Origin of the sequence: Herbidospora mongoliensis, from assembly GCF_001570545.1 — a bacterium.
Classification (GTDB): Bacteria; Actinomycetota; Actinomycetes; order Streptosporangiales; family Streptosporangiaceae; genus Herbidospora; species Herbidospora mongoliensis.
Window position 1 is genome coordinate 400,193 of record NZ_BBXD01000009.1, and the last position, 57,671, is coordinate 457,863.

At 67.3% G+C, this 57,671-nt stretch carries 46 protein-coding genes (1 of these 46 cut by a window edge); 20 read left to right on the forward strand and 26 right to left on the reverse strand.

Annotated features, from left to right (window positions below; translation table 11 throughout):
- Positions 1-620 precede the first annotated feature (620 nt).
- From AW272_RS06205 to fxsT (AW272_RS06225), 5 genes are all read left to right on the forward strand, one after another.
- A complete protein-coding gene (locus AW272_RS06205; protein ID WP_066361707.1) occupies positions 621-800 on the forward strand; it encodes a hypothetical protein in 180 nt (59 codons plus the stop codon).
- 31 nt (positions 801-831) lie between these two features.
- Positions 832-3,099: an FxsB family cyclophane-forming radical SAM/SPASM peptide maturase gene (locus tag AW272_RS06210; RefSeq protein ID WP_157518384.1), complete on the forward strand. Its 2,268-nt coding sequence runs from the start codon at positions 832-834 to the stop codon at positions 3,097-3,099.
- 68 nt (positions 3,100-3,167) lie between these two features.
- Positions 3,168-3,905 carry an AAC(3) family N-acetyltransferase gene (locus AW272_RS06215; protein ID WP_157518386.1) on the forward strand — a complete coding sequence of 246 codons (738 nt, stop codon included), beginning with the start codon at positions 3,168-3,170 and terminating at the stop codon, positions 3,903-3,905.
- A 52-nt stretch (positions 3,906-3,957) separates the two neighbouring features.
- Positions 3,958-5,190 (forward strand): TIR-like protein FxsC, encoded by a 1,233-nt coding sequence (locus AW272_RS06220; protein ID WP_066361712.1) that lies wholly within the window; start codon positions 3,958-3,960, stop codon positions 5,188-5,190.
- Complete coding sequence (gene fxsT / locus AW272_RS06225; protein WP_066361714.1) at positions 5,183-9,079, forward strand: FxSxx-COOH system tetratricopeptide repeat protein; 3,897 nt, start codon at positions 5,183-5,185, stop codon at positions 9,077-9,079. The genes AW272_RS06220 and fxsT (AW272_RS06225) overlap by 8 nt, the downstream gene beginning before the upstream one ends.
- Positions 9,080-9,091: 12 nt before the next feature.
- Here the strand turns inward: fxsT (AW272_RS06225) and AW272_RS06230 are convergent, their stop codons facing one another.
- Positions 9,092-9,958 carry an alpha/beta fold hydrolase gene (locus tag AW272_RS06230; RefSeq protein ID WP_066361715.1) on the reverse strand — a complete coding sequence of 289 codons (867 nt, stop codon included), beginning with the start codon at positions 9,956-9,958 and terminating at the stop codon, positions 9,092-9,094.
- 337 nt (positions 9,959-10,295) lie between these two features.
- On the opposite strand from AW272_RS06230, the gene AW272_RS06235 reads away from it, so the two are divergent.
- Entirely contained in the window at positions 10,296-11,681 is a 1,386-nt protein-coding gene (locus AW272_RS06235; RefSeq protein ID WP_083958057.1) for an MFS transporter, read from the forward strand.
- Here the strand turns inward: AW272_RS06235 and AW272_RS06240 are convergent.
- Together AW272_RS06240 and AW272_RS06245 are read right to left on the reverse strand one after the other, a co-directional pair.
- The gene (locus AW272_RS06240; protein ID WP_157518388.1) at positions 11,628-13,652 is read right to left on the reverse strand and encodes a tetratricopeptide repeat protein; all 2,025 of its coding nucleotides are present in this window, start codon (positions 13,650-13,652) and stop codon (positions 11,628-11,630) included. The two genes, AW272_RS06235 and AW272_RS06240, sit on opposite strands and share 54 nt — an antisense overlap.
- Complete coding sequence (locus AW272_RS06245) at positions 13,649-14,524, reverse strand: SIR2 family NAD-dependent protein deacylase (RefSeq protein ID WP_066361719.1); 876 nt, start codon at positions 14,522-14,524, stop codon at positions 13,649-13,651. Before AW272_RS06245 ends, AW272_RS06240 begins: the two co-directional genes overlap by 4 nt.
- Positions 14,525-14,976: 452 nt before the next feature.
- Between AW272_RS06245 and fxsT (AW272_RS06250) the strand changes: the two genes are divergently transcribed.
- Positions 14,977-17,511 (forward strand): FxSxx-COOH system tetratricopeptide repeat protein, encoded by a 2,535-nt coding sequence (gene fxsT / locus AW272_RS06250; protein WP_066361720.1) that lies wholly within the window; start codon positions 14,977-14,979, stop codon positions 17,509-17,511.
- Here the strand turns inward: fxsT (AW272_RS06250) and AW272_RS06255 are convergent.
- Both AW272_RS06255 and AW272_RS06260 read right to left on the reverse strand, forming a co-directional pair.
- Positions 17,480-18,706: an aKG-HExxH-type peptide beta-hydroxylase gene (locus AW272_RS06255; protein ID WP_066361721.1), complete on the reverse strand. Its 1,227-nt coding sequence runs from the start codon at positions 18,704-18,706 to the stop codon at positions 17,480-17,482. The two genes, fxsT (AW272_RS06250) and AW272_RS06255, sit on opposite strands and share 32 nt — an antisense overlap.
- A complete protein-coding gene (locus tag AW272_RS06260; protein WP_245657213.1) occupies positions 18,703-19,977 on the reverse strand; it encodes an FxsB family cyclophane-forming radical SAM/SPASM peptide maturase in 1,275 nt (424 codons plus the stop codon). Before AW272_RS06260 ends, AW272_RS06255 begins: the two co-directional genes overlap by 4 nt.
- Before the next feature lie 178 nt (positions 19,978-20,155).
- Between AW272_RS06260 and AW272_RS06265 the strand changes: the two genes are divergently transcribed.
- The 3 genes from AW272_RS06265 to AW272_RS06275 are packed head-to-tail and all read left to right on the forward strand — an operon-like array spanning position 20,156 to position 22,505.
- Positions 20,156-21,016: a hypothetical protein gene (locus AW272_RS06265; protein ID WP_157518390.1), complete on the forward strand. Its 861-nt coding sequence runs from the start codon at positions 20,156-20,158 to the stop codon at positions 21,014-21,016.
- Between the two features lie 24 nt (positions 21,017-21,040).
- On the forward strand, positions 21,041-21,844 hold the full coding sequence (locus tag AW272_RS06270) for a DUF4397 domain-containing protein (RefSeq protein WP_169807498.1): 804 nt from the start codon (positions 21,041-21,043) through the stop codon (positions 21,842-21,844).
- Between the two features lie 16 nt (positions 21,845-21,860).
- Entirely contained in the window at positions 21,861-22,505 is a 645-nt protein-coding gene (locus AW272_RS06275; RefSeq protein ID WP_066361728.1) for a class F sortase, read from the forward strand.
- Here the strand turns inward: AW272_RS06275 and AW272_RS06280 are convergent.
- Entirely contained in the window at positions 22,502-24,370 is a 1,869-nt protein-coding gene (locus AW272_RS06280; protein ID WP_157518392.1) for a serine/threonine-protein kinase, read from the reverse strand. The two genes, AW272_RS06275 and AW272_RS06280, sit on opposite strands and share 4 nt — an antisense overlap.
- A 46-nt stretch (positions 24,371-24,416) precedes the next feature.
- Between AW272_RS06280 and AW272_RS06285 the strand changes: the two genes are divergently transcribed.
- Positions 24,417-25,241: a DUF4253 domain-containing protein gene (locus AW272_RS06285; protein WP_066362524.1), complete on the forward strand. Its 825-nt coding sequence runs from the start codon at positions 24,417-24,419 to the stop codon at positions 25,239-25,241.
- 127 nt (positions 25,242-25,368) lie between these two features.
- Here the strand turns inward: AW272_RS06285 and AW272_RS06290 are convergent, their stop codons facing one another.
- Positions 25,369-29,601, reverse strand: a complete 4,233-nt coding sequence (locus AW272_RS06290; protein ID WP_218010802.1) for a discoidin domain-containing protein — start codon at positions 29,599-29,601, stop codon at positions 25,369-25,371.
- Between the two features lie 372 nt (positions 29,602-29,973).
- Here AW272_RS06290 and AW272_RS06295 point away from each other — a divergent pair, with 372 nt between their 5' ends.
- A complete protein-coding gene (locus AW272_RS06295) occupies positions 29,974-30,879 on the forward strand; it encodes a hypothetical protein (protein ID WP_066361732.1) in 906 nt (301 codons plus the stop codon).
- 63 nt (positions 30,880-30,942) lie between these two features.
- Here the strand turns inward: AW272_RS06295 and AW272_RS06300 are convergent, their stop codons facing one another.
- Positions 30,943-31,566, reverse strand: coding sequence for an RNA polymerase sigma factor (locus tag AW272_RS06300; RefSeq protein ID WP_066361733.1), 624 nt, complete (start codon positions 31,564-31,566; stop codon positions 30,943-30,945).
- A 106-nt stretch (positions 31,567-31,672) separates the two neighbouring features.
- Between AW272_RS06300 and AW272_RS06305 the strand changes: the two genes are divergently transcribed.
- Together AW272_RS06305 and AW272_RS06310 are read left to right on the forward strand one after the other, a co-directional pair.
- On the forward strand, positions 31,673-32,710 hold the full coding sequence (locus tag AW272_RS06305) for a class I SAM-dependent methyltransferase (RefSeq protein ID WP_066361734.1): 1,038 nt from the start codon (positions 31,673-31,675) through the stop codon (positions 32,708-32,710).
- A 29-nt stretch (positions 32,711-32,739) separates the two neighbouring features.
- Entirely contained in the window at positions 32,740-33,093 is a 354-nt protein-coding gene (locus AW272_RS06310; protein ID WP_066361735.1) for an ArsR/SmtB family transcription factor, read from the forward strand.
- On the opposite strand, the gene AW272_RS06315 is transcribed toward AW272_RS06310, so the two are convergent.
- Positions 33,047-34,120, reverse strand: a complete 1,074-nt coding sequence (locus AW272_RS06315) for an NADH:flavin oxidoreductase/NADH oxidase (protein WP_066361736.1) — start codon at positions 34,118-34,120, stop codon at positions 33,047-33,049. The genes AW272_RS06310 and AW272_RS06315 overlap by 47 nt on opposite strands.
- An 82-nt stretch (positions 34,121-34,202) precedes the next feature.
- On the opposite strand from AW272_RS06315, the gene AW272_RS06320 reads away from it, so the two are divergent.
- Entirely contained in the window at positions 34,203-34,946 is a 744-nt protein-coding gene (locus AW272_RS06320; RefSeq protein ID WP_066361741.1) for a nucleotidyltransferase domain-containing protein, read from the forward strand.
- On the opposite strand, the gene AW272_RS06325 is transcribed toward AW272_RS06320, so the two are convergent.
- Both AW272_RS06325 and AW272_RS06330 read right to left on the reverse strand, forming a co-directional pair.
- A complete protein-coding gene (locus AW272_RS06325) occupies positions 34,916-35,773 on the reverse strand; it encodes a hypothetical protein (protein ID WP_066361743.1) in 858 nt (285 codons plus the stop codon). The two genes, AW272_RS06320 and AW272_RS06325, sit on opposite strands and share 31 nt — an antisense overlap.
- On the reverse strand, positions 35,770-36,081 hold the full coding sequence (locus tag AW272_RS06330) for a PadR family transcriptional regulator (protein ID WP_066361744.1): 312 nt from the start codon (positions 36,079-36,081) through the stop codon (positions 35,770-35,772). Before AW272_RS06330 ends, AW272_RS06325 begins: the two co-directional genes overlap by 4 nt.
- Before the next feature lie 117 nt (positions 36,082-36,198).
- On the opposite strand from AW272_RS06330, the gene AW272_RS06335 reads away from it, so the two are divergent.
- The gene (locus tag AW272_RS06335; protein WP_066361746.1) at positions 36,199-36,780 is read left to right on the forward strand and encodes a TetR/AcrR family transcriptional regulator; all 582 of its coding nucleotides are present in this window, start codon (positions 36,199-36,201) and stop codon (positions 36,778-36,780) included.
- Positions 36,781-36,782: 2 nt separating this feature from the next.
- Here AW272_RS06335 and AW272_RS06340 read toward each other — a convergent pair whose 3' ends face one another.
- Positions 36,783-38,696 carry a hypothetical protein gene (locus AW272_RS06340; RefSeq protein ID WP_066361748.1) on the reverse strand — a complete coding sequence of 638 codons (1,914 nt, stop codon included), beginning with the start codon at positions 38,694-38,696 and terminating at the stop codon, positions 36,783-36,785.
- Between the two features lie 298 nt (positions 38,697-38,994).
- Here AW272_RS06340 and AW272_RS06345 point away from each other — a divergent pair, with 298 nt between their 5' ends.
- Complete coding sequence (locus AW272_RS06345; protein ID WP_245657214.1) at positions 38,995-39,522, forward strand: NUDIX hydrolase; 528 nt, start codon at positions 38,995-38,997, stop codon at positions 39,520-39,522.
- Here AW272_RS06345 and AW272_RS06350 read toward each other — a convergent pair.
- The 6 genes from AW272_RS06350 to AW272_RS06375 all read right to left on the reverse strand — a co-directional run bounded on the left by AW272_RS06350 (position 39,429) and on the right by AW272_RS06375 (position 46,203).
- Positions 39,429-40,511 carry an acyltransferase family protein gene (locus tag AW272_RS06350; RefSeq protein WP_066361751.1) on the reverse strand — a complete coding sequence of 361 codons (1,083 nt, stop codon included), beginning with the start codon at positions 40,509-40,511 and terminating at the stop codon, positions 39,429-39,431. The genes AW272_RS06345 and AW272_RS06350 overlap by 94 nt on opposite strands.
- 71 nt (positions 40,512-40,582) lie before the next feature.
- Positions 40,583-41,485 (reverse strand): hypothetical protein, encoded by a 903-nt coding sequence (locus tag AW272_RS06355; RefSeq protein WP_066361752.1) that lies wholly within the window; start codon positions 41,483-41,485, stop codon positions 40,583-40,585.
- Positions 41,470-43,416, reverse strand: a complete 1,947-nt coding sequence (locus AW272_RS06360; protein WP_066361753.1) for a terpene synthase family protein — start codon at positions 43,414-43,416, stop codon at positions 41,470-41,472. Before AW272_RS06360 ends, AW272_RS06355 begins: the two co-directional genes overlap by 16 nt.
- 3 nt (positions 43,417-43,419) lie before the next feature.
- A complete protein-coding gene (locus AW272_RS06365) occupies positions 43,420-44,841 on the reverse strand; it encodes a family 2B encapsulin nanocompartment shell protein (RefSeq protein ID WP_066361754.1) in 1,422 nt (473 codons plus the stop codon).
- Positions 44,842-44,993: 152 nt separating this feature from the next.
- Positions 44,994-45,254: a hypothetical protein gene (locus tag AW272_RS06370; RefSeq protein ID WP_157518398.1), complete on the reverse strand. Its 261-nt coding sequence runs from the start codon at positions 45,252-45,254 to the stop codon at positions 44,994-44,996.
- A gap of 166 nt (positions 45,255-45,420) precedes the next feature.
- The gene (locus AW272_RS06375; RefSeq protein WP_066361757.1) at positions 45,421-46,203 is read right to left on the reverse strand and encodes a hypothetical protein; all 783 of its coding nucleotides are present in this window, start codon (positions 46,201-46,203) and stop codon (positions 45,421-45,423) included.
- A 166-nt stretch (positions 46,204-46,369) separates the two neighbouring features.
- On the opposite strand from AW272_RS06375, the gene AW272_RS06380 reads away from it, so the two are divergent.
- Positions 46,370-46,651 (forward strand): hypothetical protein, encoded by a 282-nt coding sequence (locus AW272_RS06380; RefSeq protein ID WP_066361759.1) that lies wholly within the window; start codon positions 46,370-46,372, stop codon positions 46,649-46,651.
- Between the two features lie 68 nt (positions 46,652-46,719).
- A complete protein-coding gene (locus AW272_RS06385; protein ID WP_157518400.1) occupies positions 46,720-47,112 on the forward strand; it encodes a hypothetical protein in 393 nt (130 codons plus the stop codon).
- A gap of 64 nt (positions 47,113-47,176) precedes the next feature.
- Here AW272_RS06385 and AW272_RS06390 read toward each other — a convergent pair whose 3' ends face one another.
- The 8 genes from AW272_RS06390 to AW272_RS06425 all read right to left on the reverse strand — a co-directional run bounded on the left by AW272_RS06390 (position 47,177) and on the right by AW272_RS06425 (position 57,447).
- Entirely contained in the window at positions 47,177-48,811 is a 1,635-nt protein-coding gene (locus AW272_RS06390; RefSeq protein ID WP_066361762.1) for a fucose isomerase, read from the reverse strand.
- A complete protein-coding gene (locus AW272_RS06395) occupies positions 48,811-50,277 on the reverse strand; it encodes an FGGY-family carbohydrate kinase (protein ID WP_066361764.1) in 1,467 nt (488 codons plus the stop codon). Before AW272_RS06395 ends, AW272_RS06390 begins: the two co-directional genes overlap by 1 nt.
- The gene (locus tag AW272_RS06400) at positions 50,274-51,260 is read right to left on the reverse strand and encodes a LacI family DNA-binding transcriptional regulator (RefSeq protein WP_218010803.1); all 987 of its coding nucleotides are present in this window, start codon (positions 51,258-51,260) and stop codon (positions 50,274-50,276) included. Before AW272_RS06400 ends, AW272_RS06395 begins: the two co-directional genes overlap by 4 nt.
- Positions 51,242-51,838, reverse strand: coding sequence for a hypothetical protein (locus AW272_RS06405; RefSeq protein ID WP_066361766.1), 597 nt, complete (start codon positions 51,836-51,838; stop codon positions 51,242-51,244). The genes AW272_RS06400 and AW272_RS06405 overlap by 19 nt, the downstream gene beginning before the upstream one ends.
- A 247-nt stretch (positions 51,839-52,085) precedes the next feature.
- Positions 52,086-52,931: a carbohydrate ABC transporter permease gene (locus AW272_RS06410; protein ID WP_066361768.1), complete on the reverse strand. Its 846-nt coding sequence runs from the start codon at positions 52,929-52,931 to the stop codon at positions 52,086-52,088.
- Between the two features lie 382 nt (positions 52,932-53,313).
- Positions 53,314-54,216, reverse strand: a complete 903-nt coding sequence (locus tag AW272_RS06415; RefSeq protein WP_083958061.1) for a carbohydrate ABC transporter permease — start codon at positions 54,214-54,216, stop codon at positions 53,314-53,316.
- Between the two features lie 623 nt (positions 54,217-54,839).
- Positions 54,840-56,159, reverse strand: coding sequence for an ABC transporter substrate-binding protein (locus AW272_RS06420; RefSeq protein ID WP_066361771.1), 1,320 nt, complete (start codon positions 56,157-56,159; stop codon positions 54,840-54,842).
- A gap of 307 nt (positions 56,160-56,466) precedes the next feature.
- Positions 56,467-57,447, reverse strand: coding sequence for a LacI family DNA-binding transcriptional regulator (locus tag AW272_RS06425; protein WP_066361773.1), 981 nt, complete (start codon positions 57,445-57,447; stop codon positions 56,467-56,469).
- 66 nt (positions 57,448-57,513) lie between these two features.
- Here AW272_RS06425 and AW272_RS06430 point away from each other — a divergent pair, with 66 nt between their 5' ends.
- Positions 57,514-57,671 carry the start of a GH116 family glycosyl hydrolase gene (locus AW272_RS06430; protein WP_083958062.1) on the forward strand. It continues 2,338 nt past the right edge of the window, so the window shows 158 of its 2,496 coding nt (coding positions 1-158); its start codon is at positions 57,514-57,516; its stop codon lies off the right edge, out of view.

Consider the following 57,671-nt stretch of genomic DNA (forward strand, 5'->3'; position numbering starts at 1 on the left):
CAGGGAGACCAAAATCAGCAAGCGCAACGAAGCCGCACCACGGACAACAAGAGGTCGACGGTGCCCGCCATCACCCGGATGACACCATCTCGATGATCGAATCCCGGTTCGGCAGCAACCTACGGTCGAGACCTCTCCCCGCACGACCAGCGCTTTTATGCGCGAGAAGCCGCACCCTTACCACAAAATCCAGACCAGGTGCGCTGTCCGAAATCAGACGGCCGACAAAATCGGACAAAGATTACTTAACGGCCAACAGCCCTTGACCCAAATTGGGATCACTTCGAGGAGGTGGCTAGACACGGAGTGTAGTCACATCGGTAACATGTGTCATTTTAACACCGTACGTCCGTTTTTTCAACACAGGACAAAGCGCCCAAATTCACCCTGCACGATGTTTTGCAATATTAGGGGGGTGCTTTAGTGCAGTCAGGGATAAAAACCCCACATAACAATTCGGGCCGGTGATCCACATTGACCCGGCGCAGTACCGGCGATAATGTTTTCGCGCCACAGGTGTGGCGGCCATTAATCCTTGCGATAAACCTCTCGACTTGGGCTAATTTGGCACACCATCGCCAGCGGCGCCCAATCAAAGTCCACTTCCGAGAGTCTATCCCATGATGAAGGGTTTGGCCATGACACCTACCACGCTGGATGTTGTCACATCAGTCGTCGTCAATGTCACGGGCATGTCGTTGACGGATATTGAGCGTACTCAGGGTCGCGAAACAGAGGCAATGCTTCAGCGAATGCTTGAACAGGAACTGACTACGGCCCGCTTCACCTCGGCGATCTGAAAATATTGGCGCCTGCGGAATGACCCCGCCCATGCTGCCGATCAGTCAGTTCGTGGTGAAAGTTCATAGCAGATGCGACCTGGCGTGCAACCACTGCTATGTCTACGAGAGTGAAGACAGCAGTTGGCGGGGGAAACCCGCGGTCTTGAGCACCGCAACAGCGTCTAGGATCGCCGGGCGAATCGCTGAACATGCCATCGAGCACGGCTTGACCTATGTACAAGTAGTTCTTCATGGAGGCGAACCGCTGCTGGCCGGGCCGGCCCGCCTGGATGACATCGCGACAACATTGAGGAAGCAGCTGCCCCCCGACTGCCACCTCGACCTCAGGATCCACACCAATGGTGTGACGCTCACGGATCGGTTTCTCGACGTCTTCGATCGCCACCGGATCGGTGTCGGTGTCTCCCTCGACGGTCACCGCGAGGCCAATGACCTCCATCGCGTCTACGGCAACGGTCGCAGCAGTTACGAGAAGGTCATCCGAAGCATAAATTTGCTGCGTTCGCGCAAACACCTCTACTCGGGCCTGCTCTGCACGATCGACGTGGCCAGTGACCCGATCAAGGTGTACCACGCCCTGCTCGATCAGGCTCCGCCGAGAGTGGATTTTCTGCTCCCCCATGCGACCTGGGATGCGCCTTCGCCTCGGCCGACGCCTACCGCGTACGCCGACTGGCTGATAGCCATATACGACCAATGGGAACGTGACAACCGTCCGATGGCTGTCCGGTTGTTCGACTCGGTGATCCGTACGCTCAACGGGCAGTCCAGTCTCACCGAGGCGATCGGGCTCGACCCCAGCAGCCTAATGGTGATCGAGACCGACGGGTCATATGAACAGGTCGACTCGATGAAGGTCACGTTCGAGGGTGCCCCGGCAACCGGCCAGGACGTGTTCCAGCATTCCGTCGACGAAGCGGCGAGCCATCCGGGCATCCTCGCCCGGCAAAGCGGACTCGCCGGACTGTCCGCCGCGTGTCAGAAATGCGAACTCGTCACCTCGTGCGGCGGCGGGCTCTATCCCCATCGGTTCCGTGCGGGCTCGTTCGTCAATCCGAGCGTCTATTGCACCGACCTATTCAAACTGATCAGTCACATCAGGGACGCGGGTTCCATGCAACACCACGTGCTGTCGCTCAGCTCTTTCAACACCGTCGCGGCCGGCTTCGGCGACCTCGGTGACATCCGACAGTTGGCCGAAGCCCAACACAGCCTCCGCCGGGTGCTGATCTCCGGTTTCAGCAACCACGACGCCTGGCCGCTTCTTGTCGACCTGGACAACCGCCGGCCGGAGGCGGCCACCAGGGTTCTCACTCATCCGTATATCCGCGAATGGGCGATCCAAGCGCGGAAAGGCGACGCCGATGCCTCCTACCTGGGCAACATCACCGCCGCCATCGCCGTGGTGGCTGGGCTTGCCGGCACCTTTCGGGTCGCAGTGCACGACGGGGACGCCCACCTGCCGACCGTGGGCACCATCGGCGGTCTGACCGGCGACTCGGCCACAGTGACGGTGGAGGGCGGCCGTGTCGAGGCGTCCGACGGATTCACATGGCGGCCGGTAAGGCGCCTCACTTCGGGCGACTTCTCCGTGCTGGTCGATGACGGCGATCCGTTCCGCGACTGCTACGGCCTACCGGTCACGGGACGCCTCACCACAGACGAGATGATCGCCTGGCAGGCGACCTTCCACGCGGCCTGGGCCGTGATCGAGAGCGAGTTTCCCGAATACGTTCCCGGGCTACGGGCTGGGCTGTCCACGATCACGCCCCTGGCAGCCGACGCGGGCGGCGATGACGTGAGCTGCACCGCCCGGAATGCGTTCGGGGCTCTCGGGACAGCTCTGCCCGCCTCCCCAGAGACCCTGGCCCTGCTCATCATCCACGAGTTCCAGCACGTCAAGCTGGGTGCCGTCCTCGACCTGGTCGACCTGTTCGACCCGGAGGACAAACAGTTGTTCTACGCGCCGTGGCGCCCTGACCCTCGGCCGTTGGAAGGTCTTTTCCAGGGCACGTACGCTCACATCGCGGTCGTGGACTTCTGGCGGCGGCGCAGGAAGGTCACCGGAGCGCTGCCGGACCACGCACACTTCGCCCGCTGGCGTGACCAGACGGCGAGCGCGTTGGAGACCCTGCTCACCTCCGGAGCGCTCACCGACCTGGGCCTCAGATTCGTTCGCCGGATGAAGGAGACGGTGACCGAATGGTCGAGCGAGGAGGTCCCCCCGGAGGCCGGGGCCGCCGCGGACGCCACCACACGGGCGCACCTGGAGGCGTTCCAGACTCAGGGCGGCTGACAGTCCTCACCGCCGACGAACTGCGCGCGGATCTGGTCCGGCTCGGTGTCGGGCCCGGCCAGACCTTGATGCTGCACTCCTCGCTCAGCCGGGTCGGCCGGGTCGAGGGTGGGGCCGCCACCGTCGTGTCGGTACTGCGCGAGCTGCTCGGACCGGCGGGCACTCTGGTGGTGCCCGCGTTTACCCCGCAGAACTCCGATACTTCCACCGCACACGCGCTGGCCACCTCCGATATGAGCCCGGCGGCAAAAGCCGACTACCGCGCCCGCATGCCCGCCTTCGACGCGGCCACGTCCCCGTCCCACGGCATGGGCGTGATCGCCGAAACCGTCCGACTCACCCCGGGGGCGGTCAGGAGCGCTCATCCACAGACGTCCTACGCCGCGATCGGCCGGCGGGCCGCAGAACTGATGGCCGATCACGCCCGAGACTGCCATCACGGTGAGAACTCACCTATGGCGCGCCTTTACGACACGGACGCGTTGGTTCTTCTGCTAGGAGTTGGGTTCGACCGTTGCACGGCTTTTCACCTGGCCGAATATAGGTACCTTTTTCCGGACACGCCCACACGGACTTACCGTTGCGTTGTGAACGACGGCGACGGACGCAAATGGGGGAAGTTCGTCGACGCCGTACTCGATGACAGCGACTTCGCGCAGGTGGGCGAGGACTTTGTGGCGACCGGCCAGGTCCGCCGAAACTCTGTCGGAGAAGCGATGGCCGCCTTGTTCCCGACCCGCGCTGCGGTGGATCACGCGGTCCGCTGGTTGCGCCACCGGCGGTGTTCCGAAGTTCCGGCGCCGTAAGGCGGCGCTCGACCGGGCCCCGTTTCTATAGTGGGCATGAGAAGGGAGGCGGATGATTCCACACTCGGCTCCCCGGCCACCCGGGCCGTATTTTTTTCTCAGCTATGCCCACACTCCGCCGAACGGTCCGGACCGCAAGACCAATCGCTGGGTCGCGAAGCTCTTCAGCGATCTCTGTGACCACATCCTTGAGCTGACCAATCTGACCGATGCCTCCCAGGCCGGGTTCATGGACACCGGCCTGCTTTCCGGTCACATGTGGCAGAAAAGGCTCTCCGAGGCACTGGCGACCTGCCGGGTTTTCGTTCCGCTCTACTCCCCCCGTTATTTCGTCAGCCAGAACTGCGGCCGCGAATGGACCGCGTTCATCCAACGGGTCAACAATCAGGTGGGCCCCAACGGCCGCAGCCCCGAAGTGATCATTCCGGCGTTGTGGACCCCTATGGAACCGGAGCGTCTTCCCCAGGTCGCCAGGACGATCCAGTTCGCCCATGAACAACTGGGCACGCGCTATCGCGACGAAGGTTTCTACGGCCTGACCAAACTCAGCGCCCGGCGTCACCAGTACCAACTGGCCACGTGGGAGCTGGCCAGGCGCATCGTCGAGGTCGGCCAGAGCACCTGGGTGAAACCGAGCGAACCGCTCGACTTCGCGAGCCTGCCCAGCGCGTTCGACGACTTCGAGGCCGAGCGTCCGCTCACGCTCACCATGGTCGCGCCCGACATCGACCATCTCCCCTCCGGACGCTCCGCCTACTACTACGGACGGGTGCCGGAGGAGTGGAATCCCTTCCGCAGCGAGGACAACTTCCGATCGCTGTGCTCGTACGCGATCGAATTGGCCGCCTCCCACGGGTTCCGTCCACAGCCGGGGTCGTTGTCCGCCTACAGCCCGGGCGCTCTGGACGCCTGGCAGCCGACCGGCCCGGAAGTAATGATCATCGACCCTTGGGCTCTGACGGAGCCAGACCGCCTGGATGCGCTCGCAGGCTTCGATCGGGCCGAGCTTCCCTGGGTGAGCGTGATCATCCCGTGGAACCTTCTCGACGACGAGACACGGGTGCACGAACCCAGCCTGCGGGCGGCCCTCGAAGCCACATTGCACAAACGCCTGTCCGACCCGTACACCGAGTCGATCGGAAGTTTCTCAGCGTTCGGGCGCGCTTTCCCTCAGGCGTTGAGCCGAGCCGGCAACCAGTTCCTCAAAAAGGCCACCCCTTATCCCCCCGAAGGTCAGCCGAGCAGGAAGCTCCGGCTCATGGAAACGGAAGGTCCCGATGGCTGACGAAGAAGGACGGATCATCACGTTCTACTCGTACAAGGGCGGGACCGGCCGCACGATGGCACTGGCGAACATCGCCTGGACGCTGGCAGCCAACGGCAAGCGGGTGCTGGTGCTGGATTGGGACCTCGAGTCGCCCGGCCTGCACAAGTTCTTCCGCCCCTTCCTCGACGAAGAGGTGATCACCTCAACCACCGGGGTGATCGACATCATCAACAACTACGTGTGGGCGGTGACCCGCCCCCAGCAGCGGCAGCCCGACTGGCACCTCGAATACGCCAGGGTGCAGCCGCACGCCGTCTCCCTGGAATGGGAGTTTCCTGGGGAAGGAACCCTCGACTTCATCTCGGCCGGACAGCAGAACCGCGACTACTCGTCGCTGGTGTCGACGTTCGACTGGGACAACCTCTACGACCGCCTCGGCGGTGGCCAGTTCTTCGACGCCTTGCGCGCTGATATGAAGGCCAACTACGACTACACCCTCATCGACAGCCGCACCGGCCTGAGCGACATCGCCGACATCTGCACGATCCACCTTCCTGATGTGCTGGTCGACTGTTTCACGATGGCCGACCAGAGCATCGAGGGCGCGGCCAAGGTCGCTCATTACATCGACCAGCGGATCCGCGACCGCCCGATCCGCGTTCTGCCGGTCCCGATGCGCATCGACGATGGCGAGAAGGAGAAACTCGACGCAGGGCGGCAACTCGCCCGCACCCGTTTCGACCATCTACCGAAAGACATGACCCCAGAAGAACGCACCATGTACTGGGGTGCGGTCGAAATCCCGTACAAGCGCTTCTACGCCTTTGAAGAGACCCTGGCCACGTTCGGTGACACACCAGGTTCCCCTACCTCGTTGCTGGCCGCCTACGAGCGGCTCACCGGCGCCATCACCAACGGCGAGGTCATCTCACTACCACCGATGGACGAGGCGTTACGTGCCCGCTGGCTCGACGCCTTCACTCGGCGTCAACCAGCCGACCAGGCCGACATCATGCTCAGCTACGTGCCGGAAGACCGCATGTGGGCCGATTGGATCGGCTCCGTTCTGGAGCGCACAGGGTGCCGAGTAATGCCGAAGTCGCTGGCGCAGGCATCCCTGGAGTCGGCGCCGGACCCCCATACGCAGGTCATGATCGTGTTGTCCCCGGCGTACCTGCGGGCCTGGAATGGTGAAGACAGCGGGCCACGTCTGTCGCCGGACCTGTTGACGATGCGGCAGATCATCCCGCTGCGCGTCGCCGAGGTACGTATGACCTCCGCCTTCGGAGACCAGCCGCCCGTCGATCTGATCCGCCTTAGCCCGGAACAGGCCACCGAAGCGGTGATCCGCGCCGCCGGGCGCGACCCCCGCGACTACCCAGCCGACCAGTTCCAGCTCGGCATCCGCTTTCCGGGTTCGGTGCCGCCGATCTGGAATGTCGGCCCTCGCAACAACACCTTCACCGGCCGCAGCAACGCTCTGGAGACCCTCCGCGACCAGCTTGTCGGTATCGGACAGGGAGTGGTGCTGCCGCAGCAGGCCACCGCCCTGCACGGCCTAGGCGGGGTGGGCAAGACTCAGGTCGCGCTGGAGTACGCGCACCGTTTCCGTGCCGACTACGACTTGGTCTGGTGGATCTCCGCCGAACAGCCCGAGTTCATCAACTCCGCCCTTGCCGAGCTGGCCACCAAACTCAACATCCGGTACGGCGAGAGCGTCGTGGCCGGATCGGAGGCCGCTCGCGAGGCTCTGCGGGTCGGCCAGATGCGCTGGCTTCTCATCTTCGACAACGCGCGAGATCCCGAGCAACTGCAGGAATACCTGCCCGGCGGAACCGGCCACCTACTCATCACCTCCCGCAACCGGACATGGGCCGACGTGGCCGCATCCCTGGAGGTGGACGTCTTCAGCGAAGAGGAAAGCCTGGAGCATTTCCTGCGGCGGGTGCCGACACTCGAACGCTTCGAGGCACTGCAGGTGGCGCTGGCGCTGGGTCATCTTCCCCTGGCGGTCGAGCAGGCCGCGGCGTGGCTGGCAGAAACCGGAGTGTCCGCCTCAACGTACTTGGAACAGCTGAAGACGCAGAGCCAGCAGTTGCTCCTCACGGAACCACCTCGCGGCTACCCCATGCCCGTGGCCTTGACCTGGAACATCTCCCTGGCCCAGCTCAAGGAGCGCTCTCCGGCCGCAGTCCGTCTGCTCCAGCTGTGCGCGTTCTTCTCTCCTGAGCCCATCTCGCAGGAACTCATCTACAGCGACGAGATGGCACGCTCGCTGCTCCCGTACGACGAGAGCCTGCGCGGTGAAAAGGTCATGCTTGGCCGCATGATCCGCGAGGTGACCCGGTTCGCGCTCGCGAAAGTGGACCCCGCGACGAACACCATCCAGTTGCACCGGCTGGTCCAGACCGTGATCCGTGGCCAGATGAGTCAGGAAGACCGGGAATCCACCTCCCATGAGGTCCACCACATCCTCGTAGGGGCACGACCGCGACGCGGAGACGTGGACGACCCCACGAACTGGCCTCGCTATGACTTCATCTGGCCCCACCTGCTGTCCTCAGAGGCGGAGAATTGCACCGAAGAGGAGACCCGCACGCTCCTCATCGACCGGGTCCGCTACCACTGGCGTCGTGGGGAGTACACCAACGGTCTCACCCTGGGCCAGCGCCTGGCCGACTATTGGGAGACCAAATTCGGCCAGATCGAACGTCAGCGGCTGGCCCTGCTCTTCAACGTCAGCCACTGCCTGCGCTACCTCGGCCGCATCAAGGAAGCCCGCGACCTCAACGAATGGGTGCTGCAGCAACAACAGATCCTGTTGGGCTACGACCATCCCCACACGCTCATGACCCGGATCGGTATGGCGGCGGACTACCGGAGCGCGGGAGAGTTCACCCGGGCTCTGGCTCTGGACAAGGAGACCTACGAGCTTTGGAAGGACCTGTACGGCGAGGAGCACACATGGGCCTTGAAATGCGCGAACAACCTCGCCGTGTCCTTTCGCCTCGTCGGCGACAGCTTCAGCGCCCGTGACCTGGACGAAGCCACATACGACCGGATGAGCCAGGTGCTCGGCCGATTGCATCCCGACACGCTCAACTCGGCCCAGAACATCGGCCGCGACCTGCGCGAGGCCGGCTACTACCGTGAATCGGTGGACTGGCTGACCAGCACGATCGCCCAGTACCGTGAGGTTTTCGACGACGACCACGTCGAACTTCTGCGTGCGGAAAAGAGCCTGTCGGTCTCCCTGCGCAGGGCAGGTGACCAGCAGGATGCGCTGGTGCTGATGGAGCACGTGGCCGAGCAGTTCAACCAGCTTTATCCCAGCTCGCCGGAGACCCCGGCCGCCGCGCTGGAGCTGGCTTCCTGCCGGTCGTCGCTCAACGACCAGGTAGGCGCCCGAGACCTCGCTGAACAGTCCCGGCAGGCGTACATCGAGCAGGTGGGGAAAGATCACCCCTACACGCAGGTGGCGTCCAACAACCTGGCGATCTACCTCTGCGCACTCGGCGAACCGCAGCGAGCGAGTGAACTCAGTGAGAAGACCCTCGAACGCTTCCGGCACGACCTGGGCCAGACTCATCCGTTCACTCTCTCCAGCATGATCAATGTCGCCAATATCCTGTCGGTCCTGGGCGATCACTTACGAGCCGAGAGGATGATCCGCGAAGCAGGTGACAGGCTGGCCACAACCCTCGGCGCCCGCCACCCGGACACCTTGGCCTCACAAGCCAACCTAGCGATCACTCTGCTGGAACTGGGCCGCACCGAGCAGGCCGGTGAACTCCAGGCCAGCACCCTCGACATGATGATCGACAAACTCGGAGACGACCATCCGTCCGTACAGGCTCTGAAGAGCTGGCGGCGTATCAACCGCGAACTGGAGCCGCAGCCCACCTGACGCCCGGGGTCGCTACTCGCGGGTCAGCCAGATGAGGACCTCGGGCATGATGTCGAGAGCGCCGAAATGGGCCACGCCACGCTCGATGCGCAGAGTGACTCCAGGGATCCTTCGGCCGAGCCAGCGAGCGTGACTCACTGGGGAGAACACGTCGTTCTCTCCGTGCCAGACCAGGGTCGGCACCCGGATCACCGCCGGGTCAAACATCCAGTCGGAGGAGAAGGCGAGCACGTCGTCCACCCATCCGTCGCTGGAGTCGCGCAGGCCTTCGGCGAAGTTGCGCAGCAACATAAGACGAATACCCATGTCAGAGACGGTGCGCCGGTCGGACTCCGGTGCTTCCATGACCAGTCCGTGGATCTTACTGGCCGGATCATCCCGGATCTGGGCGGCCGCGGCGCCGAGGCTTGCGGCCACCGCCGTCATACCTCCCCGCGCCATGGTGAACTCACGGATGTTGGAGGCGGTCATTCCCTCGAACCAGTCCAAGCCGTCGGCTCCGCGGGGGGCTAGGCCAACCAGGGCCGCCACCCGGGTCACCCGATCGGGTATCAGGGCCGCACAGGCGAGGGCGTGCGGGGCGCCCCCGGAGCGGCCGACGACGCTGAAGGTGGACAGGCCGAGCTGATCGGCGATGGCTGCGACGTCGATGACAGCGCTGGCGACCGTCCGGCCTGGGCGGCGGTCGGATCCACCATAACCAGGGCGGTCAAAGGTGATCAGCCGGATGCCCAGGCGGTAGAGCACCGAGGAGCGGGGGGCCGGACCCACTCGGCTTCCTGGAGTGCCGTGGAGCAGAAACACGGGGTGGCCCGCAGGGGCACCTTTCTGCTGCACGGCCAGGCGTCTGCCGTCCGGCGTCGTCACGGTCTCCGTCACGTGCCCTCCCCTTCAACAGCAACCATGCCGCTCCCCCACCATCACCGTACTTTGTGGCCGACCATCTCCTATGTTCCATTAAGGGAAGAGTGACCAGTCCTCGTATGTGCTGTCCTCTTCTTTGGCGACATCTTTGCCGAATCGAAATGCGATAAGCGGACATGACGGGTATTCACCGCTGTACTGGTGGGTCGGCCTGACGAGTGCTCCCGCGGTGAGAGACCGTGCGGCACACCGTGATTCGGCATACGCCGGACGGCCGACTGATTGACGATATGCTTCGAAACCTCTGGGGACGAAGGCCTGGCGTCAGCGCGGCCTAACGCCAGATCGCGCCGTGGCCGCCGGCCACCTGGCGGCTTTGATGCGCACATCCTGCCCGGCGATAAGGAGAGTTCTTTTGGGCTCTCCCGCAGCCTCCAAAAATGGCAATCCCCGACGTTTCGCGCCACGAAGACGTCGAATCGAGTTCCACCGGAAAAAAGCCAACTTCGCGCGTGCGATGTCCAGCGTCTTCGCCTCCACGATCGGCTCGCGAACCCTCGGGATCACCTACCCCCTGCTCGCCCTGACGATCGGGGCGTCACCGATGCAGGTGGGCTGGGTGACTTTCGCGCTGACCGTTCCCGGGTTGTTGTTCTACATGCTCGCCGGTGTACTGGCCGACCGAATAGACCCCAGGTCGATCATGATGTTCACCGAGACCGTACGCGGATTCACCATTCTCACCATCTGTTTGGCGATCCTTTTCGGGCAGGTGACCATCGCCCACATCGTGCTGGCGGCCCTCCTCGAAGGCGGCATGCTCATCGCCTACACCCTCGCCGAGACTGCGTTGCTGGCCAAGTTCATCCCTCTGGAGTCAACTACCAGAGGTCTGGCGTTGAGCGAGACGGGCATTCATTTCGCCGTACTGGCCGGGCGGCCGCTCGGAGGCGTGCTGTTCCAGTGCGGAGCTTTGGTGGCGTTCGCCGTCAACGCGGTTCTTTTTCTCTTCTCCGGCGGAATCCTGTCTGCCATCATTGAACGCCGAAAAGCTCGCCGACCACGGCTCAGCAGCGCCGCGAAAGCGTGGCAAGGTGTGCGCAGGGTGAGAATCAAGCCGATTATCGAGGAGATATCCGAAGGATTTCACGAGTTGCGGCGACATCGATTCCTAAGACATGCGATCGCAGCCACGACGAGCACCAATCTGGCCATCAATACGATCATTGTCATATTTTTAACGGGCTCCGCCGGACTGTCCCCGATCCTAGTTGGGCTCGTGCTCGCGATGGGCGGGATCGGCGGGTTGATCGGCTCGAATCTGACCCGATTGGCAGCGGTGGCCCGATTCATCAGGCCGAGTCTGAAAGTCCTCGCCATACAAATGTGGGTCTGGGTTTTCGCGGTGGGCATCACCACGCTGGCGGAGCCCGTCTACTACGGCCTCGCCACCCTGGTGACCGGGTTCACCGGCTCGCTGATCAACGTCTCCATCCGGGCTTATGAACTGCGCAATGTCGAACGCGCGAAACTCGCCCGGGTCGTGAGCGTGCACCGCCTTGCCTCGCATGGCGCGGTCTGCCTGGCCGCCCCCGTCGGAGGGTGGCTGGCGACGGTTACCAATGGGTCACATGAGGGACCCATGCTCGTGTTCATGTTCACGCTGCTCTGTGCATTCGCCTGCTCATTCGTGATGCCTCGGTGGCGCAGGTGGCGGGGCCTGCTCAATTCCTCTTAGGCGTTCGGCCTCGCGGATCAACTCACCCGGTAACTTGGGCGACCGAGCGGCGAGCGCACTCTCGGCATGATCTTTAGCCACCTCATTCTGGCTGTTACCCACAGCGATCCAGGCCGCGTACAAATGCACCAGAGCGCTCTTCGGGGCGTCGGCCAAGGCCTCAGACAGTTCCTTCTCTCCCTCCTGGACCTTGTCCTCGGGAAGCTCGGCCGAAAGGCGGGCCACCGCGAGCGCGTGGGCGGCCTTGGTGGACGGCCACTGCAACGGCATGGCCCGCTCGAGATCATGGAGAGCGTCGGCGAAATCGCCCCGGCTTACCCGAATCTCCCCCCGAGTCTGAAGGGCGTCAAGGGCTCCGCCGTCGTCCTGCAACACATCCTCAAGGATGACCAGGGCCGCCCGGGATGATCCGGCGTGCCACAGTGCCCCGGCAAGCGCGGTCTGGATACTCAGATCGCTCGGATAGCGGTACATGGCGGCTCGGAGTTCGTCGACGGCCTCGTCGGCTCGGTCTTGGACGAGACGCAACCGTCCGATGGCGACCAGGAGCCTCGCCACCGCGTCAATGACACCGAGCGTCTCGAAGAGCAGGGCCGCAGCACGGTAGTGCGTGATCGCCTCCTCGGGGACCTCACGCTGGTGGGCGACATTGCCGAGGAAGATGTGCAGCTCTGCCTCAAGGCGCGCGTCGGCGGCGCCGAGAGTGAGCGCCTCGGCGGCCAAGGCCTCGGCCCGGCCGAGGTCGCCGTCACGGAGCGCGAACTCCGCCGCGCCGAGCAGGTCGTCGGGGTCGCTCCCGGCCGTGGACCGATCAAGCGGGCCTGCGGCCTTGAGGATCGGGGCGATCAGCCGGTCATGGGCCAACTCGCACCACCCGGCGCGGTTCAGGTGCAGGATGTCACGCCGGACAAGAGCATCCACCACGGCGTTGTCCATGCCCGCCGTGACGGCCTCCCTGACCTGGACCCGTTGCCGGGTCACCTGTTCGGTGACGAAGGTTCGGGCGAGCCAGACCGTAAGGCGGTGGGTGTCGCCGTCGAGCCGGCCGGCGGCCACTTCGGTGATCATGTCACGGCAGAGGGCGCTCACCGTCTCGTCGGAGACCTCGACATGGTCGGCGGTGATGAGGTGCACATCGTCGGGTAGCGAGCGCCACAACATCGAACAAGCCACCTGGAGCCGGACCGGCTCGGCCCGCCCGGCCGTGCCGCTCTCGCAGACGTCGTCCAGCAGTTTGGCCAGCGCGGGAGCGTCGAAGAAGCGGCCGGTGCCGTGGAGCGGGCCCTCGGCGGCCTCACGCGCCTGCTTGTCACCCAGCAACCCGAGGCGGAAGCGGCGGTGGTCGGTGCCGACCAGCGTGGGACCGTAGGTCATGACCGAGGCCAGCTGGTCGTCCCGGACGCTGATCAGCAATTTGATGTTCTCATCGGCCGCCAAGGCCCGGGTGAGCTGGTCGAAGAATCCCTGGCGGTGTGTGAGGTCGTCGAAGAGCTCCTCAGCCTGGTCGATGGCCAGCAGCACCATCTTCGCGTCGCCGAACGGGTCCTGCCTGCGCGGGCGGCCACGCAGGAAGCTCTCCAGTGTGAGGCCCGTCAGCCGGGTCGGTGACTCCTCTGGCGCCCACGACGACAGCAGCGCGAAGACGTGGGGATTGTGCTGCGGGGGAAGCGCCGCGGTCGGGTAGGTCAAGCCGCCGACTACGGGAAACGCCGATCCGTAGGAGACGCGGCCGATGGGCAGGGTGTCGTTGGATTCGGGATCGAGAAGAGGGAGCACCCCGGCCTGCAGCAGAGAGGTCTTCCCGATCCCGGATGGTCCGTGGAGGATGGTGAGCCGGTTCGCGCGCCAGTGGTCGGCGAGCTCGTGAGCCTCCCGCCTGCGGCCGAAGAATCTGTACGCGTCGTCGGTCCGGAAAGCCCGCAATCCGATGTAGGGCTGCGGTGCCGCCGGTCCTCCATTGGCCCTGTTCACGTCATCCGCCTTTGAAGTTGTTTGCAGAACTCCGCCGCCGTCCCCCAGAAGATCGACACGCTCCAGCGTTCGTAATACCGCTCCAGGTCCTCCAGGAGCTCCTCCTTGACGGACGCGTCCACATCGGGCGCCACCTGGACGCTGAGGTGGCGGCGCCGGTTGATCCCCGGCACGGCGCGCTGCAATCCGTTGAAAAGGACCCGGAAGTTCCAGTCCTGGAGGCTGTACCCCACGAACAACAACGACCGGGTGGTCAGCGCGCCGAGAATCACCGGAGGCAACATCACGGGAGTCTCGGCGGCCCGGTCATGGGCCAGGTTGGTGATGAACTCGATGTAATCGTCTTCAGTGACCACCAGCGAGGAGGGCGTGTCCAGCCGGCCGTGCAGGTGATAGACCAGAGGGCTTTCCGGCCGGGGATTCCAGCCGGCCTCTTCCTGGAAGATCTCCGCGTTTCCCTCGATGCCCTCGTTCCACCTGCACATGGCGACGCTGGGATCTTTGCCGACCCACTTCAACGACTGAAAGATGAAGTCGTCGTAGTTGGTGGTCAGGTAGACGGGCAAAGGGAATTTCGCGAGCAGGCCGTGCGGGTCCTGAGGGTCGTCGAAGTCAGGAGTCCGGCTCACGCGGAGCTCCTCACTGATCATTTCCTTGACGTGCACCGACTCGCCGAATCTCATCGCCAGGAACTGGGTTACCTTGGTGAGGTTGTCCTTGTCGTGAAAGGGATACTGCCCGTCTTCCGCGAGTTTTCGACTGAGCTGCCTGCCCGACGGCAGGATGCCATCACACGCGCCGGCTCCCAGGAACGGCGTGCACGCTCCTTTGGACAACTGGAAGACCAGGCGCTTCCAGTCGGCCTCTTTCATTTCATGCAAGGAACACCTCGCGGTCGAACCGGCCCACGGCCACTTCACGGCACGATATATCGGTTCTGATCGTTTGTGGGCCGGCTCGTTAACCCGTACGGAACCGGGCGGACCGTTAGTACGAGCTCTGGAACCTGGCGACGTCGTCTCCGTCGGCGCCGACGTAAGACAGCACCGGACGCAGCACACTCAAGGACCCAAGCTCGCTGAGTGTCACTGATTCAAGATCGATTATCCCCGAAATCATGGACTCCTGCATGTGCTCTCCTCGCACCTGAGGGCGGGTTACGGGCATCCTTTTCCCGGAATTAGGACCGGCCCCTCGTCTGGAGGTCATCCCGCAACGTCACCATGCTTCCTTACGATTCTGTGATGACCGGGACCGTGAATCAAGCTTTAGTATTGCGTGATATTCCCATATTCCCGTGGTGGGACAGGGGCGGAGGTTTCTCGTGGAACTTTCCAAGGCAGCGCACAACACCCCAGACCGGCAACCAACGGTTTGGGAAAGAGTTCCGCCGAAGAACCTGCACTTCACCGGCCGGCAGAGCCTGCTGGATTCGCTGCGCGACAACCTCACCCACGTCAGTGCGGTGGTCTTGGAGCCGCAGGCGCAGGCTTTGCGAGGTCAGGGCGGTGTCGGAAAGACCCAGCTCGCGATCGAATACGCGTGGCGTTTCCGGCGGCATTATGACCTGGTGTGCTGGATTCCTGCCGAGAAACGCGAACTGGTGCCCGCCTCGCTCGCGGCCCTCGCCCCCCACCTCGGCCTGCCGCCGAGCACGGGCGTCGGCATCGAGGAGACCGCGCGTTCGGTCAAGCGCACCCTGGAGAAGGGCGAGCCGTTCCGCCGCTGGCTCGTCATTTTCGACAACGCCGACGAACCCGCCGCGCTCGCCGACTACATCCCTGCCGGTCCCGGCCACGCCCTCATCACCACCCGCAACGCCGCTTGGGCCCGTCGTGTGCAGAGCCTGGCCGTCGATGTCTTCAGCCGGGACGAGAGCATCGCGTTCCTGCTCGGCCGGGTCCGCCGAGAGATGCCCGCCGAGAAGGTCAGCGTCCTGGCCGAGAAACTCGGCGACCTGCCACTCGCATTGGAGCAGGCTGGCGCCCTGATGTACGAAACCGCCATGGACCTCGACGAATACAGCCAACTCCTCGACGCACAGACCACCGACCTGATGCACCTCGGCAAGGCCGACGACTACCCGCAATCGATGGCCGCGGCCTGGCAGTTGTCAGTGCATCAGTTACGCCGTCGCCTACCCGAGGCGATCGAGGTCCTGCGCTGCTGTGCCTTCTTCGGTCCCGAGCCCATCCCCCGCGACGTCTTCCGGCGCGGCACCGAGGCCGACACCCCACGTATCGCCGCGATCCTGGCCGACCCACTGATGCTGACCAAATCGCTGCGCGTCCTGGGTCGCTACGCGCTGGCGAAAATCGACTCGACCACCCGCACCATCCAGGTGCACCGGTTGATCCAGGCGCTGCTCCGCGAAGACCTCACCATGGAGGAGCAGCACGACATCCGCCACGAGGTCCACCTGCTACTGGCCCAGTCGGCTCCGAAGGACGCCGAGGACAACACCAACTGGAAGGCGTTCGAGGAGTTGGTGCCGCACATCACCTACTCAAACCTGGCCGAGTGCGCCACTCCCAATGTGCGTACCTTCGCCCTGAACACGATCCGATACCTCTACCGGGTGGGCAACTACGAACTGGCCCATGCTCGGGTGACCGAGCTGATCGAAAAGTGGACCGAGCGCGACGGCCCCAACCACATCGACGTGCTCGTCGCTCGTAAACACCTCGGCAACGTGCTGCGCGGCATGGGCGAGTTCTCCCAGGCCTACCGCACCGACCACGACACCCTTGAGGCGATGCGCGAGTCCCTGGGCGCCGACCACTCGGAGACCCTGTGGGCGACCAACAGTTACGGCAGCACGCTGCGGGCCCGGGGTGAGTTCCAGCGGGCCCGCGAACAGGACTCCGAACTGCTGGTCAGATACAGGGAAGCACATCCCGAGGACACCGCCAGCGCCTTCCGCGTACGGCACAACCTGGCCATCGACCACTCGCTGACCAGTGATTACACCTCCGCGCAGACCATGTTCCAGGGGCTGCTGCTCGACCTCAACATCGCCAGGGAGAACGTGGCTCCGGCCCAGTTGCTGGGTGCGTGGAGCGGCCTGTCCCGGGTGGTCCGGTTGTGCGGCGACTACGAGTCGGCCGTCGATGTCGGCCAGGACGCCTACGAGTACGGCACCGACCGCCTATCCCTCGACCATCACGAGACGCTACGCGCGGCCAAGGACCTCTCGATCGCTCAGCGCCGCCGAGGCGACGTCAACGACGCGCTCGATCTGGCCGAACTCGCTTACGCCCGGCTCCGGCACCTTCTCGGGGAGCATCACCCGGACACGATGGCCGCAGCGGTGAACCTGTCCAACGCCAATCGTGTGAAGGGGAATCTGGACGAGGCCTACCGGTTGGCGCTCGAGGTCACCCCGATGTACCCACAGGTGTACGACCAGGACCACCCCTACTACCACGCCACCCGGGGCAACCTGGCCGTGCTCATGCGGTTGCGCGGTGAGCCCGAGCACGCATGGGCGATCAACGGAGAATGCCTGGAAGCACTCGGGCGCCGCCTCGGCTACAACCACGACTACACGCTGACCTGCGCGGTCAACCTCCAATCGGATCTGGCCGCACTCGGCCGGGCGAATGAGGCCGTCGAAGGCGGACGTGAACTACACGAACGCATCAGCAAAGTGTTCGGCGAGGACCACTTCATGGCGCTGTCCTGCGCGTCGAACCTCTCCCTGGACCTGCGGGCCGTCGGGCACCTGAGCGAGGCGGACGCCCTCCGGCAGAAGACCCTCGACCTCTACCGCCACGACGACAGCATGAACTACCCCGACGCGGTCTCCGCCGAGAACAAGACCCGCATCAACTGCGACTTCGACCCTCAGCCGATCTAGACGACCGCTTGTTGCGCCGTTCCCACGCCGCGCGCCGCTCGTCCTGCGCGCGGCGGGCGCGGCTCAGGGCGTCCGCGCCCACCGACTCGTCGAGCCACGGCCGGAGTGTCTCCGCCATCAGCCGTGTGAACTCCACTCCCTTGGCGGTGAGCCCCCTCCCGGCGAGCAAAGTCTGGGTCGCGTCGTAGGCGGCCTCGCGCCACTGGGCAAACTCGTAATCGGCGTGTTCGGTCGGCTCGGCCAGCCGTTGTCGGCGCCAGAAGCCGGTCACACCGAGGTAGGCGTACGTGCCGTTGAGCAGGCCGCGGGCCGGGCGGGGGTCAGGGCGCCAGGGGGCGTAGTAGAAGTCACCGCTGTCGAGAGCGAGTAGGGGGACGACGTCGATCAAGGCGTACAGCTTCACGTGCTGGGTCTCGTGGGCGAAGGTTTCGGCCAGGGTCAGGCCTGATGCAGGGGTCGACAGGGCGATCGCGCCGAAGGCCTCGCGGGACGACTCGCTCTGGGGAATCTCGGCGGGGGCACCGATCGGGGTGAGCACCGTGACAACGCTCGCCACCTCCTCGCGGACCGTCCAGTGGTGGTCGCCCAGCAGTCGCCAGGCTTCGCCCAGCCGGGACTCCCAGAGGCGGCGATCGTGCAGGCGGGGCAGTTCAATGCCAGCGGGCCAGCGGTGCGGGTCCATGTCGTCGACCGTGACGGTGAAGTCGCCGGTACTCAAGGTCGGTAGGGCACGCCAGCCCGACACCGGGTGGCCGTCGGCGGTGACGCCGTCGGGGCCGACACCGACAATGACCAGGCCGCGGGCCGGGAATCCACCGGCGGAGGGGAGGGTGATCCAGCCGTCGGAGGAGGGCACCGGCAGTTCGCACTTCACCCCCGCGCGAAGGGCCGCCGCCAAGGCCACCGCCGACAGCCGGTCCGGATCGCCGGCGCCGCGCAACGTCGCGGCTGCCCACGCGCCTACGGCAGGGTGGTGCAGGATCGCACCGACGACGGGTGCCGCCGCTGTTTCCAAATCGGCCAGTACGGCGTAAGCCTCGGCCGCCTGAGGGAACATCTCGGTGACCGCGCGCACCAGCATCAGGTGCTTGCTGAACTGGGCGGCGCGGAGTTCTCCCAGAGCGGCGGCGCCTCCACCGCCCCCTGCCAGCGCGCGGAAGGCTCCGTCGGAAATCCGGTGCGGAGGGACGCTCATGAATTTCCTCTCATCCGAACCACGTCCTCCGCGAAAATTCGATGAATATGACGGACGAGGGCGTAAAGGTCCGGGCAGTAGACACTCGGATTGAAAAATCCGGAATTCTCTTCGTACCGATGGGCGTAAAGTCCCCCGCCACAGGCCGCGACGATGTCGCATTTGCGGCACGTGGGCGAAAGGGCGTCTACACCGATCTGCCGGGCGACCAGGGACGGCAGCCGCAACGCGGCGTCGAAGGGGTCGCGCAGCACGTGTAGCGGGGTGGCCGCGGCACCGTGATAGGCGGACTTCAGGATGTCGGACTGTTCGATGCTGCCATCAGTCTCGATGACGGCCAGGAGCGCGGGCGAGAGGCCGATGGACTCGCTGCGGGAGGAGCGGCCGCTGAGAAGCCTAAGAATCTCCGTGAAGAGGCGGATCTCAGTATGAGTACCGGAGGAACCGTACCAGCGGTCGAAGATCGGGATGAGCCAGTCCGCATACGGAGTGGCCGGAGAGCCCGGATCACGGAAGGGCGGCGGGGTGGACCAGTTGCCGTGCGGCAGCAGGAAGTCGATCGCCGGAGGGTCGAAGGCAAGCAGAGCGTCGAACGTGCGCAACGGGTCGTTGCGGACGTCAATGGTGCAGAGCAGGCCGCTGAACAGCTCGTGGTAACGGCCTTTCGATATGCGCCGTACCGACTCCGCGACTTGGGCATGGCTGCCCCGGCCGTCGCGGAAGAGGCGGTGGCGGTCGTGCGCCTCAGCGTATCCGTCCATGGAGACGCCGACGTGAATGCCCAGTCGCTCGAAGAGCTGGAGAAAGGTGTCGTCAAGCTGCAGACCGTTGGTCTGGATGCTGACGTTGACCCGGCTACCGGTGTCCATCTGACGGCGGATTGCGCGGACGGCGTAGGCGATGAAGTCGGGTCCGGCCAGGAGTGGTTCGCCGCCGTGCAGGATGACGTCGACCTCGGTGAGCCCATGGGCCATGGCGTGTTCGCCGATGCGGTGGGCAACGTGGTCGACGACAGTCTCGGACATGCGGCGCGGCTGCGCCTTCCAGCCCTGATCGGCCATTTCGTACACGTAGCAATGACGACAGGCGAGATCACAGCGGCTGTGAATCTTCAGAATGAACTGCCGGAAGGCATGCGGCCGCCACCCCGACGCCAGCAGCGCATCAACGTCGAGGGACTCCGGAAACGGTGGCTGTCCCAATTCAGATAACGTGATCGCGGTCCCCTTCGCCCTGTCGCACTGGACCTCACGTGCCTCCGCTATCCACACGAGGGCATTTTGCGCCAATTATTGTCTCTCACGGCTATTCCTATCTCGTCAAGATTTACGAAGGCCACAAATTCCCATGATCACTTGCCTTGTATGACCACATATGGTGGTTGCCATGGCTTGTGCCGGTATGGTCACCTAAGCCGATTGATGTGGCTGCTGGGCGTTGGGGGTGTTCATGATGTTCGGCCTGCCGGGGGGACGGCAGGCGCGCGCTGCCGGAGGGCTGGCGCTGGCGGCGGCGGGACTGATGGTGGCCGGCGCCTTCGTCAACTCCCGCGCGATCCAGCAGGTCGCGACCACCACCGAGCCGATGGCCCAGGTCGACGTCGCCGCACAGCAAAGGGAGCAGGCCGCCACTTGGGTGGCCCGCCAGGTCACCGGGATCGTGGGCTGCGACGCTCCCGTCTGCGCACTATTGGCCGCACGCGACGTCGAACCCTCGCGCCTGCTGCCCTTACGCGGTCAGGAGGATGTCCTGAACGCGGACGTCGTCGTGGTCACGCCGGCCTTGCAGGCGACTTTCGGTGCCGGACTCGCACCGATCACGGCACCCGAGCCGCTCACGACCGTGGGGGACATCAGGGTGCTGCAAGTCACGCCGCAAGGAGTCGGCACGTTCGCGAAAGCGCTGGAGCGTGACATGCGCGACCGGCGCGAGGCCGGGCGGGAACTCCTCGCCAATCCCCGGCTGGCGGCGACGCCGAAAGCGACCCGCCAACTCGCCGAAGGTGAAGTGGACGCGCGCATTCTTATGTCGCTGGCGGCGCTCGCGGCCTCGCATCGGCTCTATATTCGGGGGTTCGGGGACGGCGGGGGCAACGCGAGGGAAGCGCCGTACCGGAGTGTCGAGATCTCGTCGGTCGACGGGGATACGCCGACCAGTGCGTCGGTTTCCGGGATCGTCAGGTTTCTTGAGGCACAACAGTCACGATTTCATCCCATTGAGGTTAATATCGCTCGACCGGTCGACGCAGTGTCAACAATCCTGCGCATACGGTACACAGCGCCGAGCCCCACCGGCTCGTTGTCCTCATGACGGAGCACAATGAATCTCCCGCGCGTGGCCCGGTTATTCGCCGGCGCCCTCCTGATCATCGTCTGCACGGCCACTCCCGCCCACGCGGCGCCTCAAGTCGGGCATGTGCGGCTTGCGCACCTGTCCCCCGACACGCCCGCCGTCGACGTCTACCTCTATCCGTTCGGCGGTGACCGGGCCAAGCTCGTGTTGAACGCGGTCCCCTACGGCGGGGTCTCGCCCTACCAGAATCTGACCGCCGGGCAGTACACCGTCGCCATGCGGCCCGCCGGGGCCGCCGCCTCCACCCAGCCGGTGCTGTCGGCGAACGTGCGTGTCGAAGGGGGGCACGCGTACACGGTGGCGGGGATGGGGCCGTACGAGAGCATTCGCCTGCAAGTCCTCAACGACTCCCTGGAACTTCCCGATGGGAAGGCGGGGCTGCGTGTCATCGCCGCGTCGCTGAAGGAGCGTAACGTCACGATCACCGCCGGTGGCATGGAGGAGGATCTGCGCTTCGCCGACACCCCCGAATACACCGAGATCGACGCGGCGATGCAGAAGATCACCGCGCAGGCGGGTGACGAGAGCGCCTCCGCCGATGTGCGGCTGACTGCCGGATCGACCAACACGGTCGTGGTCCTCGACGGCGACCGGGGGCTCAGGCTCCTGCCGCTGACCGACGCCGCCGCGCCGGGCGTGACTCCGCGGGGCGCGGTCGACACCGGGATGGGTGGGCTCGCCCCCAAGGGCACTTCGGTCTGGTGGTTCGCGCTCGCGGGCGCGCTCGTTCTCGCCGGGACCGCTTTTCTCGTACGGCTCCGCCACCCCTCCGGCAGAACGACGTGAACCTGCCGAGCGGGGCATGAGACGCATCGCCTCCGTGCTGGCCGCCGGGCTCCTGATCTCAGGATGCTCAGCCCCGGCCGCCGACCCTCCAGCGGTTCTGGCGGCGGAAACCACCCAACCCGAAACCACCCAGCCCGGGACCCTCGACCGGACGGCCGCCGAGGCCGCCGGTTGGGGTCCCGTCCCCGGCCAGGTCGCGCAGGTCCGCCCGCGCAAGCGGTACGCCGAACCCGTCGAGATCGTCATCCCTGCCATCGACGTGCGCTCCCGGCTGGAACGGCTGGCACTCGACGCCCACGGCGTCATGATCCCGCCGAAGAAGGCCGAGATCGCCGGTTGGTACGCCGACGGCGTGCGCCCCGGCGATCCCGGGCCCGCCGTCATCGCCGGGCACCTGGACTCGACGTCGGGGCCGGGTGTGTTCGCCGACCTCGGCAAGCTCAAGCCGGGCCAGAAGATCCTCGTGAAGCTCAAAGTCGAGACGGTCACCTTCGAGGTCGACGCGGTCCGTACCTATGCGAAGAAAGAATTCCCCACCCGTCAGGTCTACGGCGCCTCCCCCGACGCGCAGCTCCGGCTCATCACCTGCGGCGGGACGTTCGACGACGCCCGAGGCCACTACGCCGACAACGTCATCGTGTTCGCCACCCTCAGGCGCTAGAGCCGCCAGGTGCGGACCGTTCCGTCCCGCCCGCCCGCCACCACGACAGGCGCTCCGTCGGCCATCGTCACCGCCACCGACGTCACCCACCCCTGATGCCCGGTCAGCGGGGTGCCGATCGCGGTCCCGGTGGCGAGGTCCCAGACCCGCACCGTGCCGTCCCAGCTCCCGGAGATCACCACGGGACGCCCGTTCAACTCGGTCGTGGCGAGCGCGCTGACCCGGTCTGTGTGTCCCTGGTACGGCCGGCCCAGGGCGGTGCCGGTCTGGAGATCGAAGACGCGCAACCCGTTGCCGTCGGCGCTGACCACCACGGGCCGCGCGCCCACCGACGACACGGCCAGCACCTCGCCGGGGAGCGGGAACGGGGTGCCGACGGTCTCGCCCGAATACACGTCCCACACCTCGGCCAAGCCGTCGAGAGTCGCCGTCACTCCGACGTCCCGGCCCTCGACGATGGTGAAGGCCACGGCGGTCGCGCCGCCGCCCAGCCTCAGCAGCGTCTTCCCCGACGCCAGGTCGGTCACCCGCACGGAGTCGGGGCCGGTGGTCACCACGGCGGTGTGCTCCCCCACCCGGGTCACGGCGAGGGCGAGCACGTCGCCGACCTTCGCCCGGAAGGGGATCTTGCGGCCCGACGACAGGTCGGAGAGCCACACCCCGGCGCCGTAACCGCCGCAGACCACCACGGGACGCTCGCCGACCAGGCCGACCGCCACCGACGAGATGCTGAGCGCGTCGACCGGGCGGGCCTTACCGATCGCGGCACCCGTCATCAGGTCGGACAGCCGGGTCGTGCCGTCGCGTCCGGCCGAGACGATCACGGGGCGGGCGTCGAGCGTTCCGGCGGCGACCGACAGTACCTCTCCCTTGTGGCCGGTGAAGGGCGCGCCCACCGGGCGGCCGAAGACGGCGTCGACGGGCAGGCTCATCGGGGCGACCGTGACGACGGGCTTGGGCGCGGGTTCCGGCAGGAAGGAGACGGCCCCCGCCCCGATCAGCAGAGCGGAGGCGCCGATGAGCACCCAGCGGCGGCGGCCGGAGCGTTCCTCCGTCTGGTGGCCCTCGTCGCGGGCGTGGACGAGCGTCACGAGCAGGTCGGCGGCCGTCGGGCGGTCGGCGGGGTCCTTCGCCAGGGCGGCCGCCACGGTGTCGCGTAAGCGGGCCGGCACATACGACAGGTCGGGTTCGCGGGTGATGATGCGGTTCATCACCGCCGGGATGCTGTCGTTGCCGAACGCGGGCCGCCCGGTCGCCGCGAACGTCATCGTGACGCCCCACGAGAAGACGTCGGAGGGCGGTCCGGGACGCCGGCCGGCCAGTTGCTCGGGCGACATGTAAGCGGGGGTGCCCTGCACGCGGCTGGCTTCGGTGCCGGCCGCGTCCACGACCTGGGCGATGCCGAAGTCGATCACGCGGGGGCCGTCGGCGCCGAGCAGGATGTTGGCCGGTTTGAAGTCGCGGTGCACGATGCCCGCCCGGTGGATCGCGGCCAGCGCCGCCGCGGTGCCGACCGCCAGGCGGTCGAGGGAGCCCGCGTCGCGCGGTCCCTCGCGTCTGACCAGGGCTTCCAGGGACTCGCCGTCGACGTATTCGCTGACGATGAAGGGGCGTTCGCCGGTCACGTCGGCGTCGATGACGCGGGCGGTGCAGAACTGGGCCACTTTGCGTGCGGCGGCGACCTCATTGTGGAAGTCGCGCTTGCCGAAGACGCGGGCGTGGAGGACTTTGACGGCGACCGGCTCGCCCTTTTCCGTGTGCGCGTGGAAGACGGTGCCCTGGCCGCCTTCGCCGATCAGGCCGGTCAGGGTGTAGCTTCCGGCCTTTCGCGGGTCGCCCGGCCGCAGAGGTCGGGGAACCGGCATGACCACACGATAACCGTACGAACAGCGTGTGAACTATTCTTTCGCCGTGCCGGTTAGAAAGGGGCTACTGCCGCCCGAGCTACGCGAGCTGTTCGCCGACGACGGCGTGCGGCGCGAGCTTACTGTGGAGTTGCCTCCCGGCGTGGGCGTGTGGCCCGACCCGACGTTCGAACGCGGCCGCCCCCACCGGCGGCCGGCGTTCTGGCTGAGCGACGAACCCGTGTCCGGCGAGCTGTGGTCGCAGCTGCGCGACGAGCACCCCGCCTCGGGCCTCTATCCGCTGCTCCTGGAGGAGTCGGTGCAGCCGTGGTCGGTCGGCCAGATCGCCCCCGACGACGCCGACCGCATCAGCCTGTTCCACGCTCAGGCGTTCATGGACGAGGTCTGGGCCGACTGGGTCGAGAGCGCCTCCCGCGACCAGATCGGCAACCTGGAGCCCTTCGGGCCGGTCTCTCCCGGTCTGGCCGAACCCGGGGTGCCGGTGGCGCACCCCGACGTGGTCGCCGACTGGTACGCGCGGGAACTGGCCCGCAACAACACCCCCCTGGGCCTGGTGGCCGCCGAACGCGGCGCCGATGCGCTGGCCGTCATGGGCTGGCAGGGCGCCGTCAACCACAACGAGTGGGCGGTGCCGATGGCGGCCGTCATCCGGTCGTGGGAGGAGCGGTTCGGGGCGCGCGTGGTCGGGGTGGGGTTCAACACCCTCGACCTGTCCGTGGCGGCGCCCCCGACCACCGAGTTGCACGCCGTCCACGTCGCCGCCGAGCACTGGACGTTCTGCCCCGACAGCATCGTGCAGGGGCCGGGCACGCTGGAGGACTACGCCGAGCAGATCAGGGGGCGCAACGCCTGGTCGTTCTGGTGGGACTGAAAAAGCCCTTTCTTTTACGGCTCCGCACCCCCTTGAGCGGTCCGCGAAAACGTACACAACCCAGCAGTAAAAGGCGCTGCCCCCGGAGGTTGGCCTCCGGGGACAGCGCCCGCTCAGCGGGGCACCACTAGTTGATGTTCAGGGTGAACGTCGACGTGGTGTTCTTGATGTTCTGGAAGTTGTTGCTGAAGGTCAGGTTGTTGAAGGTGGCCGAGCCGACCGCCGGGCCCTGACCGGCTTCGGGCATTTCGTTGACGTAGATTCCGACGCCCGACTTCGCGTCGAAGGCGTCGCCGCTCTTCTGCGCGCCCGAGATCGACACGTTGTTGAAGATCGTGTCGGTGTGCGGGAACTCGGCGGCGCCGTTGTACTTCGTCTGGAACATGATGCCGTGGTAGGTCGGTTCCACGATGTCGATGTTGTTGATCCGGATGCCCTGGAACTCCTTGGAGGCCGAGAACATCCAGATGCCCGGGAAGGTCTGCGCGCCCCAGAAGTGGCCGCCCGACCGGACGATCGAGATGTTCTCCAGGGTGGTCGGCTGGGTGCCGAAGCCCTTGAACTGGTAGCCGAAGTCCAGCGACGAGACCGTGATGCCCGAGTAGCACAGCGTGTCGGCGATGTAGATGTTGCGGAAGGTGTTGTTCTGGCCGCCGTAGACCGCCAGGCCCGCCGCGCGCCACGGGGTGGTCACCGAGAGGTTCTCCCAGAGGTTGCCCGTGTTGTCGCCCTGGACGATGTCGATCGCATTGAACAGGGCGAAGGCGTCGTCACCCGTGGAGCGGGCGTCGATGTTCCTGACCGTGTTGTTCTTGCTGTTGTTGGTCAGGTTCAGGCCGTCGGCGTACATGTTGCGGACGCGGCTGTTGGTCAGCAGCAGGTTGCTGACGTTGGTGCCCCACACCATCACCATCTGGTGCTCGATCCACATGTTGTCGATCGAGATGTTGCTGATGCCGGTCAGGTTCCAGACCTTGCCGGGACCGTCGTTGCGCGAGGTGTAGTTGCCGAAGACCGCGAAGCCGCCGAAGGAGGTGCCGTTGGCCGACGACTGGACGTCGAAGCCGATGTCGGAGTTCTCCTGGCTGGTCGGAGCGTAGAACCTGGTGTACCAGGGACCGGCGCCGATGACCTTGATGGCCTTGCCGTAGACGGTGACCTTGCTGGAGACCTGGTAGTCGCCGGCGGGGAAGTAGACGCCTTCCCAGCCGCTCTCCATGCGCGCCTTGTCGAGGGCGGCGCTGACGGCCTGCTGGGTGAAGCCGGTCGGCACGACGTACTTCGTCGGGTCGGGGTTGGCGATCGGGGCGACCTGCTCGGTGTTGATGAAGTCGATCGCGTAGTTGGTGTCGTTGCCCGGGTCCTTCTGGAGCTTGATCTTCGTACCGGCCGGGAACGAGGCGTTCAGGAAGATGTTGGCCTCGTCGTAGATGTGGCGCGGGCCGCCGGAGCCGGGCGAGTTGTTGGGGCTCGCCTCGTTGCCGTACTGCCACATGTACTTGGACGTCAGGTTGATCGCCTTGTGGAAGGTGCCGTTGACGTAGACGTTGAGTTCCTCGTTGATGCCACCGCCGCCGGCCGCGTCGGGGATCGAGAAGCGGGTGACCAGGGTGTTGGTCTGGGCCCGGGTGGTGAACTCGACGAAGGCGCCGCTGGTGTTCAGGGTGACGGCGCGGCGGCCGCTGGCCTCACCGCCCAGGTCGCCGATGATGCGGTTCGGGCCGACGATGCCGGCGCCGCCGCCGCGGACGGCGTCCTCGGCCTCGATGTGGTCGTACGGCATGTTGGCGCCGCGGCCCACGAAGAGCGAGTTGTTGGTCGTGTTGTTGGCCTGCTTGACCGGCAGTTCGTTGCCGTCGTTGGCCAGCACGACGCGGACCGTGAAGCGGCCGTTGGCGGCGGTCCAGGTGCCGAGCGCGATCGGCGAGGTGGTCGCGCCGGCGGCGATGACGCCGGTGTGCGAACCGGTCAGCGTGCGGACCACGGTGCCCGCGTCGTTCAGGACGGTCAGGGTGATGCCGTGGGAGCCGCTCGCCGAGGCGATGGTGCCCTGGTTCTTGATGCCGACGCTGAAGTTGACGGTCTGGCCGCCCGAGGGGTTGCTCGGGGTCCAGGCCACCGGCGAGGCGACCAGGTCGGAGCTGTCGACCGGGCGGACCACCAGGGCCGTCGGGTTGACGAAGGAGTTGTTGCCGTCGTTCTGCTCGATGATCGCGTTGGCCTCGTCGGCCTTGGCGTTCACCGAGTAGGAGGCGGCGTCCTTGGCGCCGATGTTCGCGGTCACCGTGGTCTGGGTGCCCGCGGTCAGAGCGGGGACGGCGACGGTGGCGACGCGCGTGGTGTCGAGGTAGAGGTTCACCGACGACGCCGGGGCGTTGGCGCTGCCGTTGTTGCGGACGATCGCCGACAGGGTGATGGAGTCGGTCTCGACCGGGGAGGCGGGCGACCAGGTGGCCGAGGTGACGACCAGGTCGGGGTTGGGCGCGGCGGTGCCGAACACCTGGAACTCGGCGATCTGGCCGCCGGGGGCGCCGGTGTTGCTGGTGATGCTGATCCGCACGTCGGCCGTGGTCGCGGTCACCGGGATGGTGACGGTGTTCTGCGCGCTCGGGTTGAACGTGTAGTTGGCCGCCGACACCAGGTTCGTGTAAGTGGTGCCGCTCTGCTCACGGCCCAGGACCTGGATGTTCTGGGTGCGCGCGCCCCACGCGGACGACGGGTTGAGCTTCAGCACGACGGAGGTGACGTTGGCGTTGGCGCCGAGCTTGACGGTCAGCTGGCTCGGCCAGGTGCCCGACGCGCCCTCCCAGTAGGTGTCCAGGTTGTTGTCGTTGGCGTTGGCCGCGACGAACGAGTGGACGTGACCCGACTCGACGATCTCCTTGCCGGTGGCCAGGTTGCTGCCCGGCGGGTTGGAGCCGGGACGGGTGACCGAGTTGCTGTCGCCCGAGACGTTGCCCGCGGCGTCGCGCGCCCGCACCAGGTAGGTCACCGTGGCGGTGGCCGCCTGGGTGTCGGTGAAGACGAGCGTGGAGCCCGAGACGCTGCCCGCGGCCGAGCCGTTGCGGATGATGTCGTAGCCGGTGACGGCGACGTTGTCGGTCGAGGCCGTCCAGGTGAGGCGGATCTGGCCGGAGCCGGGCTCGGTGTAGGCCAGGTTGCCGGGGGTGGTCGGCGCCTGGGTGTCACCGGTCGACTGGCCCGTGCGGGTGACCGAGTTGGAGTTGCCCGAGACGTTGCTGGCGGCGTCCTTCGCGCGGACGAAGTAGGTCACCGTCGCGGTCGCGGGCTGGTTGTCGGTGTAGGTGAGCACGTTGCCCGCCACGCTCGCGATGAGCTGGCCGCCACGGTAGACGTCGTAGCCGGTGACGCCGACGTTGTCGGTGGAGGCGTTCCAGGCGAGCCGGATCTGGCCGGAGGCGGGCTCGGTGTAGACCAGGCTGCCCGGGGCGCTGGGCGCCTGGGTGTCGATGGTGCCGCCGGGGCCGTACACCTCGAACTCGGAGATCTGACCGGCGGCCCAGCCCGTGTTGGCGGTGATGTTCAGCCGCACGTAGCGGGTGGTCGCGGCGGAGCCGAAGTTGATCGTCACCGTGTTGCCGCTGGACGGGTTGAACGTGTAGCCGGCCGAGGGGACCAGCGTGGAGAAGCTGGAGCCGTTGGCGCTGCCCTGGACCTCGAGGGTCTGGGTGCGGGTCTGCCAGGCGGAGTCCGGCGGCAGCTTCAGCACGACGCGGTTGACGCCGACCGAGGAGCCGAGGTCGACCTGCAGCCACTCGGGGAAGACGTTGTTGACGCTCTCCCAGTAGGTGCCCGAGTTCCCGTCGGCGGCGTTGGGCGCCACGTAGTTCTGCGAGACGCTGCTGGCGGTCAGCGTGCGGCCCAGGGCGAGGTTGCCCGAGGAGCTGGTGACGCCGTAGACCTCAAGGGCGGAGAGCTGTGCCGACGCCCAGCCGGTGTTCGCGGTGATGTTCACGCGGACGTACCGGGTGCTGGTCGCGCCGAAGTTCAGGGTGACCGTGTTGGCGCTGCCGGGGGCGAAGTTCTGCCCGGCCGAGCCGACGATCGTCGACCAGCTGCTGTTGTTGAGGCTGCCCTGGACCGACAGGGTCTGGGTCCTGGCGCCCCATGCGGCCGGCAGTTTCAGGACGACCTGGTCGACGTTCTGGGCGCTGCCCAGGTCGACCTGGACCCACTGCGGGAAGGTGCCGCCGGAGCTCTCCCAGTAGGTCTCCTGGTTGCCGTCGGCGATGTTGGAGGTGGGGTAGGGGGAGTTCGTGCTGCTCGCGGAGGTGGCCTTACCGGCCGCGAGGTTGGGGCCGCCAGCAGCGGAAACCGGCTGGAGCGGCCCTACGGTCACGACGAGGACTGCTGCGACAAATGCCGCCAACAGCCGTAACGGTCCGTGCTTTCTCGTCATCGCCTTCTTCTATCTCTCGGCATGTCACTACAGGGGTCGGGGGGTACAGGAGCACGGACGCTGTGCATCCCTGAAGTTGCGAGGAAAAGATAGGAATCAAACATCACTTTGCAAGATTCTTGCGCAGTGATGGCTGAATGTTACAAGTGTGCTAAGAGGACGTCAACGGTCAGAAAACCCTGCCCTGATAAGCGGTTATGGTCCGCCCACTGGATCTTCAGTAGCCCACAAGTCGCCCACAAGCCGACCTGAGCATCGTGTTGCCTGGCGCCCGGTGTCCCCGGGCGCCAGAGCGGAGACCGGGGGACAGCGATGAGGGTGAACTGGCGGTTCTCCGCCGACGGGCGGTACGCCGCGTGTCTGGCGGCCGCCCAGGGCGACGTGTTCCGCCCGGAGGTCTGGGACTTCACCGGTCCCGACCCACTGGTGCGCCCGCTGGCCTCGGCCTGCGACGTCACCACCCAGATCAGCCCGCTCGGCGGCGAGCGCGCGCTGCTGTGCCGCAACGACGACGGCCGTCACCGGATCTCGCTGGTCACCCAGTCGACCGAGACGACCCTCACGGCCGGTCGCGGGCCGTGGATGCACCTGACCGACGACCTGGTGACGGGTGACGCGGTCCACCGGGTGACCGGTCACGGGCTTTCGAAGCTGGCCGATCTGCCGCCGGGCGCGAGCAGCCCGGGGGTGGTTCTCGCGCCCCGGCTCCTCGGCCTGACACGGCCGTCGGCGCCCGGCCCGGTGGTCCTCGATCTGGTGACCGGCTCGTGGGAGCTGATGCCCGGCGCGGTCACCGGCGCCCGGGTTCTGGCGGGGGGTCTGGTCGGGATGCCGGCCGGCCAGTCCCCCGAGTTGCGCTGGCGCGGCCGTCCGGTCCTCTCCGGGCTGCCCGCTCAGGTCACCGCCCTGGGCGGCGACGGGAGCCGGATCGCGCTGCGGGTGGAACGGGGCGCCGGTTCACGGCTGGTGATCTTCACGCCGTCGACCGGTGAGGTCGTCGAACCCGCGATCCCCGAGGGAACGCTGGGCCCGGCGGCGGGCTTCGACGGCGAGGTGGTGCGGGTGCCGTTCCACTCGCCGAGGGCGCCCGGTTCTGTGCTCACGGTCGGTCCCGGCGGGTTCCGGCTCGACCCGCCGGCCCGGCTCGCGGGGTCACGGGCCGGGCCGGTCGTGCACGGGAGGTGGCGGGACGCCGGTGAGGTCGCGGCGACCCGGTGAGCGGGCTCACCCACGGAAGGAGGTGGTCGACAGACAGGACCAGGGAGCGCTTTTCTGAGATCTTCACCGGACGGGGCACAGGCTCGGCCTGTGTCCCGCCTCCGGCTTCCCGGGCGACGCTTCGTGACGGCTTTCGGCCGGTCCGAATCGCAGGTGCCCGAGCATGCCCGCCAGCCGCCGCTGGGCACGGAAGGTGCGGCTCTTCACCGTGCCGAGCGGCACGCCGAGCGCCTCGCCGATCTCGGTCTGCGTCATGTCCTCGAAGTAGGCCATCCGCAGCACCTCGGCCTCCTGGGGGGTGAGCCTGGCCAGCGCACGGGACACCTGCACGGCCGTCCACTGGCGGTCCAGTGACGGCGGCGGCACCGCGAGACGGCCCGCGACCGCGTCCAGGTCGGTCGCGCTCGCGGCTCTGCGGGTCCGGCGGTGGACGTCGACGGCGGCGCGGCGGGTGATGGTGTAGAGCCAGGGCGCCAGCTCGCGGTCCGGATCGTAGGTGGCGGCCTTCTGCCAGATCTTGACCAGGGCCTCCTGTACGGCGTCCGCCGCGAGTTCGGAGTCGCCGAGCATGCCGTAGGCGGCGGCGAACATGGGCCGCGCGTAGCGGCCGGCGATGTCGGCGAAGGCCCGCTCGTCACCGCGCTGGAAGCGCGTCTCGAGCGATTCGCCGGTGACGAAACGGTTCATGGGGCCACCATGCGGGGCGCTCCTGTCACGGAGACTTCGCGGCGCTGTCACGGAACCGATCCCGGTGCGGGGAACGTACAGGCGGGTGACTGAGAGGAATTTCGACATGGAGACGACCGTCGCCGGGTTCGCCGACCGGCTCTTCCGCGCCGCGCTCGGCATGACCGACGTGCTCGCGATCCACCTGGGCGACCGCCTCGGCTGGTACACCGCCCTGACGTCAGGTCCGGCCACCCCCGCCGAGCTGGTGGCGCGGGCCGGCGGCGACGAACGCTACGCCCGCGAGTGGCTGGAGCAGCAGGCGGTGGCCGGGATCCTGGCCGTCGACGCCGACGGGCGCTTCGTGCTGCCGCCGGCCGCCGCCGAGGTGCTGACCGACCGCAGCAGCCTCGACTACCTGGCGCCGCTGGCCCGCATGCTGGCCGGAGCGGCCGCGCAGTTGCCGGCGCTGCTGACCGCCTACCGGAAGGGCGGCGGCGTGGGCTGGGACGACTTCGGCCCGGACGTCCGCGAGTCGCAGGCCGACATGAACCGCCCCTGGTTCGAGCACGCCCTGCCCGGCGCGATCGGCAAGATCGCCGATCTTGACGCGGCCCTGTCGGCTCCGGGCGCCCGGGTGCTCGACGTGGGCTGCGGCGCTGGCTGGTCGACGATCGCACTGGCCCGCGCCTACCCGGGGGCGACCGTGGAGGGCGTCGACATCGATCCGCCGTCGATCGACCTGGCGCGGGCCAACGCCGACGTGCCGAACGCCACCTTCCGCACCGGCGACGCGGGCAGCCTGCCGGAGGCCGCCTACGACGTGGCGTTCGCGTTCGAGTGCGTCCACGACATGCCCCAGCCGGTCGGCGTCCTTTCGGCCGTACGCCGCGCCGTGAAGCCCGGCGGACAGGTCATCGTCATGGACGAGGCGGTCGCCGACGCCTTCCGGCCCGAGGGCGACGACGTGGAGCGCCTCATGTACGGCTTCAGCCTGCTCATCTGCCTGCCCGACGGCCGCGCCCACACCCCTTCGGCCGCCACCGGGACCGTGATGCGCCCGGGCACCCTGCGGACGTACGCCCTCGACGCCGGATTCGCCGGACTCGAGACCCTGCCGATCGGCGATTTCGGCTTCTGGCGCTTCTACCGGCTCACTCGATAGTCCGACGTTCATCGGATTATCATCGGAGGATGACGGCGAGAGTCCTGGAACACCCCCCGGCCGAGGAGATCCGGCTCGAAGCGGTGCTGCACGCGCTGGCCGACCCGGCCCGGCTGGAGATCGTGCGGTTCCTGGCCGCCTCCGGCGTCGAGGTGCCCTGTTCGGCCATCGACCTGGCCGTCAGCAAGTCGACGACGACCCACCACTACCGCGTGCTGCGCGAGGCCGGGGTGATCACTCAGGTCTACCGGGGCACCTCGAAGCTCAACGGCCTGCGCCGGGCCGACCTCGACCGCCGGTTCCCGGGTCTTCTCGACAGTGTCGTGAACGCGGTTGTCAACGCGGTGAAGGCGCCCCGCGCCGATACTGCGCGGGCCAGTTAGCCGACGCGCGGACCGGCCAGTAGGGGTCGCGCAGCAGCGCCCGGCCGAGGAACACCGCGTCGGCCTTCCCGGTGGCGACGATCTCCTCGGCCTGCTCGGGCTCGGTGATCAGCCCGACCGCCGCGACCGGCACCCCGGCCTCGGCCCTGATCTGCTGCGCGAAGGGCACCTGGTAGCCCGGTCCGAGCGGGATCTTCTGGGTGGCCGCGTTGCCGCCGCTCGACACGTCGATCAGGTCGACCCCGCGCGCGGCGAGTTCGGCCGCGAGCATGACGGTCTGGCCGGGCGTCCACGCCGGTTCGCCCTCGGGCAGCCAGTCGGTGGCCGACACCCGGAACAGCAGCGGCAGCTCCTGCGGCCAGACCGCGCGCACGGCGTCGACGACCTCGAGACCGAAACGGGCCCGGTTCTCGAACGTGCCCCCGTAGGCGTCGGTGCGGCGGTTGCTGTGCGGAGACAGGAACTCGTGGATCAGGTAGCCGTGGGCGCCGTGGATTTCGACCACCCGGAACCCGGCCCGCAGCGCCCGTTCGGCCGAGGTGGCGAACGCCTCGACCAGCTTGCCGATCTCGGCCGGGGTCAGCGCGTCGGGGGTCGCGTGAGCGTCGGAGAAGGGGATCGGGCTGGGGCCGACCGGCGTCCAGCCGTGGTCGTCGGGACCGAGCGGTCCGCCGCCGTTCCAGGGCCGGCCGGTGGACGCCTTGCGCCCCGCGTGCGCGAGCTGGATTCCGGGGACCACACCCTGAGCGGCGACGAAGCGCGTGATGCGCTCCCACGCCTCCTCCTGCCGGTCGTTCCACAGGCCCGTGTCGGCCGGGCTGATGCGGCCCTCGGCGGAGACCGCGGTCGCCTCGGCCATCACGAGCCCGGCCCCGCCGACGGCGCGGGCGGCCAGATGGGCGAAGTGCCAGTCGGCCGGAGCGCCGGTGTCCGGACCCTCGGCGGCGGCCGAATATTGGCACATCGGCGACATCCAGACCCGGTTGGGGAAGGTCAGCGACCGCAACGTCAGGGGTTCGAACAGCATGGTTTCCTCATTCCATCTAGTTCGAAACTTATCGTACTACGACGATCGTCGTCCTTCTATGAAGAAGACCATGCTTGCCCCCATGACCGGATGGACCCGACATTCCACCCCCGAGTTCGCCGCCATCGCGGCCGGGCACTCGATTCTGCGCTGCGAGATCGGCTCCCGCCTCCACGGCACCTCCGTCGGCGACACGAGCGACCGCGACGAACTGGGCATCTGCGTCGAACCGCCGGAATATGTGATCGGGCTGCGGACCTTCGAGCAGTACATCCACCGCTCGGTGCCCGAAGGGGTGAAGTCGGGGCCGGGCGATCTCGACCTGACTGTATACAGTCTGCGCAAGTGGACGCGCCTCGCCCTCGACGGCAACCCGACCGTCCTGCTGGCCCTGTTCGCCCCCGACGCCCTGGTGACCGACCTCGGCGCGGAACTGCTGGCCGAGGGACCGTCGTTCCTGCTGTCCCGGCGGGCCGGCGACCGGTTCATCGGCTACCTGCGGGCCCAGCGCCAGCGCGGCCAGAGCCCCAAGTCGGCCGGGCACATGGTCCGCCTCGGCCTCCAGGGCGCCGAACTCCTGGAGACCGGCCGCATCACGCTGCCGATACCGCAGCGGGACCTCATCATCGCCATCCGCACCGGCGAGATCGACAGGGACGAGGCGCTCGCGATGGCGTCCCGGCTGGAGCAGCGGCTGGCCGAACTCATCCCGCTGAGCGTGCTCCCCGAACACCCCGACGAGGCCCGCGCCGACGCGTGGCTCGTGGATGCGTACCGGAGAACCTGGGCCGCCGATCAGGTGGAGGAAACGTTCGCGGAGTGCTGACGCAGTTCCCGACGGAGCTTCTGCACGACGTCGGCGGCCGTGACCAGCAGGATGACGATGACGATGAACTTCACCATGTCGTCGACCCACCGCTCGGTGAACAGGGCCCCGGCCGCCATGGCCCAGACCAGCACTCCCCCGACGAGCAGGTTCAGCGCGATGTCGAGTCGTCTCGTCAGGGTGTTCCAGCGGCCGGCGGCGATGGCGGCGGCGTACACGACCAGGTGGGCGATCAGCAACGCCAGCACCCAGGGGCCGCGCTGCGCGTGGAAGACCGGGTCGTAGCGCAGCCACGGCAGGGCGACCAGGGCGATCGTGCCACCGATGTAGAAGACCAGCGCGGCGGCGTGCCAGCCCCGGTTGAGGTGGCCGGTGTCGGCCGCGCTCGGCTTCCACCTGGCCCTTTCGGGCCATTTCCTTCGTGTGTACGCCCCCAGCGCGAACGCCGCGAACAGCACGCCCGGCCACCACAGCGACGGGATGGCGACGCCCAGCCACCAGGTGGCGGCCGGGTTCGGGGTCGGGTTCGCGAACCCGTCGGCCACTCCCAGCGCCCAGATGACCGCCATGCCGATCAGCGACCAGCGCAGGAACGCGCGCGAGTCGGCCGGATCGAGCAGGACCAGCGGGGAGCGGTAGCGCGCGGCGGCCTCGGCCGGGCGGCCGAAGGCGTCGATCACCTGGTGGGCGTCTTCCGGGCGGGTGCGGTCGCCCAGTTCGTCCAGAAGGATGGTTCGCAGTTCGGCGGCCACGTCGGCGCGCTGGCGGCGGGGCAGTCGCTTCGCGACGTCGGCGACGTAGGCGTCGATGAGTTGGGTGGCGTTCACAGCTCCCCCTCAAGAAGTTTGTCCATGGTGGCGGTGAGTTCCCGCCAGGAGCGGGCCAGCCGGGCGTATTGGGCCCGGCCGTCGTCGCTGAGGGTGTAGTAGCGGCGGGGCGAACCGCCGTCGGTGCGCCAGTCGCTGATCAGCGCGCCCTGGTTCTCCAGGCGGCGCAGCAGCGGGTAGAGGGTGCCCTCTTCGATCGCCATGCCCTGTTCGGCGAGGGCCTGCCGCAGCTCGTAGCCGTAGCGGAAGGTGTCGAGCTGGGAGAGGACCGCCAGCACGATCACGCCTCGCCTGAGTTCGAGTTCCATGATGTTCCACACAGTACTGTGCGTCGCACAGTACAACAAGACCGTTTCCCGACCTCATGATCATCGGGAGTTGTACGCTGGATCGGATATTTCCCACCGGGTCAGGAGAACTCCGCGATGGTCACCGACGTGCCGGGCCCGGCAGCGCCGGAGCCGCTCCGCAAGGACCAGCGCGAACGCCGCGCCCGCATCGTCAGGACCGCCCTGCGCAGCCTGTCCACCGGCGACTACGACAAGATCAAGGTCTCCGACGTGGCCAGGGACGCCGAGGTCGCGCTCGGCACGCTCTACCGCTACTTCTCCTCGAAGGAACACCTGTTCGCGGCCGTCTTCACCGAGTGGCAGGACGGCCTGAAGCGCGAACTCGACCGCGTCCCCCCGTCGAGCGACACGGAGGGCGACCGCTTACGCGCGGTTCTGCACCACACGATCCGCGCCTTCCAGGCGCAGCCGCAGTTCTACCGGCTGATGATCGTCCTGCAGACCACGCCCGACCCCCGGGCCGCCGAGATCTACACCTCCCTCGACGCCCTGTTCGCCGACATCATGCGAACCGCCGCGACGGAGGCCGACGAGGTCGTCATCTCGACCCTGCGGGCGGTCGCCGACCAGGGGTTACGCGGCTGGATCATGGGCCGCCGGCCGATCCGGTCGGTCTACCAGGGGGTCGACGACACGCTCCGGCTGGTCTACGGCTAGCGCTACTTGGTCGTCTTCCTCCGGTGCTTGGGCGGGGTCTTCCGCTTGTTCGCCGTGCTGACCTTGCGTTTGGCGAAGCTCGCCGTGGGCGGGTCGCCGACGTCCCTGACCTCGGGCAGCTGGATGCCGCTCGACCGGGTCATCCGGCGCGGCGCGGAGTCGGCGATCGGCTCGGGGTGGACGAAGTCGTCGTCACTCGACCCGTTGCGCTCGTCCTGCTCGTCGTCCGACGACTCGCGCTCCACCCTCTTTCTGGGCGGGGGCTTCTTGACGAGCTTCTTCGGCTTCGGCGGCGGAGCGGCCTTCTTGATCGGCTTCTTGACCTCCTCCTCGTCCGAGGACGAGCCCTCCTCCTCGTCGTCGTCCTCGTAGTAGTTCTTCCAGAGGGTGAGCTTGATCTCGCTCTCGTCCTCGCTGGAGTCGTAGCCGGACTCCTTCTGGCCCGCGTCGGTGTAAGAGACGATCTCCGTGATGATCGCCGCCCGGCCGTCGGCGGTCTCCATGGCCCGCAGGAGGTAGTTCGCGGTCTCGTCGCGGTCCTTCGGGTCCGCCGGGATCGCCAGGAACGCGCGCAGCAGCGAGGGCCGGGTCAGGCTGGCGGGCGCGGGCCAGCCGGCCGCGTAGGTCTTGAGGTGGGTGCCCGACGGCGCCAGGTCGATGCCCTTGGCGCGGAGCGCGCGGATCATGAGCCAGCACTTGAAGCAGCACAGCTTGGAGATGCCGATCGCGATCTTGGCGTCGGTGACCCGGCGGGAGAGCCGGGCCCGCTTCCCGTCGTTGATCTTGTCCTGGAGAGCCGCCTCGCGCTTCTCGATGTCCTCGTCGTCGGACCACCCGGCCTCCTCGCCGAGCGCGGCGGCGCGCCGGCGCAGCATCACGTCGCCGGCCTGGGTCTCCGCGTGGATCTTCATCCCGTTCGCGGCCCGGTGGGTCATCACCCGCAGGTCGTCCCAGTCCTTCTCCAGGGAGGCCAGGTAGTTGAGCGTCTTGCGGAGCCGCCGCTCGCCCCGGCGCAGGATGTCGTCGGGCACCTTGCCCTGCTTGAGGACCCGGACCTCCAGTTTCTGGTCGACCATCTCCGTGAACATGGCGCTGATGTCGTCGGCGGCCTTGCGCTGGCCCTCCACCGCCGCGTCGAAGAGCCGCTTGAAGTCACCGGCGAGCTGGGCGTCGGCCGCGTTGGCGAACAGCCGGATCTCGTCCTCCAGCATGGTCACCACGGCCACGCACTCACGGCTGGCCTTCAGGTTGGCCAGCACCCAGGCCAGCCGGTCGAGCGACCGCTGTTCGGAGGTGTCGACGCGGACCCCGGGGACCATCCCGTCCTTGATGCTCCGCAGCCGCGTGGCGGTGGCCCTCCTGATGTTGTCGTTCAGCCGGGAGGACGCCACCTTCGGCTCGTCGGTCTCCGGGTCGCCGAACAGGGCCGTGCCGCCCTGCCGGGCCAGCTCCAGGTCGTAGGCGTCGAGGTCCTCGTCGATGGCGCCGAAGAACTCCCCGATCTCGTCGCGGACGCCCTCGTCGGCGTCCATGACGTGCCTGACGACCGTGCCGGCCAGGATCTTCTCGGGCGAGGCGGTGTCCGGGGCGAAGCCGAGGATCCCGGCGAGGGCCTTCCAGACGTCGGCGTCGTCCTTGTCCGGCAGGCTGTCGACGGCGATGAGAAGCTCGCCCGGCGTGGTGGCCTCGCTGACTCCGTGGACGTTGCCGAACCAGGCCTCGAAGCCCTTGACGGTGTCGAGGTTGTCAACGCCCCAGCTGTCCAGCAGGTCTTGGGCGACCGAGTCACCCTGTTCGAGCCGCTCGGAGAAGGCCTGGAAGCCCTCGGTCCTGGCCATGTCGAGGATCGGGATGGGCTCCGACTCGTCGAGCTCCATGTCCGGGTCGGGCTTGACCCGTTTCTTCTCCTTGAGCATTCGTCACTCCTGCTTCCGGCAGTGGCGTTCGCCGAAGTGCGGCCCGCGAATGAGGCGGGTTCCCATTTCCGCTCTGGAACGTGCCAGTCGAAGGCAGAATGCCTGGGCGCTTTTCGCCCGTCAAGGGCCGTCCCTATAGCGCATGACCGATATACGGGCAGCATTGATCAGGATTTTCGTCAAGACGGCCGCCCGGAAGAATTTCCTGCCATGATTACCGGTGTCGCCCGGAAGACGGCAGCAGGCACAGCGTTTCTATCCGAGGGGTACGGCTCGCCTTATGCGCCACGAATACTGCTTGAACTGCGATGCCGAGACCGTCGAGTGGTTCACCGAGACCGGGCGAAGCCGCTGCCGCTGCACCACCTGCGGAGAGATCGCCGACCGCTGCCTGGTCGTCGACGGGGCGCTGCGCCTGTGGCACGAGACGGCGGGTGTCTTCGTCCGCGACCCCTCCGGGCGCTTCCTGTTCTTCAACCGGATCGCCTTCCCCTTCGCGCTGACCGTTCCGGCCGGGCACGTGGAGCGGGGCGAGGTGCCCGAGGTGAGCGCGGCCCGGGAACTCCAGGAGGAGACCGGGCTGCAGGCGCTCTCCCTGTCACTGGTCGCGACCGAGCCGATCGACGGAGACCAGTGCCGGCGTGGAGCCGACGGGCACGTGTGGCACACCTACGTGACGTCCGTCGGGACCGAGCCGCCGGTGGCCCTCGACGAGGGCGAGGGCGACGTCTATCAGTGGTTGACGTTGGACGAGGCGCTCGACGAGCCGCTGACCTTCGCGACGCGATTCCTGGTCGAACGCCACCGGTCCCGCCTCGTCAGCTGAGGGAGGTCCGTCAGCCACGACGGGAGGATCCGGTCGATGAGCAGGCAGACCGCCACCAGTCCCCCGGTCACCAGCGCCGGGTAGAGCGCGGCCACGACCAGCGGTGCTGAACCGAGCAGGTCCGAGACGCCCGTGTGGAGCAGGGCCAGCAGCGGCATGTGGATGACGTAGATCGGCAGGGTGCGGCGGCCCAGCCAGGCCAGGCTGTCGCCGATCAGGGTGAGCCGGCCGAGCAGTGGGGCCGCCGACAGGCCGAAGACCATCGCCAGGAGCGACACCAGGGTCCACACGGTCGGGATCCGCTGGGCCGACAGCAGGAGCATGGCGGCGAGGGCGGTTCCGTACACGAGACCGATGATTGCGGTGCGGCGCCAGGTCGTGGTCTGGGCGATGCGTTCGGCCAGGGGGCGCAGGTGCAGGCCCATGAGGAAGAAGACGAAGTTCTGGAGTAACGAGCCACGGTTTCCCGGGGTGTCGAAAACACCGGCGGCGGTGACGACCGCGAGTAATGCCGCCGCGCCCAAGAGGACCGGTATCGGGATTCGCTTCAGCAGTTTGGCCGCGGCGAAATAGAGGGCCAGGGCGTACAGGTACCAGAGGTTGGGCGGGGTGATGAGGAACTGTTCGGCGAATTCGCCGACGCTTCGGGCGCTCAGGGTGTCGAAAGACGGGGTGAACCAGAGGATGGCGGTGTGGACGAGCATCCAGGCCAGGTAGAGGTACAGGAATTTGGCCACCCTCGACCGGATGACCTCCGCCCACGGTTTCCGGTACGCGCTCAGCGCGAACATCCCCGAGATGGCGAAGAAGAGCGGCATCCGCAATGTCATCAGGGCGTCGCCGAAAACGCCCCACAGCACGGGGAACGGGCCGGCTGACGTCCATTCGACGGCCAGGTAGCTCTTGTTGACCGTGTGCCACAGCACCACGAGCAGAATGCAGACGCCTTTGGCCACATCGGCCCACACGGCCCGCTGCCTGGTTTCCATCTCCGTCACGTCCTTTCACGCCGGGAAGTGAACTCTCCGCGTGAAAGGACGTGACGACGGCGTCGGAATGCTCAGTGCGTCGAAGTACGCACCACCTGCACACCGTCGAGCGCGCAGACGGCGTTGGGGATCAGGACGGCGACCGCGTAGTACTCGCTCACCAGGTAACTCGTGACGGCCTGCCGCGAGGTGCCGAGTTCGCGGACGACCGGATTCTCCGACGGGCGCAGGCCCACCACGCCCTGGCGCTTCTCCCCCGGGCGGACGACCAGGATGCTCGTCGTGTGGTCGGCGGCGATGGGCAGTTTGTCGCACGGCAGGAACGGCAGGCCGCGCCAGCCGAGCACCCGGCGGCCCTGGAACTCGACCTCGCCGGGCTGGACGCCGAACCTGCTGCACTCCCGGCTGAACGCGGCGATCGCCCTCGGGTGGGCGAGGAGGAAGCGCGGTGAGGTCTGCTTGCAGATGAGGTTGTCCAGGTCGAGGGGGGTGGGCGGGCCCTGGTTCGTGGTGATGCGGTGCCGTTCCGGCGGCGCCTGGAGGAGTTCGCGGGCGATGTCGAGTTCCTTGCGCTCCGCCAGGGCGTCGAGGGTGAGCCGTAGTTGCTGCTCGTACTGGTCGTGCGGGTCGTTGTAGAGGTCGCCGACCCGGCGGTGGACCCGCATGATCGTCTGTGCGGCGGCCAGCTCGTATTCGCGCGGGGGGTGTCCGTATTCCACGTACATGCCGGGAATTTCGGGCTCTCCCACATGGCCGGCCGCGACCACGACGCCCGGTTGGGAGCTGCCCGCGCGGGCGATCGTGCGGCGGAGCGTGCTGGTGCGCCGGTAGGTGCCGCCGGGGAGCTCCGTCCACTCCATGATCGCCAGTAGGTGTCGCGGTGTCGTCGACGCCGTGTGCGGTTCGGTCTTGGTCGTCGTCGCCAGGGTGCGGGCCGCGCCCGTGGTCAGACTCGTGGTCAGGCTGGTCGCCATGCGTGTGCTCCTCTCGTGCCCAGGCCCGACATGCCCAGTCTTGTACGATCTCCGAGATCGCCCCCCAGCCACGTGCGCAGCGCTTCCACGTAGTCGCCGGGGGCGTCGGCCGCCAGGCGGTCGAACTGGGCGCGGCGAGCGGTCAGCAGGTCCCCGACGACGTCGGCGGCCTGTTGCAGGTCGCAATCGAGCAGCCGTTGCAGGGCCAGCACACCGTTGCTGACCTCGGCGGGGACCGCGATCTTGTCTTTGTACGTCACCAGGTCGCGCCGCGCCGTCGCGATGTCGGCGAAACACTCCTCCAGCGCCGTTCTCCCGGCGGGCGGGAGGGCCAGGCCGTACCCGACCAGATCCACCATCAGCCCGGCATGCTCGGCCCGGCGCGTCTGGAGGTGGTCGACCGGGTCGGGGACGCGGCTACGGGCACTGTTGCCGAGTTCCCACTCGCGGGTCTCAAGGAGCTGCTCGAAATGGGCCGTATCGAGCGGAGCCCTCCCCCACAGGTCGGCCAGGCCCCGTTCGACCGGATTGAGCGGCACCGGGGGGTTGTCGGTCAGAAACAGCGGCAGCCGTTTCAGAAACACCTTCCCGCCGGCCACATCTCCGCGTGACTTGAACAGGCGGTCGACGGTGGTGTCGAGGGCGGCGAGGAAGACGTACCACTGGGAAAGAACCTCGAGTCGATCACGTGACACGCCGTTGTGCGCCGTGACCGTCCACGACACCGCCTGCGGCGAATAGGGCAGGCCCATGCGCCGCGCCCAGTCGGCCGCGGCGGTCCGGGTTCCGCCGGCGAACGGGCTGCTGGGAGCCGGTCTGTCCGCCAGGGGCTGCTGGAAGGTGGCCCGCCGGTCGACCGGACGATGACCCGCCCACAGCCGGGCCGCCGAGGTGCCGAGACCGGTCGGATGACGCCAGACCGGCACTTTCGGGTCGGCGTGCCTGGTCGCCTCGTTCATGTACCGCGACGAGCGCAGATGCCACTCGTGCGACCCCGCGTTGGCGTCCTGCAACGACCTGGCGATGTTCACCACGGCCAGGCGTTCGGCGGGCGTCAGCGGCAGGTCCGGCAGTTCGGTCAGCAACGTGCTCTCGAACTGCAGCAGCCGCGACGTGAGCAGGTCGTTCGTCGTGTCGGCGGCCTCCTGCGGGGTCATCCCGAGGAACTCGCGCAGCACGAGGACGAAGTTGTGGATCTCGCCCTCGACCTCCGTCTCCCGCTGGTAGGAGAAGACGTCGTTGAGCAGCACCTGCGCGTCGGTGAAGGTGTCCCGCATGACCTGGACCGGCCGCGACGCCCACACGTGATCAGGGAGTGGGGTGCCGTTGACCAGCTCGATCAGGTCGGCCACCCAGCGACCGGCCCCGGCGCCGCGGCGGCGCTCCAGGTAGTCGATGGGGTTCGGGACTCGTCCCGCCGCCAGGTTGCCGAGTTCCCAGAAGGCGTCGTCCATCTGCGCGAACGTGTTGTCGCCGAACCGCCGCCGCCACTCCTGGGTGGTGCCCGGCACGGTCCGCGCCCACAGCTCCGCCAGAGTCGCCTGTACGGGATCGGTCGCCTCCGGAACCGGCTGCGCCAGGTCGGCGGGCATGAACGCGCGCACGTCGGCCAGCCACGCGGCCGCCCCGATGACGTCACCCGTCGCCTTGTAGTGGCGCAGGAACCAGTCGTCGAAGTAGAACCCCCAGAAGTACCAGTCGGTCAGCAGGTCGAGCTGGGCCGGGGTCGCGTCCGGGAAGCAGTAGGCGGCGAACAGGGCCAGGTCGATGGAGTCGGCCGTGGCCGCGTCCCAGGTGCCCTCGTCGATCAGGCCGTGCCGGGCGGCCCAGGCGCGGTTGTGCGCGCGGGACGCCTCGACGTGCGGGTTCAGCCGCGGCGGCCAGGGGCGGTAGAAGTCGGGCAGCTCGAAGGGCCGCCCCGTGGTGGGCACCGGCTAGTCCCGGTGGCCGAGCTCGACGTTCTCCAGCACACCCAGCGCGTCCGGCACCAGCACGGCGGCGCTGTAGTAGGCGCTGACCAGGTAGGAGATGATCGCCTGCTCGTTGACGCCCATGAACCGCACGTTGAGGCCGGGCTCGTACTCGTCCGGCAGACCCGTCTGGTGCAGCCCGACGACGCCCTGGCTGTCCTCGCCCGTCCGCATCAGGATCATGGACGAGACGCCGGTGTCGCTGATCGGCATCTTGTTGCACGTGAGGATCGGCACCCCGCGCCAGGCCGGCATCTCGCGGCCCAGCAGGTTGACCGTGCTGGGGTAGAGGCCCAGCTTGGAGCACTCGCGGCCGAACGCGGCGATGGCGTGCGGGTGGGCCAGGAAGACCGTAGGTTCCTTCCAGACGACGGCGAGCAGGTCGTCGAGGTCGTCCGGAGTGGGCGGCCCGGACCGGGTGGAGATCCGGTGGCCGTGGTCGGCGTTGTGCAGCAGACCGAAGTCGCGGTTGTTGACGATCTCGTGTTCCTGGCGCTCGCGCAGCGCCTCGACGGTGAGGCGGAGCTGCTGCTCGACCTGGTTCATCGGCTCGTTGTAGAGGTCCGCGACCCTCGAATGGACCCTGAGGACCGTTTGCGCGACGGAGAGCTCGTACTCGCGCGGGTGGGTCTCGTAGGCGACGTAGGTGTGCGGGAGGGTGGGCTCGCCCTGATGACCCGAGGAGAGCTCGATGGCGGCTTCGCCGTCGGCGTCGGTGTGGGGGGTCTCGGCGTGCAGCCTGGCGTCCAGATGAGCTCTGAGGCCTGTCGCCCGGGCCGCGACCTCGGCGAACGCCTCTTTCGTCAGCGACAGCAGGACGCAGGGGGTGACGGCGCGGAAGCCGAACTCCCAGACGCCGTGCTCGTCGATGAGCGCCTGCTCACCGAAGTAGGCGCCGTCGGACAGGACGCCCAGCGACACCGGGTGGCCGTACTTGCCCGCTCCCAGCCGGTCGACCTTGCCGTGGGCGAGGATGTGGAACCGGTCGACTTCCTGTTCCGGGGTGACGATCAGGTCGCCGGGGGCGTATTCGGTCTGGACGAACCGGTCCGCGAGCGCGGCCAGGACCTCCCCGTCGGCGTAGCCCTTGAGCAGGGGCAGCTCGCCCAGCTCCTGCGGGATGACCTGGACCCGGGCGCCCGTCTTGATGCACTGGATGCGGCCGTCGCCGATCGTGTAGCTCAGGCGGCGGTTGACTCTGTACGTGCCGCCGGCGACCTCCACCCAGGGCAGGACCTTCAGCAGCCAGCGGGACGAGATGCCCTGCATCTGCGGGACCGACTTGGTGGTGGTCGCGAGGTTGCGTGCCGCGGCGGTGCCGAGGCTGGAGGCGTGCTCGGCGGCCGCTGCCGCGGCGGTGAGGTCGGCGTTGATCTCGGTGGTCATCGGACGCCCTTCACGAGGGAGGGGCCTGCCCCCTCCGACGTGGATCACGTTGACGAAACCACGGCGCTCAGCCAGGCGAGATGGGCAACCCTTTGCCTGGTCCTGCGACTACGCTGGCGGTGCTTCGTCAAGATCAGGGGCCGTTGGCCGCCTCACCTCGCAGGGGCGATGACGATATCGGCTTGCGGGTCATAACAGATCAGCCCGTGGCGGTTGGCCAGGAACCTCAGATTGGCCGCGACCATGACGCTCCTCGACCAGGAGATGGCCGCCAGCCGAAAACCCGGACCGGTGTAGAGCGCTGCCATCCATGGGGAGTCGTCGATTTCCTCGTCGGACATCTCCTCGGTCAGGTCTGGATAAAGCGACACCACTTCAGCATGGAAAGCAGCCACAGCGGAAGAATCGGGCACGAGACCCGTTCTCTCCTCGCAGAGTCCTCTGTAGATTTCGAGGGCTCGGGTGGCATCGACGCCTTCCGGCGCATACCAGAACGCCAAATCAAAGCTCGCGGATATCTCCAGCCAAGCACAGGGGAACGGCGCCCCGCCCGGACGGGCGGAGCGCCGTGATCTCAGCCTAGAAGCGCTGGACGTCCTCGCAGGAGATCGGCGCCGCGTCGATGCCCTCCTTGTCGAGAACGATCGAGTCGTCGCCCTTGCCGCAGTCGAGGTCGGTGTCCTTGGCCAGGTCCTTGGCGAAGAGCTCGTCGTCGCCGCCCAGGCCGAACAGCTTGTCGCCGGCGCCGCCGCCGTCGTCGATGCGGTTGTCGGCGAAGTTCGCACCGGTCAGGAAGTCACCGCCGAGGGTGGAGCCGACGATGTTCTCGACGTCGTCGCGGACGTTGTCGTTGTCGACGTCGCGCCCGTCGTTCGTGTTGTTGTCGAGGCTGACCCGGACGGGGCGATCGCTGCTCTTGTAGCTGATCGTGTCGGTGCCGACGCCGCCGATCCAGGTGACGTTGTGGCCCTGGGCGGCCTTGCTGCCGCCGATCAGGCTGTCGTTGCCCGCGCCGCCGTTGACGGTGCCCTTGATCGGGACCCCGACGCTGAAGGAGTCGTTCAGGTCGCCCAGGTCGGCCACGAACTCCGTCGCGGCGGTGCCACAGGTGACCGCGCGCGGCGACAGCTTCACGCAGCCGCCCTTCGGGGTCAGGTTGACGGTGTCGAAGACGGCGATCTGGCCGTTGAACAGGGTGATCGAGGCGCTGTTGACGCTCTGCGTGCCGGCCGTGTAGGTGATCTTGCCGTTCTTCAGCTCGACGGTGCCCGCGGTGGCGGCGTGGCCGGTGCCGGCGAAGGCGGTGGCCAGGGCGGTGGCGGCCAGGGCGAGGGTGGACACCCGGGTGATGAAGGTACGCATCTCAGTTCCTTTGTCTCTCTGTAGGAGTGATTCGCGAACCAGTACGGGGGCTTCTGTCCAGGCAGTTCCGTTGTGTGCAGAACTCCACATTCGCCGGGTGATCTCTCAGCGCGGATATAGACAAGTACAGGACCTATACAGACGATGATGAGATATTGTCTCCGGCATGACAGGCACCGAGCAACAGGCTTCCGCCCTGGAAAACGACCGTTGCGCGAACTGCGCGACCGGGATCAGGGACGACATCGGCATCCTCCGGACCGCGCAGGTGGAGATGGAGCGCAACGTGGACACCGTGCGCCTGACGGTGCGCGTTCTGCGCGAGAACGATCTGCCCGTGATCCGGGGTGGCATGGACATCGTCCGCGACCACCTGACCCACCTCAGAACCGGCCAGGCCGAGGTCCGGGACCTGCTGGCCGACATCGTCCGTCGCCTGGACGCATGACGCGAAAGCGCAGATCACTTGTGGACGGGCACAGACCTCAAGAGGAGTCGGTCACTACTATGAGCAGCATGTCTGAGCGTCCCATCGAAGAGCGCATGAACTGGGCGGAGTTGAACATCCCAGACATCCGCGACGACATGGGCGTGATTCGCGACAGCGTCAAGGAGACCCGCCTGAACGTCAGGCGACTCCGCGAGGACGTCCAAGGGGTGGACGAACGCATCACCGTCCTCCAGAGCGACGTGTCGGTGATGAAGATCGACATCACCGAGATCAGAACCGATGTCGCGAACATGTGCCTGGGGCAAGTCCGGATAGAGAACGTCCTCAACGCCATGCGCGGCGACATCGACACTATGCGCAGCGACATCGACGGTCTCAAGGCTGGGCAGGACAAGCTGCAAGCTGGGCAGACGGAGATTCGGGACATGCTCGCCGCCTTCCTGCAGCGCAGCAGCTGATCTCCGCTAGATGCGGAGAAGGCCCTGACCGGGGTCCGACAGGGCCTCCCGCGCCGGTCAGGTCTCAGCTGAGGTTCGCCTCGCCGCAGATGTGCACCTTTACTCCGAGTTCGTTGAACAGTGCCGCCTTCGCTACCAACGCCTTGTCCGCCGTCTCCGCGTCAGGCGCGTAGGCCACGTTCAGGTGGTTCGCCTTGTGCCGGGCCATGAACTGGTCGCGGCTCACGCCGTGGAACACCGCGTGCATGATCGGCCACGCCGGTGTCGTCGCCAGCGAGCGCCGTTCGGTCTCCTCGGCAGGCAGGGAGACGGCGGAGGCTCGCCCCAGGTCGACATGCAGCGAGCCGCCCTGCAGAAACACCCTGCTCCACACGATCTCGCCCGGCTTGCAGACGCCCTTGATGGTCGACCCGCCCAGTGGGAAGTAGACGGGATCCTGCCGCCAGCCCTCGGCATCCGCGTAGCCGTTCTCGAAGTGCGACGGCGGGACCGAGCCCGAGATCTCGAAGACCCAGACGAACTGGCCGTCGTACTCCTCGCCCCAGCGCACATCGTGCAGGGTCGTCGCGGGGTCGAGGCCCATCGCGGTCCAGATGCGGTTGGTGATCAGAGCGTCGACGGCGACGCCCTCGTCGGCCTCGTTGAAGTGCGGGAGCGGGACACCGTCCCAGAGGACGCGGGAACCGTCGCGGGAGGTGACCGGCGGGCGCGAGGCGTTGTTCAGCAGGCCTTCGGCCAGGTCAGAGGCGGGTGAGAGGTCTTTGAGGCCCTGCTGGTATTGGATGCCGACGGCGTCCAGGCCGTAGTCGTCGCTGATGCGCAGTGCGGCGATGTACATCTTGTACTGCCACCTGAGCTGCACCTCGGTCAGCTCGGTCGCCTCGTCGGTGCCCAGTTTGAAGGTCATGCCCTGCGACAGGAGCCAGGCGCCGACTGCGTCGGCTTCTTCATCTGTCGTACGGAGCATCTCGGCCCACAACGCGCTCTGCGACAGACGTTCCTTGTAGATGCCGATCGGGTTCAGCAGTTCGTCGTCGATGATGGCGTTGTACATGCCCATGCAGCCCTCGTCGAAGACGCCGATGATCGCCTTGTCGTCAAGGAGCTGGCCGGCCAGGGCGACGCCGAGGTCGCGTTCCGCGCTCTTCGCCAGTTCCGGCAGGTCGTGCACGTGGGACGCGTCGTGCGGGATCGTCCCGGTATCGACCCAGCTGCGGAGACCGGCCTTGAACCAGTCGTCCTGGAAGTCGACACTCCAGATCGTCGAGTAGGCCACGCCCATCTTCGTCATGCCGGAGTTCAGGCCCAGCAGGCCGACCAGTCCGGGCCACGTCCCCTCGAAGTTGGCGAGCGTCAGGATCGGGCCGCGGTGGGTGCGGAGCCCGGCCAGCACATGGTGGCTGTACTGCCACACGGCCTCGGCGACGATCAGTGGGGCGTCCGGAGGGATGGTTTTGAAGACCTCCAGGCCCATCCGCTGGCTGGAGATGAAACCGTGGCCCGTGGTCTCAGAAACCTCGTTGGCGCGCACGACCGTCCAGCCGAGTTCGGCGAAAGCGGCGGTCACGTCGGCTTCCATCTGGACCTGGGTCGGCCATCCCGCCAGGTTGGCCGACAGGCGCAGGTCGCCGCTGGCGATCAGGTAGGCGGTCTTCGGCGGCGCGGATGGGCGTTCGGTGGCAGGGGGGAAGGTGTACATCAGGGTGCTCCTCCGGAGGAAAGGCGGCGTTCCCGGGCCGCGAGGGCGTGGGACAGGTCGCGGGTGGCGGGATAGAGGTCGCGGTAGAGGGTGTAAAGCTCGTCGTAGGCCGGGTCCGGCACAGGGGTGACGATGGCGGCCGGTGGATTCCAGTCGGTGATGGCGGCGCCGCTCGTCGCACGGGCCGCCAGATAGGCGGCGCCGTAGGAGGCGCCGATGGTGACGGTGGGGATGACCTGGGGCAGGCCGGTGACGTCGCTGACGATCTGGGTCCACAGACCGCCCCGCACACCGCCGCCGACCGCGATCACCCGCGACACCTCGGCGCCGGTCTCCCGTAGCGCTTCCACGTTGTGCCGGACACCGAGCGCGGTCGCTTCCAAAGCGGCCCGGTAGAGGTCGCCCCGGGTGTGGCTGAGGGTCAGACCTGCGATGATTCCCCGGGCGTCAGGATCTTGGATGGGTGTACGTTCCCCGGCGAAATACGGCAGCATCAGCAGGCCGTGGGCGCCGGGGCCCGAGGCTTCGGCCTCGGTCAGCAGCTCCGGATAGCTGGCGCCGGTCAGGTCGCGCACCCAGGAGGTGATCGCGCCCGATGTCGCCATTCCGCCGGCCAGGTTGTGGGAGCCGGCGTAGGCGCCGACCGTGCCCCACATCGATCGTGTACGCAATGGTGCATCGACCGTGGCGATGAGGAACATCGTGGTGCCGTACATGAGCATGAGGTCGCCGGGGTTGCAGGCGTCCACGCTGACCGCCTCGGTCCAGGCGTCGATCGAGCCGGTGATGACGGGGGTTCCGGCGGAAATGCCCGCCAGATTCGATTTCACCGAGCCGGCGATCTCGTCCGACCAGCGCAGTCGCGGCAGGTCCAGGCCGGGAGCCACCAGGGGCGCCCATGACGGGTCCCAGCCGGTTCCGTCGAACATCGGCGTGCACTGGCTGGCCGAGTGGTGGTCGAGGGCGTATTCGCCGGTCAGGCGGTAGAGGAGCCACGACGCCGGCATGAACAGGCGGCGGGCACGCGCCCAGGTCTCCGGTTCGTGCGCGGCGACCCAGCGCAGTTTCGGGCCGACGGCCTGGGACGACAGCACCGAGCCGCAGCGCTCCAAGATCGCGTCAGGGCCGCCCAGGAGTTCGTCGAGCTCGGCGATCTCCGCTGAGGCGCGGGTGTCGACGCCGTAGAGGATCGCGGGACGGAGCGGAGTGCCGTCTTCGTCGGTCAGCAGGGCGCACGGTCCCATGCCGCTCACGCCGACCGCCGTGATCTCCCGCCCGGACGTCAGCTCCTCGGCCAGGGAGACGAATTCGGCCCACCAGATCTCGCCGTCCATCTCCACGTGGCCGGGGTGCGGGCGGGCGACGCGGTGTTCTCGTACAGATGAGACAAGGACCGTTCCCGAGCCGTCGACCAGCACGCCTTTGGTCGACGAGGTGCCGATGTCGACACCGAAGAACAACGTCATAGCCTCTCCCGGGTGTTCGTGTCGCGCAGGATGACCGTGCGCGCGGGGCCGTCGTCGCCGGCGATGCGGGTCAGCAGCAGGGCCGCCGCCGCCTCGCCGAGGTTGCGGGCGGGCAGGTCGACGACCCGCACGCCCTGGCGTTCGAACGACGCGTAGGGAAGATCACCGAAAACGGCCAGACCGAATCGGGGCGGGGTCAGGCCGCGTTCGTACAGGACATCGAGGGCACCGGCGGCCATCAGGTTGTTGGCGACCACCACGGCGTCGGGGGGTTCGTGCAGCGACAGCAGGTCACGCATCGCGGCGCGGCCACCGTCGACGCGGTAGTCGGCGTAGCGCAGCAACCGGTCACTGGGCACGCCGCGCCGGGCGCCGGCCGCACGCCAGCCCTCCATGCGGGAGACCGCCGTGTCGACCGTGCGCGGCCCGGTGATGCACGCGATGCGGGAGAACCCCGCCGCGAACAGCTCCGAGGCGGCCGTGAAGCCGCCCGCGCGGTTGTCGACGGTGACCGCGTCCACGTCGGGCCGGTTCAGGCTCCGGTCGACGGCCACCACCGGCACGCCGTGGGCGATGAGTTTTCCCACGTCACTGGCCCCGTCGGCGGGCGCGATCAGCACTCCGGCCATGTGCTCGGCAAGAGCGATGTCCATGTACGTCTGTTCGCGCTCCGGATCGTCGTCGGTGTTGCACAGGACGACCGAGTAGCCGCCGGTGCGGGCCCGGTTCTCCACTCCACGCGCCAGCGCGGTGAAGAACGGGTTCTCCACGTCAGGGATGATCAGGGCGATGACCTCGGAATACCTGCCGCGCAGGCGGCGGGCGGTCCGGCTGGGGGTGAAGTTCAGCTCGGCCATGGCCGCTTTGACCTTTCGTTCGGTCTCGGCCGAGACGCGGGCCCCGTTGATGACCCGGCTGACGGTGGCCGCCGACACCCCGGCATGGGCTGCCACCTGGTAGATCGTCATCTTCGGGCCGGCCATGTCCTGCTCTGGAGGGTGTCGATCTCGTCGAGCAGTCCGATCGTCTGCGTGGCCGTGACGACCAGCAGCAACGGCACGATGACCACCGCGAGGACGCCGGTGGACGCTGCCGCGGCGAACCCGCCGAGCCAGTAGAGGGCGACGATCGTGAGGGCCCAGAGCGGCTTGAACGCCACCAGGATGGCGCCACCTCTCAGAGCGCCGAGGCCGGGCTTGTCGCGGAGGGCGCCGTAGGCGAGGGCGTACGGCAGAACGATCATCGCCAGCGCGCCCGCGACCACGGTGAAACCGGTCAGCACCATGCACCCGGCGATGAACAGCGCGAGCACCGGATCGAATCTTCGCAGCTCAGCCAGGTGTGGGCCCTCACCTCGCGCGACCAGCGCGCAGAACCGGGCGACCGAGGTGAGGGCCAGCGACGGAGGAAGGGTGGCCAGAGCGACCATCCATCCCGGCCCCGAGGCCACATGTCCAACGACGAGCGGCACACAGGACAGAAGCAGGAACAGCCCTGCGACGACCGCCCGAGGCAGTTCACGCCAGAACAACAGGAACGCGGGTTTCAGAAAGGCGACCATCAGAACCCCTGCCCCCTAGACGCGTATCCCGGAAACACCGGTTTCAAGAAAGCGACCGTCAGAGCTTCGGACCATTCGAGCGCATGCCGTCCTTGCGGGCCGACGGGAACGCGGATCTCAGAAGACGCGGTCACCTGGGCTTCGAGCCGCTTGACACGACGGGCGGCACGCCGATCCTGCGGATCCGCAGGAACATCTGCCCTCCGCGACGCGACCGGCCCGAAGGTCAGTCTCAGGAGCGTGGCCATCAGAGCTTCAATCCGCTCGAAGCGATCGACTGGACGATGTAGCGCTGGGCCGCGATGAAAACGATCAATACGGGCACGATCGCCATCGCGATCCCCGCCGCGATGGTTCCCAGCGATCCGGTGGAGAAGCGCCCGGCCAGCAGAACCAGGCCCACCGGCAGTGTCTGCTTCTCCGTGTCGGAGATCATCACCAGTGGGAGCAGCAGGTCGTTCCACCAGTACGTGAAACAGAGGATGCCCAGCGTCGCGATCGACGGTCCGGACAGCGGCAGGACGATGCGCGCGAACGTGTGGAACCGGGAGGCGCCGTCGATCTTGGCGGCCTCTTCCAGTTCGTACGGGAGAGCCATGAAGTGCTGTCTGAGCAGGAAGATCCCGAAGGCGGAGAAGATCCCCGGGAAGATCAGCGCCCACAGCGAGTTGGTCATCCCGATCTTCGACATGACAAGGAACAGCGGCACGATCGTCACCTGGATCGGGATCATCAGCGACCCGATCACCACGGCGAACAGCGCGCCCTTGCCTCGGAACTGCAGCCGCGCGAACGCGTACGCGGCAGTAGAACACGTGATGAGCTGGGCGATCGTCACGGTTCCCGAGACGATGACCGAGTTCAGGAAGAACCGGAAGTACGGCACCTGCTCGGCCACCTTGCCGAAATTGTCCAGCGTCAGGTTCTCCGCGTGGAAGGTCGGCGGCAGGCGGTAGAGCTCGGCGTCGGAACCCGAGAAGGCACCCCGGAAGATCCACAGGAACGGCGCGGTGATGGCGACCGCCGCGACCACGAGGATCACGAAGGTCAGGATGCGCGCGGCGACATGGCCGATGGTCAGTCGACTACTCATCCGTCCTCCTTTCGCTGACGGTTCCCGGTGACCGGGCGCCGGTCGGAGCGGGCACCTGCGGCGCTGTCCGACGATGACCAGGCGGCGGCATGTGATGCCCGTGGAGGCCTGGAAGCACATCGACTTGGGTTCGTCGCGGAAGCCTCGACACTTCGGGGCGATGACCAAGCCGTCGAATCGACCAGGCCGCCGTGACGGGACGCCCGACCTGGGTTCATCGCGGGAGCGGCGGCACTTCGGGGCAATGGCCGGGCTATCGGGTCGACCAGGCCGACGGGGTTCGGTGCCCGTAGAGGCCGGCCTGGGTTCGGCTCGGGGGCGGTTGCCGGGGAAACGGGAAGATCCAGGCTGGGATCCTCCACGTTCATCCGTGGGGAAGGGGTCACTGATAGTGCGTCCATCTGCGCGAGAACCAGAACTGGATGGCGGTCAGCACGACCAGGACCAGTGCGAACGTGATGCCGATCGCGGAGGCGTAGCCCAGGTCGAAGTCGCCGAAGGCGCGGTCGTAGAGGTATTCGACGATCGTGCGGCTGGAGTCGCCGGGGCCGCCCTGGGTGAGTACCCGGGGTTCGGCGAAGATCTGGAAGGAGTTGATGGTGTTGATCACGACGAGGAAGAAGATGGTCGGGGAGAGAAGCGGGAACGTGATGCGCCAGAACCGGGTCCAGGCGCCCGCGCCGTCGACGATCGCGGCTTCCTTGAGCTGCTTCGGGATCGATTGCAGACCGGCGATGTAGACGAGGATCGAGAAGCCGATCGTCTTCCACGAGTTGACCATGATCACTGAGAGCGGCGCCCAGGTGGAGCTGCCGAGCCAGTCGATGCGGTCGAGGCCGGTCAGGCCGAGCAGGTAGTTGACCAGGCCAAGGTCCTTGTTGAGCAGGAACCGCCAAATCAGCGCCACGGCCGAGGCCGACACGACGAACGGGAACAGGAACGACAGCCGGAAGAACGCCCGGAGCCAGCGCGGCATCCGGGTCTCCAGCAGCACCGCGAGCAGGAGGCCGAGCACGACGTTCACGGCCAGGATGACCAGGGCCATGTAGGTCGTCGAGCCGTAGACGCCGAGGAGGCGCTCGTCGGTGAACAGTCGCCGGAAATTGTCCAGACCGGCGAAGGTGCCGTCGCTGAGCAGGTTCCAGTCGAAGAAACTGAGGATCAGCACGCCGACCGTCGGGGCCAGCACGAACACCAGGAACGTGAGGATGGACGGGGTGAGGAAGGCCAGCGCCGCGACCCCGTCTCCCCGGGGCCGGGTCGCTGCTTGTTTGGTGGTGGTCAATGGTCCGCCTTGAAAGGAAACCGGAACCGAGGCCAGGCCGCTGCGTGATGGGTGGCGGCCACGGGGCCCGCTTTGATGGCGAAGTCCGACTGGGGCCAGGCCACTGCACGCTCGACGGCAGTCACTCGGCCCGGCGTGGAAGTGACGCCGAGCCTGGGCCGGCCCGCCCCGCGATCACTCGCGGTCGCCGAGCCCGTCTTGGCGACGGAGCCGAACCCAGGCCAAGCTCCTGCACGACAGGTGGCTGTCACCGGGTCCGCTTTGGGAACGAGACCGAACCCAGGCCAGGCCGCCGCGCAATCGGTGACAGTCGCAGTGCCCGCGTTGGAATCGAGACCGAACCCAGGCCAGGCCGCCGCGCAATCGGTCACGGTCGCAGCGCCTGCATCGGAAGCGAAGCCCAACCGAGGCCCAGTCGTAGCACGATCAATCGCGGTCAACGGGCCCGTCTTGAGAGCGAAGCCGGACCCCGGCCAGACCGCCATGCGATCTGTGGCGGTCGCTCGGTGCGCGTTGGAAACGAGGCCAGGCCTGGGCCGGGTCGTTATGTGATGTGAGGTGGTCAAAATGGTCCGCCTTGAGGAGGGGAACCGGGTCCGGGTTCAGGGGCCGGACCCGGTCGCTCAGCAGGTGACGATGCCCGTCAGTTCGCCCTGCAGGGCTGTCAGGCCGTCGGCCACGGGGGTCTCGCCGGCGAAGATCTGCTGCAGGTGGCGCAGGACGGTCGACTCGAACGTGCTGTACTTGGCCGGGGCCGGGTAGGGCACGAGGGTCGGGTATTTGTCGATGCTGTCGTAGTAGAGGTCGCTGTTGGCGGGCGGCACGCCGACCTGGGAGATCGTGTGCGCCACCGAGCGGCGGGACGGGATCGAGTCGCCGGGCTTGTCGGGGGTGCCGACGTAGCCCTTCTCGATCTCGTCGCTGACCGTGAACTTCTGGTATTCCCAGGCCAGGTCGGGGTTCTGGGACGACTTCAGGATCGGATAGCCAGCGCCGCCGAAGACCGTCTTGTACGTGTCGCCCTTCGGGTAGAGCTGGATGTCGAAGCTCTTGAACCCGGCGGGCAGGAACGTGGCGATCGGCCACCGGCCCGCGCCGAACATGGCGATCTGGCCGTTCTGGAAGCGGGTGAAGACGTCGCTCATCGGCATCGGGGCCGGGGCCACGCCCTCCTTGATCAGGTCGTTGAGGAACGTCACGGCCTTGTTGACCTGCGGTGAGTCGGCGGTGGCCTGGCAGACGTCGTCGCTGGTCAGGTTGCCACCGGCGTTGGCCACCCACGGCATGATGCCGGGGAAGATCTCGTTGCTGGCCCAGGTGAAGCCGTATTGGTCGTTGGTGCCGTCGCCGTTGGTGTCGACGCTCAGCTTCTTGGCCACGGCCTTGAAGTCGTCCCAGGTCCAGTCGGCCTTCGGGGGTTCGACGCCGGCCTTCTTGAAGACGTCGGTGTTGTAGTAGACGACCATGTCGTTCCAGCCGTAGCTCAACGTCACGACGTCGCCCTTGACGGTGAAACCGTCGATGAGGCCCTGGGCGATGTCGTCGGTGATGGCCTTCGCGCCGGCGTCCTTCTCCAGGTATTCGTTGATCGGTTTCACGAGATTGTTGCTGTGGACGAACTGGGCGCCCTCACCGGAGATCACCATCAGGTCGGGTTTCTTGCCCGAGGCGATCAGCGTGGCGACGTTCGCGTAGTAGGTGCCCCAGTTCTCCCCGGTGACGGGGGTGAGGGTGACCTTGGTGTCGGGGTGGGCCTTCGTGAAGGCGTCCGCGGTGGCCTTGTTGCCGCTCTCCGCGGCGGGGCCGTAGTTCCAGTAGACGATTTCCAGGGCTTTCGCACCGGTCGACGTCGTTTCCGAGTCGCTTCCGCAACCCGCAAGGGACGTCGCCGCCAGGGCGGCGGTCGCGCAGGCCAGCGCGACCTTGCGGCGGGGGATGTTCATAGGCCTGCGTCCTTCTTCTTCGGGGCAGATTCACAGCGCGAGCCACAGCCGCCCTCCGGCTGTCCGCGTCTCGTGTCCATGGGGCAGATTCGCAGCGCGAGGCTCAGCCGGCCTGTGGCCTTCCGTGTCTCGTGTCCTTGGGAGATTCCAAGCGCGAGCCACGGCCGGCTGCGGCCGTCCGCGTTTCGCTCTCATCCGGCAGGTGTGGCGTGGGCCACATGAAAGTGCAAGAAATCGATTTCGTCAAGCACTCCGCGAAACGTACATCATGAAGCCCCTGATCAGGCAAGTAACGGGATGGTATCGATTACAGAGTTAACGGCGGGCGGGCGATCTCCGCCCGCAGCACGACCGTGCGCAGCGGCTGGGTGTCGCCGCCGATGCGTTCCAGCAGCATGGTTGCCGCGGTGCGGCCGAGGTGGCGGGCCGGGAGCCGGACCTGCACCACGCTGACCGGCGGCGGCAGCAGGTAGGGCAGCTCGCCGAGCACGGCGACGCCGAAGTCCTCGGGGTCGATGCCGGCCTCGTGGAGGGCCTGGAGTGCGCCGATGGCCATCAGGTTGTTGGTGGTGACCACGGCGTCGGGCGGCTGGACCAGGTTGAGCAGCGCGTTCATGGCGGCGCGGCCGCCGTCGACGCGGAAGTCGGCGTGCTGCAGGTAGCCGTCGCGGACCATGGTCTTGCGGGCGCTGACGACCTGCTTCCAGCCGAGGTAACGATCTTCGGTTTCCTCGATCCCGGCCGGTCCTGCGATGCAGGCGATTCGGCGGAAACCCGCCTCGACCAGGGCTGTTGTGGCCGCGATGCCGGCCGCGCGGTTGTCGATCTTGACGGCGTCGACCGGGTAGGGCGTGGTGCGGTCGACGGCCACGACGGGCCTGCCCAGGGAGGCGATGGCGCCCAGGTCGACCTCGTCGGAGGCCGGCGAGAGGATCACTCCGGCCATGTGCTCGGAGGCGGCGATCTGCAGGTAGCGCAGCTCTTTGGCCGGGTCGTCGTCGGTGTTGCAGAGCACGACGGAGAAGCCCGACTCCTGGGCGCGGTCTTCGACGCCGCGCGCCAGAGCGGTGAAGAACGGGTTCTCGATGTCGGGTACGAGCAGGCAGATGACCTCGGAACTCTGCTTGCGCAACCGGCGGGCGGTCTTGTTGGGGGTGAAACCCAGCTTCTGGGCGGCGTCACGGACGAGGCGCTGCTTCTCCTCGGAGACGGTGTTGCCGTTGAAAACCCGCGAAACCGTCGCGGGAGAGACCCCGGCGAGCGCCGCAACCTCGTAAATCGTCGCCATAGCGCCACACCATACCTGCGCTTGACACCCCTGATGAGCTCGTCTAGCGTGCCTGAAATCGATTTCATGACAGATGGAAAGGCGGGGGCCGTGAAGCGGTACTCCGGGGAGGCCCGGCGCGCGGTCGCGTTCCCTCTCGGCGGCTTCGGCACCGGACATGTGGCGCTGGCCGGTGATGGGGCGCTGCGGCAGTGGCAGCTCGGCGGGGTGCCGAACCATCGCGG

What these genes read in the sequence shown, in the direction of transcription:
- AW272_RS06295 (WP_066361732.1), top strand. Translation starts at nt 29,974, where the DNA reads ATGAGGGTGAACTGGCGGTTCTCCGCCGACGGGCGGTACGCCGCGTGT.
- AW272_RS06335 (WP_066361746.1), top strand. Translation starts at nt 36,199, where the DNA reads ATGGTCACCGACGTGCCGGGCCCGGCAGCGCCGGAGCCGCTCCGCAAG.
- AW272_RS06315 (WP_066361736.1), bottom strand. Translation starts at nt 34,120, where the DNA reads ATGCTGTTCGAACCCCTGACGTTGCGGTCGCTGACCTTCCCCAACCGG.
- AW272_RS06340 (WP_066361748.1), bottom strand. Translation starts at nt 38,696, where the DNA reads ATGCTCAAGGAGAAGAAACGGGTCAAGCCCGACCCGGACATGGAGCTC.
- AW272_RS06320 (WP_066361741.1), top strand. Translation starts at nt 34,203, where the DNA reads ATGACCGGATGGACCCGACATTCCACCCCCGAGTTCGCCGCCATCGCG.
- AW272_RS06385 (WP_157518400.1), top strand. Translation starts at nt 46,720, where the DNA reads ATGTCTGAGCGTCCCATCGAAGAGCGCATGAACTGGGCGGAGTTGAAC.
- AW272_RS06210 (WP_157518384.1), top strand. Translation starts at nt 832, where the DNA reads ATGCTGCCGATCAGTCAGTTCGTGGTGAAAGTTCATAGCAGATGCGAC.
- AW272_RS06425 (WP_066361773.1), bottom strand. Translation starts at nt 57,447, where the DNA reads ATGGCGACGATTTACGAGGTTGCGGCGCTCGCCGGGGTCTCTCCCGCG.
- AW272_RS06330 (WP_066361744.1), bottom strand. Translation starts at nt 36,081, where the DNA reads ATGGAACTCGAACTCAGGCGAGGCGTGATCGTGCTGGCGGTCCTCTCC.
- AW272_RS06275 (WP_066361728.1), top strand. Translation starts at nt 21,861, where the DNA reads ATGAGACGCATCGCCTCCGTGCTGGCCGCCGGGCTCCTGATCTCAGGA.
- AW272_RS06350 (WP_066361751.1), bottom strand. Translation starts at nt 40,511, where the DNA reads ATGGAAACCAGGCAGCGGGCCGTGTGGGCCGATGTGGCCAAAGGCGTC.
- AW272_RS06405 (WP_066361766.1), bottom strand. Translation starts at nt 51,838, where the DNA reads ATGGTCGCCTTTCTGAAACCCGCGTTCCTGTTGTTCTGGCGTGAACTG.
- AW272_RS06300 (WP_066361733.1), bottom strand. Translation starts at nt 31,566, where the DNA reads ATGAACCGTTTCGTCACCGGCGAATCGCTCGAGACGCGCTTCCAGCGC.
- AW272_RS06245 (WP_066361719.1), bottom strand. Translation starts at nt 14,524, where the DNA reads ATGAAAGAGGCCGACTGGAAGCGCCTGGTCTTCCAGTTGTCCAAAGGA.
- AW272_RS06355 (WP_066361752.1), bottom strand. Translation starts at nt 41,485, where the DNA reads ATGGCGACCAGCCTGACCACGAGTCTGACCACGGGCGCGGCCCGCACC.
- AW272_RS06310 (WP_066361735.1), top strand. Translation starts at nt 32,740, where the DNA reads ATGACGGCGAGAGTCCTGGAACACCCCCCGGCCGAGGAGATCCGGCTC.
- AW272_RS06395 (WP_066361764.1), bottom strand. Translation starts at nt 50,277, where the DNA reads ATGACGTTGTTCTTCGGTGTCGACATCGGCACCTCGTCGACCAAAGGC.
- AW272_RS06375 (WP_066361757.1), bottom strand. Translation starts at nt 46,203, where the DNA reads ATGCGTACCTTCATCACCCGGGTGTCCACCCTCGCCCTGGCCGCCACC.
- AW272_RS06220 (WP_066361712.1), top strand. Translation starts at nt 3,958, where the DNA reads ATGATTCCACACTCGGCTCCCCGGCCACCCGGGCCGTATTTTTTTCTC.
- AW272_RS06390 (WP_066361762.1), bottom strand. Translation starts at nt 48,811, where the DNA reads ATGTACACCTTCCCCCCTGCCACCGAACGCCCATCCGCGCCGCCGAAG.
- AW272_RS06410 (WP_066361768.1), bottom strand. Translation starts at nt 52,931, where the DNA reads ATGAGTAGTCGACTGACCATCGGCCATGTCGCCGCGCGCATCCTGACC.
- AW272_RS06305 (WP_066361734.1), top strand. Translation starts at nt 31,673, where the DNA reads ATGGAGACGACCGTCGCCGGGTTCGCCGACCGGCTCTTCCGCGCCGCG.
- AW272_RS06400 (WP_218010803.1), bottom strand. Translation starts at nt 51,260, where the DNA reads ATGGCCGGCCCGAAGATGACGATCTACCAGGTGGCAGCCCATGCCGGG.
- AW272_RS06280 (WP_157518392.1), bottom strand. Translation starts at nt 24,370, where the DNA reads ATGCCGGTTCCCCGACCTCTGCGGCCGGGCGACCCGCGAAAGGCCGGA.
- AW272_RS06380 (WP_066361759.1), top strand. Translation starts at nt 46,370, where the DNA reads ATGACAGGCACCGAGCAACAGGCTTCCGCCCTGGAAAACGACCGTTGC.
- AW272_RS06365 (WP_066361754.1), bottom strand. Translation starts at nt 44,841, where the DNA reads ATGACCACCGAGATCAACGCCGACCTCACCGCCGCGGCAGCGGCCGCC.
- AW272_RS06420 (WP_066361771.1), bottom strand. Translation starts at nt 56,159, where the DNA reads ATGAACATCCCCCGCCGCAAGGTCGCGCTGGCCTGCGCGACCGCCGCC.
- AW272_RS06205 (WP_066361707.1), top strand. Translation starts at nt 621, where the DNA reads ATGATGAAGGGTTTGGCCATGACACCTACCACGCTGGATGTTGTCACA.
- AW272_RS06265 (WP_157518390.1), top strand. Translation starts at nt 20,156, where the DNA reads ATGATGTTCGGCCTGCCGGGGGGACGGCAGGCGCGCGCTGCCGGAGGG.
- AW272_RS06215 (WP_157518386.1), top strand. Translation starts at nt 3,168, where the DNA reads ATGCTGCACTCCTCGCTCAGCCGGGTCGGCCGGGTCGAGGGTGGGGCC.
- fxsT (WP_066361714.1), top strand. Translation starts at nt 5,183, where the DNA reads ATGGCTGACGAAGAAGGACGGATCATCACGTTCTACTCGTACAAGGGC.
- AW272_RS06255 (WP_066361721.1), bottom strand. Translation starts at nt 18,706, where the DNA reads ATGAGCGTCCCTCCGCACCGGATTTCCGACGGAGCCTTCCGCGCGCTG.